The sequence below is a fragment of the Olleya namhaensis genome, from assembly GCF_900114005.1.
Taxonomy (GTDB): Bacteria; Bacteroidota; Bacteroidia; order Flavobacteriales; family Flavobacteriaceae; genus Olleya; species Olleya namhaensis.
Genome location: NZ_FORM01000009.1, coordinates 57,672 through 105,805, shown reverse-complemented (window position 1 = coordinate 105,805; position 48,134 = coordinate 57,672). Strand labels below are relative to the sequence as shown.

Here is a 48,134-nt window from a genome sequence, read left to right as displayed (position 1 = left end):
CTAACGAGCAAGAAGTTATTGACGGAACAGATCCTACAGACGGATGTGATTTCTTAACAGCTAGTATTACAGTAACAGCAAGTTCTGAATGGAACATGTTAGATTGTGATAATGATGGATTAACAAATGGAGATGAGATTACAGAAGGAACAGATCCTCAAAACCCAGATTCAGATGGAGATGGTGTTATAGACGGAACAGAGGTTGCTGACGGAACAGATCCATTAGATAATTGTTCATTTAATATTATACATCAAACTTTAGCAACTGATGCAGCATGGTTAGCAGCAGATTGTGATGGTGATGGTGTAACGAATGGTACGGAGATAATCGATGGTACAGATCCATCAGATAATTGTGATTTAGTATTTACAAGTCAAACATTAGTAGCAGATGCAGCATGGTTAGCAGCAGATTGTGATGGTGATGGAGTAACTAATGAGCAAGAAGTTATAGACGGAACAGATCCTACAGATGGATGTGATTTCTTAACAGCTAGTATTACAGTAACAGCAAGTTCTGAATGGAACCTATTAGATTGTGATAACGATGGATTAACAAATGGAGATGAGATTACAGAAGGAACGGATCCTCAAAACCCAGATTCAGATGGAGATGGAGTTGTAGATGGAACAGAAGTTACAGACGGAACAGATCCTTTAAATAATTGTGAGTTCGATATTTTACATCAAACCTTAACAGCGGATGCAGCATGGTTAGCAGCAGATTGTGATGGTGATGGAGTAACAAATGGACAAGAAGTTACAGATGGAACAGATCCATTAGATAATTGTGATTTAGTATTCACAAGTCAAACATTAGTAGCAGATGCAGCATGGTTAGCAGCAGATTGTGATGGTGACGGAGTAACTAATGAGCAAGAAGTTATTGACGGAACAGATCCTACAGACGGATGTGATTTCTTAACAGCTAGTATTACAGTAACAGCAAGTTCTGAATGGAACCTGTTAGATTGTGATAATGATGGATTAACAAATGGAGATGAATTAACTGAAGGAACAGACCCTCAGAATTCAGATTCAGATGGAGACGGAGTTTTAGATGGAACGGAAGTTACAGACGGAACAGACCCATTAAATAATTGTGAGTTTGATTTAACACACCAATCACTAACAGCAGATGCAGCATGGTTAGCAGCAGATTGTGATGGAGATGGAGTTACAAACGAACAAGAAGTTATTGACGGAACGAATCCATTAGATGAGTGTGATTTCATAGTTGAAAATCAAACAGTAGCAGTTGGCCCAATTTGGTTAGCAGCAGATTGTGATGGTGATGGAGTTACTAATGAGCAAGAAGTTATAGATGGAACAGATCCTACAGACGGATGTGATTTCTTAACAGCTAGTATTACAGTAACAGCAAGTCCAGAATGGAACCTATTAGATTGTGATAATGATGGATTGACAAATGGTGATGAACTTACAGAAGGTACAGATCCACAAGATTCAGATTCAGATAATGATGGTGTTATAGACGGAACGGAAGTAACAGATGGAACAGACCCTTTAAACAATTGTGAATTTGATTTATTACACCAAACATTAACAGCAGATGCAGCATGGTTAGCAGCAGATTGTGACGATGATGGAGTTACAAACGAACAAGAAGTTATAGACGGAACTGATCCTTTAGATTCATGTGATTTTGTAGTAGGAAGTCAAACAGGAACAGTTGGTGCAGCATGGTTAGCAGCAGATTGTGATGGTGACGGAGTTACAAATGGTCAAGAAGTTATAGACGGAACGGATCCAGTAGATGGATGTGATTTCTTAACTGATAGTATTACAGTAACAGCAAGTCCAGAATGGAACTTATTAGACTGTGATAATGATGGATTAAATAATGGTGATGAACTTACAGAAGGTACAGACCCACAGGATGCAGATACAGATGGTGATGGAATCATTGATGGTACAGAAGTTACTGACGGAACAAGTCCATTAGATAATTGTGATTTTGATATCTTACACCAAACTATAACAGCTGACTCAACTTGGTTGACTGCAGATTGTGATGGTGATGGAGTAACTAATGCTCAAGAAGTGTTAGACGGTACGGATCCAATAGACCCTTGTGATTTCGATATGTTAAGTCAAGATGTATCAATAGTATCTTCTACTTGGGAAGCTATTGATTGTGATGGTGATGGTGTAACAAACGGAGATGAGTTAAATGACGGTACAGACCCTCAAGATGCTTGTGACTTTGTTTACACAAGTCAAACAGTAACAATTAGTGATGCATTTGCAGACTTAGATTGTGATGGTGATGGAGTAACTAACGGTCAAGAAATTGTTGACGGTACGGATCCAACAGACTTATGTGACTTTGTAGTTGGAAGTCAAACGATTGTAGGTTCGGATGAATTTAACAATGGTGATTGTGATGGTGATGGAGTATCTAATGAAATTGAGATTATCGATGGAACAGATCCTTTAGATCCTTGTGATTATGAGTTTACTAGTCAAGTAATTGATTATGAAACACAAATTGTTGAAGGTGTTAGTGCTGATTGGTTACTTTTAGATTGTGATGGAGATTCTACATTAAATGGAGATGAAATTGCAGATAATGATAACAATGGAATCCCTGATTATGAGGAAGCTGATAATGGAGATACGGATGCACCAGATGGTTTAATTGTCTTTGATATTATGACACCAGATGGAGACGGAAATAATGATGTGTTTGTAATAAGTGGTATACAACAATACCCAGAGAATACATTAAAAATCTATAACCGTTGGGGTGTTAAAGTATATGATGTAGATGGTTATGGTCAAGGTAATAATTTCTTTAGAGGTACTTCTGAAGGTAGAGTTACAGTTAAAAAAGATGACAAGCTACCTGTAGGTACTTACTACTACGTATTAACTTATGTTAACGAAAGCGGTAACTCTGTAGAGAAAGCTGGACCATTATATATAAACAGAAACTAAATTATCAAATACCAGTAACTCGAAAGAGTTACTGGTTTAAACTTATAAAAAACATGAAAAATTACTGCATAGTTATTTTAGCCTTAATGGGTTTAGGATTTTATTCTAACCAAAGTTATGCGCAGCAAGATGCTCAATACACTCAATACATGTACAACACGCTTAGTGTTAACCCAGCGTATGCGGGTTCTAGAGATGTATTAAGTTTTGTTGGTTTATACAGGACACAATGGGTAGGTTTAGACGGTGCTCCAGACACGTTTACAGCTTCATTGCATTCACCTGTAGGAGAAAAAGTAGGTTTAGGTCTTAACGTCACTCAAGATGAGATATTTATTACTAGCGAAACTTATATCGATCTATCGTTTAGTTATACGCTTGACTTAGCTAATGATGCTAAATTGGCGTTAGGTATTAAAGCCGGTGCTCATTTACTTAACATTGATACTAATAGGTTAAATACTGGTGCTTTTAATCCAGGAGATGCTAATACAGAAATTAATGTTGATAATAAATTTTCTCCTCAATTTGGTTTAGGTCTTTATTATTACACAGATAAATTCTATTTAGGTTTAAGTGCTCCAAACATTTTAGAGACAGAACACTTTGACCAAAATGCAGCAAACAATAATTCATTTGCAACTGCTAAAGAAAGAATCAATTTTTACCTTATGGCAGGTAGAACATTTGATCTTAATACAGATTTAAAGTTTAAGCCTTCTGCCTTAGTTAAGGTTGTGGACGGTGCGCCACTTCAAGTTGATTTATCGGGTAACTTTTTAATCAAAGAAAAGTTAACATTAGGTTTGGCTTATCGTTGGAGTGCTGCTTTAAGTGCTATGGCTGGGTTTCAAGTATCAGATCAAATCATGTTAGGTGTTGCTTATGATAGAGAGACTACAGAGTTAAAGCAATTTAATGATGGTTCTTATGAAATATTTCTAAGGTTTGAATTATTTAAAAGAAATAACCGTATGATCTCGCCAAGATTTTTCTAATCCCAAAAACTAATCAACATGAAAAAAATAATTACAATTTATATTAGCTTATTTTTTCTTTCAATAAATGTTTTATCGGCTCAAGAAAAGAAGGCTGTAAAAGAAGGTAATAAGGAATTTGAAAAGCTAGCCTATATAGAGGCAAGACAATCTTATTTGAGAGCTTCTAATAAAGGCGTTAAATCTGCAGAGTTATTAAAAAACTTAGGGGATTCTTATTATTTTAATGCAGACTATACAAACGCAGCTAAATGGTACGGTCAATTAATGCAATCTTCAGATAGTATTCCATCGGAGTACATCTATCGCTACGCTTTATCATTGAAAAGTGATAAAAGATATTTAGCATCAGATAACGCTATGGAAAAATTTCACCAAGCTAAAGGTGAAGATTATCGTGCTAATTTGTTTGTTAATGAAAGAAACTATTTGGAAGAAATAGAAATGCAATCAGGACGTTTTGAACTTGTAAATGTAGATTTCAATTCAGAATTATCAGATTTTGCACCATCTTTTTATCAAGGGAGTTTAATTTATTCTTCTAACAGACAGCAAAGAAGCGCAGCAAAAAGAGTACATGATTGGAATGAACAACCATTTTTAGATCTTTACAAGTTAAACAGTACAGAAGTACTTAAAACAAGTAGTTCTAAATTTAGTAGTACAGTAAATTCTATTTATCATGAGTCTACTGCAGCTTTTACAAAGGATGGGTTAACTATGTACTTTACTAGAAACAACTATACGGATAAAGACTATAAGGAAGATGAAGACGGTACAAACAGATTAAAACTATACAGAGGTACAAGAATAGATTCAGGAAATACTAATTGGGATGTTCAAGAACTACCTTTTAATAGTGATGAGTATTCAGTTGCACACCCAACGTTAAGTCCAGACGAAAAAACATTATATTTTGCAAGTGATATGCCAGGTACTAGAGGACTTTCTGATTTGTATAAAGTGGCTATAAAAGATAGTGTTTTTGGAGATATTATAAATCTTGGTGATAAGATTAATACAGAAGGAAGAGAAACATTCCCTTTTATTAGTCAAGATAACAAGTTGTATTTTGCTTCTGACGGTCATGTTGGATTAGGAGGATTAGACGTTTTTGTTTCAGAATTAAATGATGACAAAATTGGAGATGTTTTTAATTTAGGAAGACCTGTTAATAGCCCTGAAGATGATTTCACTTTTATAATTGATAGTGAAACTAGTTTAGGTTATTTTGCATCTAATAGAGAAGGAGGTAAAGGTTTTGATGATATTTATAGTTTTAAAATGTTTAAACCAATTATTTCAAGATGTGAGCAAGCTATTAATGGTGTTGTTTTAAATAAAGAAAACGATCAGCCAATTGGAAATGCAACGGTATACTTATTAGACGAAAACAATAAAGTAATAAACGAAAAAACATCTAGAACAGATGGTAGTTTCGATTTTACCTTAGATTGTTCAAAAGGGTATTCTATAAGATCTACAAAAGAAACGTATTCTACTGCTGAAAAAGTATTTAATACGCCAAATATTACTGGATCAATGGAGCGTACATTATTTATGAAAAAACAAGACGAATTACCTGCTCCGTTAGGAACAGATATTGCACCGTTGTTGGGAATAAATCTTATTTACTTTGATTTAGATAAATCTTTTATCACAAAAGATGCAGAGGTTGAGTTACGTAAGGTAATTGACTTTATGTATGTGTATCCTAATGTAAATATAGATGTAAGATCTCATACAGATAGTCGTAACACGGATCAATATAACATTGATTTATCAGACAGAAGAGCTAAGTCTACAATTGAATATTTAGTGACTGTAGGAGGTATTAGCAGAGCTAGATTAACAGGACAAGGTTATGGAGAAACACAACTACGTAACAAATGTAGTGATGGTGTTAAGTGTAGTGAGTCAGAACATCAATTAAACAGAAGAAGTGAATTTATTATAGTAAAATAAATCTCAGTTTTATATATTAAAAAAGCCTTCCAATTTGGAAGGCTTTTTTATTTGTAATACAAACTAAATTATTCTTTAGTTTCTGTTGATTGGGTTTGTGGTGATAATGCGTTTTTAGCAATTAAAGCCATGTTAAATTGTGGCTCAATAGCTAATGCTTTATCTAATAGTAATAAAGCAGCTGGTTTGTTGGCCTCTTTGTTTTGGTTAAATTGTACTAAAGCATCAAGATAATAAAAAGCAGATTTTAATGACACTTTATATGGTTGTTGTGTTTCGTAAAAACTTTTACCCTGATTATCTTTTACATTTGTTAATCCTAAGTCTATATATTTTTTAGCTTCAGTAAGTTTATTCAGATTTAAATTAAGCTCTGCCAACTCATAAGCTACCTGTGCATTTTTATTTTTGTCATAAATAGCTTTGAAAAAAGGTATAGAACCTTCCATATTGCCTAAAGATTTTAACGCTACTGCTTTTACTTCTAACGCCATTTCAGAATCCGTAGATTTTTGTTCTGCACCAATAGTGTTTAAAGCTTGGTTAAATTTCCCTTCTTTTAAATAAATATAAGCTAAGGTGTCTTTTCTTGCTTCGGATGGTTTTAGCACATTTAGATGTGTAATAGCATTTATCAAACCCTGAACATCACCTTGGGCTTTCATTTGTTTGTAATAAGCTTCGTAGTGCTTTGTTAATGCGTCATTAGATTGTGCATTTGCTCCTAAACAGAAACCAAAAACAGCTAAGTAAAGTATCTTTTTCATTGTTATAATTTTAATTGCGTCAAAACTATGAAAATATTTCATGTTTTGTCTTAAAGGGTTATTAATTAATGAGTTGTTATTATTCTATGGTAATTGTCTTTTTTACTAAGACCGCGTCATTTAAAACAAACGGCTTAGGAATCATATTTGGACTTCTTGGAGGTATACTAAAATGATCGTTTTCTAACAAGTCAAAAGAGGCTTCAAAAAGTTGTAGCTCCGTTTTTTGATTTTTAGGAACGCTAATTTGCATGTCCAACATCTGACCTTTTTCAACATAAAAACTAAAAAGTCTATTGCGCTTCCTGTTTTGAAAGACTAATGAGTCCCCTTTATCACGGTAAGCTTCTACACCATTAATTTTAAAAGATTTAAATAGATTGGTAGAATCTGAAAACAGCTCCATACGCTGAACATCGCGTTGTGGCATAACGCAAATATTAAAAAAGCGGGTGTTGTTAATTATAGTATCATTACTGACTTCTATTTTAGGTGACGGAATAACCTTTACAGGAGCGCTGGAAGCATAAGTGTAACCTGACGCATATTTACTACCAAAAGTATTTTTATTTAACTCAGAGGCTTCTTTTGGTGTGCTACCTAAAAAGTTTTGAGTATAACTATCTAGTGTTTTGTCATAAGTTGCCCAAAGTGCGGTGTTATTGTCTAAATCCAGTGTGTAGACTAGGCTATTTGGTTTTGGTGTGTCGGGTGTAAATGCGGAATTAAAATGTGCCATGAAAAAGGCAACTATTCCGAAGAAAAAGAACATATAACTCCATCTTTTTTTATGTTTTAATTGTCCAAAAACGGGTAGGCATAATCCAAAGATTAACACGACTAATACTGCACTAGCCACTAGCATTTTTAGTCCTAAACCAACGGGAAACATTTTTACAAAAGGCGCAAGTATAAATAACGTTGGGATGCACAATATTGTTAAAAGGAAACTATTAGGTTGTTTTTGTTTAAGTAAAACAAAAAAGGCGGCTAAACTAAAGTATACCGGAATAATAAAAAAGCTGGCACCTTCCAATTTTAATGCAATTGCAGTACAAATTATAAGCCACAATGTTAAAGGAGCAACCAATAAACTAACAGTGTTGTTTACTTTATATGTATTACGATAAAACATAAAACTTATCGCCAGTGTTATTAAAACAAAAAAACAAATATAGGTGTGACCGTTGTAAGTAAAACCATGAAGTAATTCTTTATACTCAGGATATATAAGTAGTAGTAATGACCATCCAAAATAACCAATTATTCCACTAGTGATTAAACTTAACAGAAAGGAATTAAATCCTGTTTTGATAACTTTAAGTTGAAGTTTTCGGTTTCTGAAACCGTAAATAATTAATCCTATAAAAAGTACAATAGCCCATATTAGCATTGGAATAATCCAACTAAAAGGGTAGATTACAGTGTTAAAAAATGGAACATTAAAGTAAATATAGTCTTCTGTACTTTTAACTTGGTCTAAATTTGCTTGGCTAAAATGATGTAATAAAGGCATGATGTAACTGCCCTGATGTTCCAAGGTGTTTCTGTCTAAACGCTCGTAATTATCCATTTTTGTATGATAATCAAAATGATCATCAATAAAAGCAAAGTTGAAACCCTCTATATTTCCATCACGTCTAAAAACAGTTAAGTCGGTATCATTTGGCAACATTTTGTATATGCTATAAGCTAATGAGTTTGCGACAGGAAATTTAGGGTGTGCAGCTACAAATTGTTTCATTAAATTGGCATTTCCACCATTAGTTTCTATCAGCATGTAACTGGGTCCACCGCTTCCTCTAGCTTCAAAATTTAAAACTAAACCAATGTCTTTTGCCCAGTGGTGTTGGTTAACAAATAAATCGGCACCATTTAAACCTAATTCTTCAGCATCCGTAATACCAATTATAATATCATTTTTGGGCTGTTTTCCATCTGCTAAAAAAGCACGTAAACCTTCCAGAATTGTTACCACTCCAGAACCAGCGTCACTAGCACCAATGGCACTATGTGGATTACTATCGTAATGCGTTAATAACATTAATGCTTTAGTATTTGCAGTTCCTTTTATTCTTGCAAGTATGTTTATTGGTTTTGCTAAATTACCCCATTTACTTATAGTGTAACCTTCTTGAAGTTGGGGCTCTAATCCTAATTTTTCTAATTCTGAAACAATATAGTTTCTCACCTTAGTGTGCTCCTCGCTACCCGTATAATGTGGTTTTTTAGAGATTTCGGCTAATTGAATTAAAGCACGTTCTGTAGAAAATTGATTTAAGGGGGTCTCTAAATCTGAAATTTTATTAGGTAATAAAGCATCAAAACTGGCGTAAACAGCAAGAATAATTATAAGTATAGCAAGCGCTTTTTTTAACATTTTAAGGATGGTTAATTAGTTGATATAAAAGTAGTAAAATATTGCGTGTGTTAACGGTTTAGGTTAAATGCTTTAAAATCAGTAACTTTAAGTGAAATAAAAAATAACAGGTATGGGAATTAAAAGTTTTGAAGGTCCTAGAAAAGGACAACAACAAGCAGAAAGTAATCAATCCTTAAAGGTTAGTGATTACATGACAAGAGATTTAATAACTTTTAAAGCAACACAAAGCGTAGAAGAAGTAATAGATACATTGATTAAATACAAGATTTCTGGAGGTCCGGTGGTTAATGAAAAAAACGAATTAATTGGTATTATCTCTGAAGGTGATTGTATTAAACAAATTAGTGAAAGTAGATATTATAATATGCCGACACAAAATAATAGCGTGGAGCAACATATGGCAAAAAATGTAGAAACAATAGACGGAAATCTTAATGTCTTTGATGCTGCTAATCGTTTTTTAGAATCTAAACGCAGACGTTTTCCAATAGTAGAAGACGGAAAATTAGTAGGACAAATTAGCCAAAAGGATATATTAAAAGCAGCTATGCAATTAAAAGGACATAACTGGAAATAGTGTTACGCACGACCATGTTTTGGTCGCAATGCTTCGGGTGTATCCGTAATTAAAATTTTCTCATTGGTTGTAGCCGTAAGGGATGCTATACTTGAGTAGTTGTAATTTTTTACAGGATTGTCTAGTTTTATCCATTTGACATGACCCGCTACAGTTATGCGTTCTCCAACTTCTACGATAGCTTCAGTATAGCGTAGTTGTTTATTTAAACCAAAGACAGATTCTGTTTTAATATTATATGCTTCTAGAAGTGCTTTAAATTCAGGGGTGGGATCTTTAAACGTGCCAGAGCTTACTGTTTTATCCGTATCTAAATAATCATAATAGTTTTTTGGGTCTTGCATCGGGAAAATAATAAGACGCTCTCCTGTTTGCTCAACAAAAAAATCTTGAATTCTTTTTTCGTTAACTATTGTTTTCCAATGTGCGCTTTTACCATTACTTTCTTTTCTCTCAATTTTAATTTTATAAAACACGCATTTACGTTTGCTTAATGGTGCTATTAAAGGATCTCCAATGTTAAGTGCAGTACCTTCTATTTTAGCAAAACGGTTATTTTGTAGACTACCAATTCTACTAAAACCCACTTTTTTTAATCGTCTTAAAATGGTTGTTTTGGCACTAAAATAATAGATTAATAAAATAATAATTGCAATAGCAAAGGCTATTAGAAAAACAATAATGGGCATTGACATTTTAAAAGACGGTTTATGGGTGTTATATTATTAGTATAAAAAAGGAATAATTAGTTACAATTCTTGCGTTCCAGATTTTAAAGCATACAATGCAAAAGATGCTAACCAATGCGCACCAGCATATTCACCAGAATCCATTTTATTATAGCTAGCATTAAAATGGGTATTAGCTAAGGCCATCATATTTTGGTTGTCTAATATCAAGCCCATTTCATACAAACACCAAGCGCGACTAAAATTTAAACCATCCAAATGTGCCATTTTACCATCCGTTTTATCAACCACTTCTACAGTGTTTATAAATTGTGATGGATTGTGTCTAAAATCAGGTAAAAACGCATCCAACCATTTGATGTACTCTGTTTTTGGTAACACTTTAGCCATAAGTGAGGCTTCCTGTAGGCAAGGTGATAAAAAATCAAAACCTCCAGGCTCCCAAGTTATCGGGCACCCTTCATCTTTTAAATAAAATACTTTGGCTTTGTCAATAATTACCTGTTCTAATTTTGGATTGTATTTTTTAGCATAATCCAATGCAAAACTCATCCCAAAAGCGGTATTTGGATGTTCTCCAACACGGATTGGATAATTTAATTTATTAAAAAAAGCGATGCATTTTTCCTCAATAAGTGCTGTTAAAGGGGCTAGGTTTTTTGATAGTTGTTGGCCTTCCGGCGTGTCCCATTCTTTTAGGCTTTCAGCTAATTTAAGTAGCCAAGCCCAACCATAAGTACGTTCAAATGTTTTGTTGTATTGGTCATCAAAATAGTCTATTTCCTTTAAAATATTTGTTTCTGTTAAGGTTGCTTTCAGCTTAGCTAAAACAACATCTCTAGATTCAAAATCAGGAAAATCTTTTAAAATATTAACCAAAGTCCAATGTCCATGTACAGAACTGTGCCAATCAAAACAGCCATAAAAAGCAGGGTGTAACTGCTGTGGTGTTTTTAAATATGTGTCATCTCCTAAAACCTGATTTAGTTTGTTAGGATATTCTTGATCCAAACAAGTGTATGCAAAATGATATAGATATGTTGCTTTTTTTCCGTCAAGCGGAATTGGAGTTACGTTTGCTACAACTTGATTTTTAGTTACATCAAGATTAGGTGTGGGTGCTACGTTATTGTTTTTATTACAGCTAAAAATGAAAACTAGCAGTAAAAGAAATAGGTTTTTCATAGTATTATTGGCGTTTTACAAGTGCATAAAAATCGTTGTCTAAAGGTAAGTAGCCTTGGTCATAAACAAAGTAGTAAATAGTACCAGCTTTTGTGGTGTAAATACTTGTAAAGTAATTAAAATCGAAACCTTTGGCTTCTAATTTAGTTTTGGTAGTTTTTGTTTTTTGATCAGGATTTAGGCTTTCTAAAATGCGCCAATTTTTACGTAGACGGTTATTAATGTTACGGATTAAGTTTTTACCATCCTTGTTAACTTTATTGTTATGTGCATTTCTACAACCGTCACTACAGAATTTTTTATCTATCCGACCAACTATTTTATCTCCACATTCGGGACAAGCTTTATTCATGATTGTTTATAAATTAGGGTTTTTAATGGCGTACCAACGTAATTGTATAGCGTCTTCGGGATAATAAAAATCTTCAATATAATCTAGACCTATTTTTAACAGGGCATTGTGTGATGCTTCATTTTTTATTTCGGTTAAACCGAAAATAGTATCTAACTTCAGTGTTTCAAAGCCATAATTAACAGCAGCTTTTCCAGACTCTGTGGCATACCCTTTATTCCAATATTTGGGTATAAGTCGGTAACCAACGTCGTAAAAATTAGTGTGATTGTTAAACGTGTAATCGTCAATAAGTTTTAATCCAGACCAACCAATAAAATCGCCCGACTTTTTTTCTATAAGTGCTAATCTACAAATGCCATGTGCTTTATATTTTTGCTTACATGAGGTAATGTATTCTAAACATTGGTCTTTATTGGTTACGGGTTTGTTCCCTAAATATTTATGTACTAGTGGATCGGAATCTAATGCAAACAGCCCATCCACATCTTGGTCTTCAAACTCGCGAAGTAGTAACCGTTCTGTTTCTATGTAAATACTCATACTTATTTTTTATGGTTGAATTTTTTTTTCTCAATTACTAATTCAAAATATATTCTAGCTTCTGAGTGATAGAAAATAATGGTGTAAATAATTGTATCATAAATAGTTAAATTGAAAAGGAAAGATACGTAATTTCCGTTTACAAACGACAACAAACGTTTACAACCGACATTAAATGCGTAACTACCGATTAATATTTGGTTACTAAATCATCTTTGCAGTGTTGAATGGAACTAATGAAATTCAATACTATTAAAACCTTATCTTATGAATACGTTAAGAAACAAAGTACAGTTAATTGGAAACCTTGGACAAGATCCTGAAATTATTAATTTAGAATCTGGTAAAAAGTTAGCAAGATTTACATTAGCCACAAACGAAAGTTATAAAAATGCAAAAGGCGAGAAAATTACAGATACGCAATGGCATCAAATTGTTGCGTGGGGAAAAACCGCAGACATTATAGAAAAATATGTTATCAAAGGAAAAGAAGTGGCTATAGATGGAAAGTTAACCACAAGAAGTTGGGAAGATAAAGACGGTATGAAACGTTATACAACAGAAGTACTTTGTAATGAATTGTTGTTGCTAGGGAAGTAGTGGTTTGTAATAATTTGACACAAAAAAGGAGGCTAAATAGCCTCCTTTTTTTATTGTAATTTTCTTTTTCTAGTCTTTATTTTTTTTCGCTTCTCTTTCTTCTTTTCTCAGCGCTCTTTTTTCTTTTCTGGTAAGTTCTTTGTCTGTAAATGCATCTTTAAACTCTATATCATCATCAATTTCTCCTTTAAATGCACTGATCCATCCATTTTTAAATATACCTCCTATAGTAGTTAGTACACCAGATTGGATATTATTTAAATCGCCTTCCATTGGTATTTTAGTAGCAATAGTATCTGTACTTTGATTTTTTAAAACAAATTTGAAAAAGCCCACAAAACCTTCCCAAATAACACCAAGGACACCATCGTCTTTACCTATTAGTTTGGAGTCTTTTAAAAGTGGTTTCATGTAACCTTTAAAATAACCGTCCGCTATTGCAATTTCACTATAAAGTCCAAATGTACCAGACTCAAAATCAATACCGCTATAGTGTCTTGTAAATGGATTTAAACTTGTTACATCTGCATCTTCCAATGCAAAGGACACATCCATGTCTGGTATTTCTTTAATAATATTGACGTTACCATTAAGTGTTACTTTCCCTCCTCCAATGGACAGGGCTGTTGCTGTAATTGGAGATGGTAAGATTAGCTCATTTTCTTTTACATTTCTTAAGTTGTCAGCTTGTAACGAGATAGTATTAAATTGTAAATCGATATTTGGATCCGTATTTAATTGTACATAGGCTAGTTTACCATTTTTAATGTCTAAATGGTTAATGTCTATCGGGACTAAGTTTGTTAATGCTTTGGTCCAATCGTCAACATCAGGTGCTGTACTTGCTGTTTCTTGATCTTCTTGTACGTAGATTATTTCAGGATCAGTCATTAATATTTCACTAACAATATGTCCTTTTAGTAACGATTTCCATTCTATTGATATATCTGTTTTTGGAAATTTTAAAAAAGGAATCTGTGTTTTGGCATTGACTTTATTTAAGTACATACCATTAATAACATAAGCGCCTCTTATTAACGAAATATCAATATCTTCTACTTGTCCGTAATAACCAGGTATATCGGCTAGTACTTTGTTTACATTGTCTTTAACTAGTATTGGTAAATAAAGTCTAAAAGCAATTAATACCACTATTAAAGTTAAAGGTATCAAATACCTTTTCTTTTTAATTCCTCTGTTTTTCTTTGTTTTTAGTGTCATATTGCTCTTAGTATTATTCAAAAAAAGGCTCACTTACGCGAGCCTTAAGGTTTTACAATATAATGTAAATTTAGTCTACTGCGTCTTCAACATCATCCTTTACACTTTCTACTGCGTCTTCTACTTTTTCTCCTGTTGTTTCTTCTCTGCATCCAGATAATGTTATTGCTAAACAAAATAAGACTGCAAATGCATATGGTGCTTTTTTCATTTTGTATAGTTTAAGATTTGTCTTTAATTTTGATTTCATCGTCAGTAATTTTCACCTTTTTAGTTTCGGTTTCCATTTTGACTTTGTTGTCTTTAATTTTCATCTCAGCACCATCATCTTTCATCTCTTCCATTACCTCTTCCTTTTTAGTTTGCTCTCTACACGCCACAAATGAGGTGCTTAAAACAGCTAGTGTCAGGAATGTATATATTAATTTTTTCATGATTTTTGGTTTTTAAGGTTAGTTTATCCTATGATGTCTTCCAGTTTTTTTACGGTGTTTAATGCCGATCTTACTGTGGTTAACTGAGTTTGAATAATTGTTTTGATTTCAGAATCTTCATTAAAACGTTCTAGCTTTTCTTCGTATTCCGTTAAACTTGCTTTTTCACCTCTGATACACTCTTCTAATAAGGCTTCATCGGTATCTGACGTTAATGTAGATTTTACATTAATCCATCCTCTATGTAAATCTCCAGTTAAAGTTCCAGATGCTTTTGGCTCTGCGTTATGTTTTCTAATTTGAAAGTCCAACTCAGTTGCAAATGTGTTACGTTGTAACGCTTTTTGTTGCATCCAGTTTTTTAATGGCTGGTTTTCTGTTTTTTGCATGACCTGTTTGTATCCAGCTTCTGCATCGTAATTTTTTTGTAATAAATCTTGTAAAGTGTTTACTAATTCTTTATTGTCTTTTGTGATTTTCATGGTTTTGAGTTTTTGTTGTGTTAATAATAATTTGTTTTTAGAATCTATAGCGTATCCCTAAGGCTATATCAAAATCTACATCGTCACTATAATCATCATCAAATCCTAATTCTGGTCTAAAGTCTAATGATAATTGTAAGGGAATATCAAAATTATATTCGATACCAATGTCTCCTGCTACTAATGCAAACGTCCCATCGTTATTTCCGTTATCGTAAGATCCAAATCCGGCTCCAGCACCAACGTACCAGTTAAAACTGTCGTCTATTGGCATTACCCATTGGTATAAACCAACTAGTTTAAAAACGTCTAAGTTATCTGAGTCTCTCCAACCTAAATCAAACTCTAATCTGTTGTTGTCATTTAGGTGTCTTTGGTATGAGATTTCTGCTCCAAGACCATCATTGTCTCCTAGTCTTAAACCTAAAGCGTTTTTAGATATGTCTTGAGCGTTAACTGAAAATGCTGTAAGTGTAAGGGCTAGTACTGAGAATATTAATGTTTTCATTTGTTTTAGCTTTATGTTTTTAATGTTTTGTTTTAGTTAAGTCGTCTTGTTAGACTCCTTTTCCTCCAATAAGTCTTAATAAAATGGCAATTACTGCTATGACTAATAATATGTGAATTAATCCACTTGCACTGTAGACAAAAAAGCCTAATGCCCAACCAATTACTAGTATTACTGCGATGATATAAAGTAGTCCTCTCATGATGTTATGTTTTTTAGATTAATAGTTTATTTGTTTGGTTTAAAAGATTCGATAATTTTAGACTTAGGGACTTCTGTATTACCCATTAGTTTTACCATTTTTTCTGCTTGATCTGCACTTGTTGCTACGCCTGTTGCATAACCGCGATCTGTTACGACTCCCCAAGTATAAACTTGCTCTGTACTTTTAGCTTTACTTAGATTTATACTAGTAATATCTTTTTGAAGTATTGTTGCTGTTTTAGAGACCATTGCTATTTGTTTGTTGGCATCCTTTAAATTGTCTGCAGTTCCTGTAAAAGCACCTGTGGTTGTTTTTACAGACCATTGATAAATTTGCGTTTCGGCATCATTTTCTGGCTCAATAGGTGTATTAATTGGTAATGTTATGCTAGTATCTGTTAATAGTTGTTGATCTAGTAAATCAAGTTCTGCTGCGTTTGCGAATAAAGTACTTGAAGCGATAAGTCCTAATGTAATAATTGCTATTTTCATAGTTAGATGTTTTAATTGTTGTTAACTGTTAGTGTTAAGGGTGTTAATTATATTTTTTGTTCTGGTTAAGCTGTCGTTAATTTTTGAATCTGCTTTAACAATCAGTTTTTTAAACGTTTTGCTATTTGTTGTTTTTGATAGCTTGTCTAAAAGAAAGAGCTGATTATCTATTATAGCTTTCAATTTTTGTAATGCTTTTATTTTGTTTTCTTGGCTACTATCTAATACAATATTACTGGGTGATATTTCTGAGTAATTTGGTATTGATATTAGTTTGTTAGTGGCTACTGTATTAAATGCTTCAGCTATTTCAATGTGCGTTTCTTCTATCTTTTTTATTAATGCTACTGCGCTATCCTTAGTGACTACATGTTGTAATTTTTTACTTAAGTGGATAACATCTTGATTATCCTTTGATAACATTAATAATAGTTTTGCTTCGTTTTTATTAGTTGCTATTGTTTGTTGTGTTTGCTCTGTTTCTTTATTCTGTTGGCTTTTACTTTTAATAAATTCGTCACAAGAATTAAAACTTAAAGCAATTAGTAATACTGTAAAGAAGAGCACAACTGTAAATCTTCTATTTTTCAGATATTTCATTTTTTTATTACTTGTTAATTATTGTTGGTACAAAGATGCAACCGACTTGTTTGTTTGCTGTTACATCATTTTTGATATTGTTTACAGAATTAGCATCTTGTGTGTTACATTCCGTTTTAAATACAATGCAAAGTTGCGATATAACAAGAGGTTTGCTGTTACATCATTTTAGTATAAGGTTATATTATTTCAATATAGTGTTACATTTTATGCATAAAAAAAGCCTTACGAGATGTAAGGCTTTAGATATATTAAAATAAAATAATTTAGTCAATTGGGAGGAAAACGGTAAAGGTTGCACCTTTATTAGGTTCTCCCTTTGCGGTGATATACCCTTTATGGTTTTCTACAATTTTTTTGCATATAGATAGACCAATTCCGGTTCCAGAATATTCGTCTTTGTTATGTAGTCTATTAAACAGTGTAAATATTTGCTCGGCATATGTGTTATCAAAACCAATACCATTATCTGTAAATACTAGTTTATGATAAAACTGATTTTTAGGTTTTGTAATACCGTCTTCTTTATCTGCTTCTACAACTTGATGTGTGATTTCTATTTTTGGAATTACACCTTCTGCTTTGTATTTAATAGCGTTACCCAATAGGTTAACAAATAGTTGCTGAATTTGAAACGGGATGACTTTCATAGACGGAAATGCATCTGATGTTATAATAGCATTTTCTGCCGAAATAACTTCTGCTAGGTCCTGTTTTGCAGCTTCAAAAATCAAGTTTATATTAGAGTCTTCAAAAACTTTATCGGCTTTGTTTGATCTAGAAAATTGTAATAAATCATCAATTAGTAAACGCATTCTAGTTGCTGCATTTTTGATTCGGTCTATATAACGAATCCCTTTTGGTGACAATTTATCAACTTCTTCATCTTCTAATCGTGATAAAAAAGTTTGAATTTTTCTTAGTGGTTCTTGTAAATCATGACTGGCAACATAATTAAAAGAAGACAATTCTTTGTTGTTTCGTTCCAACTCCGCATTACGCTCTTCTAGTACTTTAAAGCTAATAATTTCGTCAGTTATATCTGCTGTTGTGCCAAGTAACACGGTTTCATCTTCATCATTAACTAAAGATTTACCATAAGCCTTTAGATGTTTTACATTTCCATTTTTATGAACCACTCTGTAATAGATGTACGGTAGCTCAACATTCTCCTTCATTTGTTCTACTTGCTTACTTAGCTGCTCGACATCTTCTGGATGTACGTAGGTTAAAAAGTTTTCTATGGTAGGTTTAAAAGATTGTGGCTGTTCGCCTAATAATCTATATAAATTATCAGAATAGGTAAATGTGTTTGTTTTTACATTCCAAGTCCAACTACCGTGTTTACTTACAATTTCTGACTGGTTTGTGGATTCTTTAAAAATTTCTAATTCTTCGTTAGTAGCTTTTAACTGTTTGATGTTTTTGTAAATACTATTGTATGCAGCATACATTAATAATAACGAACATAACAATAAGGAAAACAATAATAAAGGCGTTGCCATTAAGTCGCTTTTATATTCGTTATTTCGTTGGTTTAGAAGGTTGTTTTGTATAGCAATAGCGCCCTTAATTTGATCTCTAATACTATCCATTAACACTCTACCATTCTTGAAGTTTTGGATAAAAGCAGGATCATCAATATCATTTTTTGGTAAAGACCTGTAAGACGTTTGAAAAGCTAATAACCTTTTGTTAATTAATAGGTTTAGATCCTTTAAGCTATTGGTTAAAGTAGTATTGTCTTTTGCTAAAACTTTAAGCTCTGCAAAACTGTTGTTTATTTTACTACGTCCTGAAATATAAGGCTCTAAAAATATAGAGTCGTTAGTAATTATATAGCCACGTTGCCCTGTTTCGGCATCTTTTAAATAAGACAAAACCTGCTCTAACTCGACATTTACCTTATATGTATGGGTAATCATCTCAGAAGACTTTGTAACCTCAGTAATACTTCTGTACGTTAAGGCACCAACAACAAGAATAACCAATGCGCTTATATAAAGCATGGTTCTTAAAAAGGAAATATTATTTGATAATGTTTTAATCATAGTTTAAAAACGAAGTAAAAAGTTGTCTTTATTCATGCTGTTAGTGTGGTATTGCCAGTTAATGGTAACAACTTCGGCTAATACTTTTTTTAGTGTTTTAAAATCACTTGGTTTTTTAATATAAATATTTGCGCCTTGTATAAAAGTGTTTTCAATGTCTTCTTCGGATGCTGAGGTCGAGTAAATTGCAATTGCAATATCTTTAAATTTAGGGTTTTGCTTGATTTCTTTTAAGCATTCCAAACCTGATTTTCTTGGCATATTTAAATCTAAAAACAATACGTTTGGTAGCAAAGCATCATCACTATTTAAATAGTCCATTAAGTAGACACCGTCATTAAAAGTTTTAACTCTTGTGGTTATTTTAATGTCATCAAATGCATCGGTAAAAAACAACCTATCATCTTCGTCATCATCTGCTAGCGTGATGTTTATATAATCTTCCTGCATATTAGTCTGTCTTATTTTGTTGGTTTAAGGCTCTTCTTTTGGCAATAATTCGCTGAAAAGCGGATGGTGTAATTCCCGTTGTGTTTTTAAACTGTGTGCTTAAATGCGCTACGCTTGAATAGTTAAGTCTGAAAGCAATTTCAGTTAAACTGAATTCTTGTTTAATAATTAATTGTTTTGCGAATTCTATTTTTTGAAGAATTATAAAATTCTCAATAGAAGTATAGGTAACTTCAGAAAACAAGTTACTAAGATAGCCATAGCTATGTTCTAAAGTTTCGGCTAAATATACAGAGCTTTTTACGTTTACCACAACGTCTTCATTAAACACCATATCAATAATAGTGTCTTTAATTTTCTGAACCAAAATACTTTTTTGATTCTCAACAATATCAATTTGATAATTTGCTAAAGCATTTTGCAGTTGGTCTTGTTTTTCTTTAGATAGTTTTTCTAAAACTTCTATTTCGCCAAAACCTACAGACTTATATTTAATATTATTATCATTTAGTATTTGCTCTAAAACTATTTGGCAAATGGCATTAAAATCGAATTTAAAAAACAATGTCATAGTAAATAATTAAGTTACAAAATAAAGATAATCTTATAAAGATACTAAATTCTAATTTTTAGTTTTTAATAACAATTTTAGTGATTTTAGCTAAATTGTTAATAGTGTATTTGGTAAGGTCTTCGGTTGCTTTTTGATCTAAAACAAATACAGTGTCTTGGGTGGTAATTACTACATTTTGATTGTTATTGGTCTGGACAGTGTAGTTTGGGACCTTAACTTTTATATCAAAATAAGTGTCATTAATAGTAAGTCCTAAGGCTTGATTAATAGAAGTGGTTTTGTCTGTGTTGTTAGTAGTTTTTGTAGTATTTATTGGAGTTAAATGACTCACTATTTTCACCTCGTTATTTGTAGACATAATTATTAATGGCATTATGCAAAGGGTAGTAATTATTAAAAGGATTTTGTTGGGTTTCATAATTTTAGATTGTGATTAGTTAATGTCCAACAAAGGTATTGTGACTTTATTTTTTTTAGTTACACAATTTTTTAGTGTTGTTATATAATTTGCAATGACATCTGATTATTGTGTTAATAACGTATCTTTAAAATCTGAGTGTTTATTTAAATAATGCTTATTGATGTATGAAATCTGATTTGAATTTTTATAAAAAAATCTCTAAAAATAGTCTGCCCTTAACAGACCTTTTAAAGGATGAGAGCTTGTTTTCTAGTGTGCCTAAAAATTGGTCTATTGTTGTGACGGATATCGAAAACTCAACAGCAGCAGTAGCAAACGGGTTTCATAACGACGTTAATTTGTGTGCTACAGGTAGTATAATAACAGTTTTAAATACTATAAAAACAGTTAATAAAAAGATTGAAATCCCTTATTTTTTTGGAGGTGATGGGTCTACATTTATTATACCTAATACTATATTAACTCCCGTTTTAGAGGCTTTAAATAATTATAGTCAACATATAAAAAACACTTTAAATCTTAATTTAAGAGTAGGACATTTAGAGCTAGAAAAGGTTTATAACAATAATGTAACCTTAAGGATTACTAAGCTTAGACACAACAAATACCTTACAACTCCCGTGGTTTTAGGTAATGGTATAAAATATGCCGAAAACGTTATTAAAGATAATTTTAAAGCGTCTCATGGTGATACTAGTGTATTAACACTTAACCTAGAAGGTATGGAATGTCGATGGGACGAGATTTACCCAAGTCAAACCGAGAAAAAAGTGATTTGTTTACTTGTAAATTGTAATGACGAAAAAAAGCAAGCCGAAATATACGGGACAATAATGAATGAGATTAACTATGTTTTTGGCGACTTAAACAATCGTAATCCAATTACCGCTTTAAAACTTAGGCTTAACACATCCATTGAAAAAATAAAAAAAGAAATGCATGTTAAGTTGGGTAAAAACAAAACCAGCTATTTATTAAACAATTGGTTAATTACTATTTTTGGAAAGTACTATTTTAAGTTGTTTAAAGCAGGTAAGCGTTATGTGTATAAGGTTAGCCAATTGTCTGATACCATTATGTTAGATGGGTCTATTAATACAGTAATTTCTGGTACTAATAAACAGGTTAGTAGGTTGCAAATATTGTTGGATGATTTAGAGTCAAACAATAAAATTATTTACGGATTACACACCACACACGCGTCTATTATGTCTTGTTACATTCAAGATCGTAAAGAAAAACACATCCATTTTGTAGATGGTACAGAAGGTGGGTATACTAGTGCAGCTATTATGTTTAAAGAAAAACTTAAAAACAGAAACTTTAATTAGGTTAGTTTTTTCTTTAAAATCATGTACACCGGAAAATGATCACTATAACCGCCTTTGTAGTTTTTTCCAACATAAGTACGGTAAGGTGTGCCTTTATATTTGCCATCTAATTGTTTTAAAAAGTCCGCATCGTAAATATCTGCTTTGACATATCTAAGACTTTTAGGTTTACTCTCAAAAAAGTTAGGCGTAAATAATATTTGATCAAACAAGTTCCATTCAGAGTGGTGACTTGTTGTCCCTCTGTCAATAGATATTAAAGTTTCCATTGGATTAAATAATCCCTGGTTTTCCATTAATAGTTCTATGCTTTTATCATTTGGATTATCATTAAAATCGCCCATAACAACAATTCTAGCATCCGGAATATTATCTTTTAAGGTACTAATAATAGCCTGTAAATTAGTAGAGGCTGTAAGTCTTTTGTGTTCGGTTTCATAACCTCCCGTGCGTCGTGATGGCCAATGGTTTATTAAAAAATGAATCGATTCACCTAAAAACAACCCAGACACTAGTAATATGTCTCGGGTATAATCAGAGCTGCCATCCTCATTTTTAAAACTAAACGTAAACACCTCAGAGTTGGTCACTTTAAATTTTTCGCTATCGTAAACAAAAGCGACATCAATACCGCGTTCATCTTTACTATTGTAATGCACAAATTGGTAGGCATATTCTTTTAGATGTTTGGAGTTAATTAAATCTTTTAAAACAGCTTCATTTTCTATTTCGGCCAAACCAATAATCGCAGGATGTGCTTTCGTTTCCTTTTTACCAATGTTAGAAATGGCATACCCAATTTTACGTAGCTTATTATTATAGCGTTTTATAGTCCAACGTTTTTCTGAGGTTGGAATAAAGTCTCTATCACGCGTTAAATCATCCTTATAAATATCAAATAGATTTTCTATATTATAAAAAGCAAATGTGTGCTGTAAGGTTTTTGTTTTAAAGATGTTAAATTTCAATAGTATAAATTTAGAAGCCTAAAAATAGCGAATTTATTATGGATACAATTGCGTAACTTTGTAGTATAATTATTTATATGTTAGAAAAAAAAGATATATCGCTTGAAAAAGCAGTTTTAATTGGTGTTGTAACTAAAGAACAAAACGAAGAGAAATCTAAGGAATACCTTGATGAGCTTGAGTTTTTGACCTTTACAGCAGGTGGTGAAGTATCAAAACGATTCACCCAAAAAATGGAAATGCCTAACCCTAAAACATACATAGGGACAGGTAAAATGGAAGAGGTAAGACAGTATATTGAAGACAATCACATCGGGACTGCTATTTTTGATGACGAGTTATCGTCGTCTCAAGAGCGTAACATAAGTAAAATCCTAAACGTAAAAGTATTAGATCGTACCAATTTGATTCTGGATATTTTTGCACAGCGTGCACAAACTAGTTATGCCAGAACACAGGTAGAGCTAGCACAATGTCAATACCTATTACCAAGACTAAGAGGGATGTGGACACACCTTGAGCGTCAAAAAGGGGGTATTGGTATGCGTGGACCTGGAGAGACAGAAATCGAAACAGATAGACGTATTGTCCGTGATAGGATATCCTTGCTTAAAGACAAGATAAAGACTATTGACAAGCAAATGTCAGTACAACGTGGTAATCGTGGTAAGATGGTCAGAGTAGCTTTAGTTGGATATACCAACGTTGGTAAATCTACTTTGATGAACACTGTTAGCAAGTCTGAGGTCTTTGCCGAAAACAAATTATTTGCAACCCTTGATACAACTGTTAGAAAAGTAGTCATTCAAAATCTACCTTTTTTATTAACGGATACCGTAGGGTTTATCCGCAAGTTACCAACACAATTAGTAGACAGTTTTAAAAGTACCTTGGATGAGGTTAGAGAAGCAGATCTATTATTGCATGTTGTAGATATTTCGCATCCAAATTTTGAAGACCATATTGAGTCTGTAAACAAAGTTTTGGGCGAAATTGATAGCGCAGACAAGCCAATAATAATGGTGTTTAATAAAATAGATGCTTACCAGGCCAAACCATTTGACGAGACGGATTTAATTGCCGAGCGTACCGGAGAACATTTCTCTTTAGCAGAATGGAAAAAAACATGGATGAGCAGAGTAGGAGAACATAACGCACTATTTATTTCTGCCTTAAACAAACGTAATTTAGAAGATTTTAAAAAGCGTGTTTATGATGAGGTTAGAGAAATACACGTGACGCGTTTCCCGTACAACCATTTCTTATATCCAGATTACGATTACGATAACTTAGACGAGGAAGAGTAGTATAATGTGGGCGTTACCCTAAAAAGGGTCAGGCTGTCCGTTATATCTTTTTTGTAATACTAGTAAACCTGTTTGTTGTTTATAGACCTAACAGTTAAAATTAAACTTGGTTAACAGTAAAATAGTTTACAAAAAAGGATGCCACTTCCATCCTTAACGCATAAAAAAAAAGCACCTTAAAAAGGTGCTTTTTTTATTATGTATTGTAATTACTATTATAATTGGTAGTTTAAACCAACTAACCAGTAAGATTGTAATTTGTTATCAGCACCAGATAAAGTAGTATCTTGGAAGTTAGCAGCTTCTTGTTTGTTGCTTCTTAAACCAAAGTCAAAACCAACACCAATCATTTTCCATAAGTTGTAACCAAAACTGTTTATCCAAGTAAAGTTAGATAAATCTCCATCTTCATAAGATTGGAAAGTAGAGAAGTTAGATTTAAAGCTAATTGCTCCAATTTGACGTGTATAGTCAGCAACTATTTTTGCTCCTAAAGACGACTGAAAAACAGCATCGTTTTTAGCAAATACAAAGTTGTAGTTTAATGGGTGAGCAACAACTATTAAGTTTTCAATAGGTGTCCAAGTTAAACCAACACCAACATCTAAATATCCTGGGTCGTTAAAGTTATCTAAGATTGTAGTTCTGTACTCCGCTAATCCAGATACAGCTAAGTTTTTAGCAATGTTTCTTCCGTATAAAGAAGAGATGTTAAAAACATCTGTAGTAGCATCAAAATCTTTATCATCAACTTCAAAAGGAGTTCCGTCTAAATTGTCATTAGCTTTGTCGTCTAATTTTACCCATCCTAAGTTTACGTTAAGATTGTTTCTCCAGAAAAACTTTTCTTCAATTAAGTTAGCAAAACCGTTAACAGTTATACCAATGTTTCCAGAAGCGTTGTTTGCTGCACTTTGAGAGTACCAGTTGCTAAATTCAGAAATACTTCCTCCAATAGTACCAAAAGCACCTTTTCTCCATCCTGGTAAAGCATCTATTTGCGCTTGTAAAGCATTAGCTTCTGCTTGTGCTGCATCAGCAACAGCTTGCTTTTCTACCTTTTGAGTGTGTAATTCTTCTTTTGTTTGGGCATTCATAGAAACCATTCCTAATAATAATGCACCTGTTAAAAATATTTTTTTCATAATTCTTATAGTTTTAGTAAATCGGTTGCAAAGATACGGTTTAGAACTAATAACTTTAAAAATAACAAAAAAACACAAACAACTAATAATCAATTAGTTGTATTTTTAAAGAAGTGGTTAACGTTTAAATAATGGCACAAAAGAACACGCCTCGCCGTACATGATGTTTTTAGCGTAAGGTTTAAGCTTATTTGTTATCATAACATAAGCGTTTATAGGCACTGGCAGCTTACTGCAGCCTTTAATAATAACCGGCTTATCCTGGTAAATAGTACCATCAATTGCATTAATTATGTCTTGGTAAATAGCAGTCTCTAAATCTTCAAGTGTACCAATATGGCTCTTTTCGACAAAAGGCTGTAAATTTACGACCAGTAACATAAAAGCCCAATCCGGAATGATAGCATCGGCGCTACATGTGATAGCTACGTACTGATTTTGGTACTGACTCCAGTCATGATTTTTGATGTAATTTCTAAAATCTTGCTCTTTTAAAACCAATTCTTGAAACAACCAATCCTTAATATCTAGCACAACACGTTTTCCTTTTGGATAATAATCCTCAAGGTCAATAGTTACTAGTTTGCTATTCGCAACGCGATTAATAATCTCTTCAGCCATAATTTAAAAATAAGTAATATTATTGGTAACCTTCTGCTTGTAGTTTAAATAAGTCGGCATATAATGACTGATTAGCCATTAACGCTTCATGTGTACCCATTTCTAGTACACGACCTTCGTCTAATACTAAAATCTTGTCTGCTTGTCTTACAGTGCTAAATCTGTGCGAAATGATAATACTGGTTTTGTCTTTTGTTAAACCTATAAAACGATCAAAAACATCGCTTTCCGCTTTAGCATCTAAAGCAGAGGTAGGCTCGTCCAAAATCATCACTTTAGCATCTTTCATATATGCTCTAGCTAATGCTACTTTTTGCCATTGTCCACCAGACAATTCTTGTCCTTTAGCAAAACGTTTTCCTAGTTGTTGGTCGTAACCTTTTTTAAGTTCTGACACCACTTGGTTTGCTAAACTTAGCTCGGCTGCATTTTCAATTTTTTCTTGATTGTTTATTTCTTTAATATCACCAATAGCAATGTTTTCTCTAACGGTAAATTCGTATTTAAAAAAGTCTTGAAAAATCACACCAAAAAAAGCTTGATATTTTGCTTTGTTAAATCTATTAATATTAACGCCATCTAATAATATTTCGCCAGACGTAGGTTCGTAAAAACGTAATAATAACTTAGTTAATGTTGTTTTACCAGCACCATTTTGACCAACAAAGGCTAATTTTTCTCCTGCTTTAATTTTAAAGCTAATTCCTTTTAATATTTTGTTGTCAGATTCTGGATAAGAAAATTCCACATTTTTAAATTCAAACCCTTCACTTATCGTTTCTGGTAGTGGCATATCCTCGTTATGTTTTGGTTTTATTGAAATATCAATAAAATCAAAATAGTCTTTTAAATATAATGCGCTTTCTGATATACGTGTAAACTTAGAAAAGAAGTCTTGTAAGTTTCTTGTTAATCTATTAAAAGCACCCGATAAAAAGGTTAATTCTCCTAAAGTAATAACGCCAGAAATAACACGATAAATTATAAACACATACGCACCATAATAACTTAAGGTTCCCAAAACATTAAAGACAAAACCTAAAGCCGATCTTTTTATTGCCAGTTTTTTGTTGAGGTCGTAATATTCTTGAGACAGGTTTTTAAAACGGTCTACTACAAAGTCTGTTAGACCAAATAGTTTAATTTCTTTTGCTGTTTTATCATTTGCCCCTATAAATCTTAAGTAATCTAATTCTCTACGTTCTGCAGTCCAACCTCTAGCTAAAGAGTATTGTTGTTGACTAAAATAGATTTCATTTATAAAAGACGGAATAATACTTAATACTAAAAGGATAATCAGATAGGGTTCAAAGTATATTAAACCGGCAACAAGTGTTGCAATGGATATTAAGCTTTGTACTTCTCCTAATGCATTTGACATTAAACCAACACGACTAGTGGTTTGTGTTCTGGCACGTTCTAATTTATCGTAAAATTCAGAATCTTCAAGTAGACTAATATCTATTTGATTGGTTTTTTTTATGATTCTTACAGAGGTATCAATAGAGTAGGCGTCACCTAATAAACTATCCGTCAATTGTATGGCGCGACTAATTAAATCGGACAATACAATTAAACCAAACTCGATACCAACATAGGTCCAAAGCTGTGTAAGGTCCGAAGCATCTAATTTGGTTTGTATTATAATTTCGTCAATTATTATTTTACCAATCCATAAAATAATAACTGGTAAAACAGCACCAATAAGTCTGCAAAAGGCAGAGCCTAAAAATAGTTTTTTATTGGTGTTCCAGATTTCTTTAAAAAATCTAGGGATATAAATTAAAGCGCTAAAAGATTTTTTGAGATTGGTTTTATTACCTTCTTTTAGCGATTTTGGTGCTTGTCTAGCCATTGTGTTTTGGCATTAAAGCATACCAAGCTCTAGTTTAGCTTCTTCACTCATTAAATCTTGCGTCCATGGTGGATCAAAAGTAATTTCTACTTCGGCATCCTTAACATCGTTTAAAGATTTTACTTTTTCTTCTACCTCTAAAGGTAACGTTTCGGCAACAGGACAGTTAGGTGTTGTTAATGTCATTAAGATTTTTACATCATAATCTTCGTTAACAAAAACATCGTAAATTAATCCTAATTCGTAAATGTCTACTGGTATTTCTGGATCAAAAATGGTTTTTAAAACCTTTACTATTTTTTCTCCTAATTCTGCTGTATCTATTGTAGTCTCGCTCATTTTATACTTTTTCATTTCCTTTTAAAAAGAAAATTTGTTTTTTTAATTCCGCTTAAGCGAATTAATTTAATTGTGTTTGATATGCTATGGCATACATTTTTATCTGTTTGATCATACTTACTAAACCGTTAGCTCGTGTTGGAGATAAATGTTCTTTTAAGCCAATCTCGTCGATAAAATCTGTGTTTGCGTCTAGGATATCTTTTGGGTGCTGATTAGAAAATACGCGTATTAAAATAGCAATAATACCTTTAGTTATAATGGCATCACTATCAGCTGTAAATTCTATTTGATCATCATTAAGCTCTGCATGTACCCAAACTTTACTTTGGCAACCCTTGATTATATTGGATTCTGTTTTGTATTCTGGAGCTATAAGCGGTAATGATTTTCCTAAATCGATCATGTATTGATAACGCTCTTCCCAGTCTTCAAACATGGAAAATTCATCAATAATCTCGTCTTGTATTTCTTTTATAGTCTGCATTTTCAATATAATTTCAGGTGCAAAATTAATCAATATTCACTGATTAATTACTAAAGAAGTCTTAAAGATAATTTTGAAAATTTTACGCTTCTTGTTTAGCTTGCTATTTGGTTAGTGCGAAAATCTTGTTTACTAGTACTGCGATTGCTGCTGGAGGATTTCCGGCATCAAAAGAGGGCGTACTATATTGCTTACCATTAACTATGATGGTTAAACTTGCTGCTGCTGCACCGTCATATTGATGCGCTTTGCTTGGTGGGTCAAGCTTTTCAAGAGTTTCTATATCTATACTATCTGTTAAATCTTGTAATGTTGACCAATCCGCTTTACTACAGGTTTTAACTGTTGCTTTTTCTGATCTATTAAATTGTGATTTTATAGTGTTTTGATCTATTTCTATTAACGTATAACTACCTCTAGTTGATGCGGAGTATCTAAATGACATTCCGTTATCTTGTTTTTGTGTATCTGCAGTACCCGATGCTTGCATACCGTTAAGTAGTTCTTTTTTATTGTGTAATAACGTAATGGCGTTGCCAGTTACTTTGTAGTTTGTAGTTTCTTGTAGTGTTTTTAGAAAGTTGGTTTCGATTGTGTTTTCTGCTTCTGGACACATTTTTTTAGTAGATCCTAATTGGCTAAAAGTGATTTGGTCTCCATCCACTGCATATGTACCGAAAAAATTATTACATCCAGAAAAACCATATACACGATTTGTAGCATTGTCAAAGCCTATTGATAATTTAGAATTAGTTGTTGCTTTACCTTCTAGAGTAGTTACACTGTAAGTTCCGTTAAGTGGTGTTGCTGACATATCTTGAGTTAAGCTACTTTTTGTGTCTTGAGTTGAACCACAACTGTTAAGAAGAATAGAAAAAAGTAAAATAGTAATTGTTTTCATAGAAGTAATATTTTGGTATTTGATTATAATATTACAAAAAAGAAGCCAAACTATTAAGATAACATCATTTTTGCTTTTTTAACACCTTCAACTAAAGCGTCAATTTCGGATTTTGTATTGTAAAAGGCAAAAGATGCTCTGACTGTGCCAGGAATCTTATAAAATGCCATAATTGGTTGTGCACAATGGTGACCAGTACGTACAGCAATACCCATTTTATCTAGTAAAGTACCAACATCGTAAGGATGTATACCTTCTAAATTAAAAGATATAACTGAAGTTTTGTTTTTTGAGGTCCCGTAAATTTTTAGACCATCAATAGCTTCTAGTTGTTTTGTACCATAGTCTAGTAACTCGTGCTCATAATCTGCTATTGCATCAAATCCGATAGCATTCATGTAATCCAATGCAGCACCAAAAGCTATTCCACCACAAATATTGGGTGTTCCTGCTTCAAATTTATGAGGTAAACCAGCATATGTTGTTTTTTCAAACGTGACTTGGTCAATCATTTCTCCACCACCTTGATAGGGTTGCATTTTATTAAGCCATGCTTCTTTACCATATAGCATTCCAATACCTGTCGGTCCACAAATTTTGTGAGCAGATGTTACATAAAAATCAGCATCCAAAGCTTGCACATCAGGTTTGATATGTGGACAAGCTTGTGCGCCATCTATCAATACTGCAGCACCAACTTTATGTGCTTGATCAATAATACTTTTTATAGGGTTTATTGTTCCTAAAGCATTTGATATATGATTAACAAAAACAAGTTTTGTTTTATTTGAAAGTAATTTAGAGTACGCGTCCATATCCAACTCGCCTTCCAAAGTCATTGGAATAACCTTTAGGATAGCGCCTGTTTTTTCGCATAACATTTGCCAAGGAACAATATTACTGTGGTGTTCTAGAGCAGATACAATAAGCTCGTCATCTTTTTGTAATAGTGTAGCAAAACCATTAGCAACTAAATTTATACTATGCGTTGTTCCTGACGTAAATATTATTTCGTGTGCTTTTTCAGCATTAAAATGATGTTGTATTGTCAGTCTTGCTTCTTCGTATTTATCAGTTGCTTCTTGACTTAGTGCATGTACGCCTCTATGTATATTTGCATTATAGTTAGAATAATAATCTACTATTACATCTATAACTTGTTGTGGTGTTTGTGATGTGGCAGCATTATCAAAATACACCAACGGTTTACCATTTACTTGTCTTTTAAGTATTGGAAAGTCTTGACGTATTTTATTGATATCTAACATAATTGGTAATAAATTAAAACGCTTTTGATATGGCTTTAAACAGCATAATAAATAATGACACGCAAATAGCAAGTGTTACTATTAGCGCTAAAGCAACTTGATAAGTTTTTATGTTACCTTTTGCTAGTAAATTAGTCAGGTTTTTAAAAACAAAAACCGAAAGTACCAATAACATATAAGTACATGATAATCCAACAAAAGTTAATAATATACCATCAAAAAAACCACCTTTAGTCATGTAAAAAAGACCTCCGGTAACAATTGCAATTAGCAAGCAAATGCTAATTAATTTGATGAAAACTTTATTCGAAATGTTTAAAATATCCATATTTTTTACAAATCAAAACCAATGTTAACACCTAATTTTGTTGCTATAATTTTAGTGATACGTTGTTTTAATTCTGGAATTTTTACAGATTTTAAAACGTTGTTACTAAACGCATACATTAATAACCCTTTAGCTTCTTTTTCAGGAATACCTCTAGATTTCATGTAAAATAAAGCGCTTTCGTCTAATTGCCCAATCGTACACCCATGAGAACATTTTACATCATCTGCAAAAATCTCAAGTTGAGGTTTAGAGTTTATTGTTGACTTGTCGCTTAACAATATGTTGTTGTTAGATTGAAACGCATTTGTTTTTTGTGCTTCTTTATTAACAATTACTTTACCGTTAAAAACACCAGTTGAACTATCGTTAAAGATCCCTTTGTAATCTTGGTGGCTTTCGCAATTTGGCTCTATATGATGTACTAATGTATTGTGATCAACGTGTTGTTTGTCTCCAATAATAGTTACACCGTTTAATGTAGAGTCCATGTGCTCTCCATTTTGGTAAAAGTTAAGGTTGTTACGCGTTAATTTTCCTCCAAAACTAAACGTATGAACAGACACGTGACTTTCGCGTTTTTGATCAACAAATGTGCTATCAATTAAAGACGCATTTTTATTATCGTTTTGTATTTTGTAATAATCTACAATAGCACGTTTGTTTGCAGCAATCTCTGTAACCGAGTTAGTTAAAACTGGATTGTCTGTAACACTTTGGTGACGTTCTATTATTTGTACATGTGCATTTTCTTCAACAACAATTAAGTTACGTGGTTGTAATAACAACGTCGACTCATTTCCTGTAGAGAAATGTAATATTTGTATTGGTTTTGCAACCACTTTATTTTTAGGAATGTGTATGTAAGCCCCTTCTTTAGAAAACGCAGTGTTTAAAGATGATAGTCCATCTTTTGTAGCGATTTTATTAAAGTAATTGTCTATTACCAACTGGTATTTAGGCTTGCTTAAGGCAGCTGACATTAAACACACATCAAGTCCGTCATGAGTCGTTTCTGATAAGTGTGACGAGTATTTTCCGTCAATAAACACAATCTTGTAAGTGTCTATGTCGTGGATAAAGTATTTTTTTATATCATTATACTCTAATGCGTTTTCTTGCTTTGGAAACACGCTGTAATCGTGTTTTAAAACACTATTTAATGACGTGTATTTCCAAGCTTCGTCTTTTTTAGTAGGAAAACCTTCTGTTTCAAACGTTTTTATTGCTTCGCTTCTAATGTCATGTATTTTAGAATCTATATCTACATGATTTTCGAATGCTATAAAAGAGGATACTAATTTATCTTTTAAACTCATATTGTTCAGTTTTCAGCTACAGCTTGCTTTTATTAATATTATAATAAAGACAACGTTTGGCTGGGTACTATTTATTGATTTTGAAACTATAAAATATTGTGTAGTTAGTTTAGTTTGTCTTTGAAAACTAATACTGATTACTACTAATTATTTTTAGCGTCTTCTTCTTCTTTAATCCAGTCGTAACCTTTTTCTTCTAACTCATGCGCTAGTTCTTTTCCTCCGGATTTAACAATTTTTCCATTGTATAAAACGTGAACAAAATCAGGTACTATATAATCTAATAAACGTTGGTAGTGTGTAATAACTATTACAGCATTATCCTTGCTTTTTAGTTTGTTGACTCCGTTAGCTACAATACGTAAAGCATCGATATCTAATCCAGAATCAGTTTCATCAAGAATAGCTAATTTTGGCTCTAACATTGCCATTTGAAAAATCTCGTTACGTTTCTTTTCTCCTCCAGAAAATCCTTCGTTTAAAGAACGTGACAAAAATTTACGATCAATTTCTAAAAGCTCAGATTTTTCACGGATTAATTGCAGCATTTCTTTAGCTGGCATATCCTCTAAACCTTTTGCTTTTCTAGTTTGGTTAATTGCAGTTTTCATAAAGTTAGTAACACTAACTCCAGGAATTTCTACTGGATATTGAAAAGATAAAAACACACCTTTATGTGCACGCTCTTCAGCAGCTAAGTCTTCGATGTCTTCATTGTCTAAAAGAATGTTACCATCCGTTACTTCGTATTCTTCTTTTCCTGCAATTACAGAAGCTAAAGTACTTTTTCCAGAACCATTTGGTCCCATGATAGCATGTACTTCTCCTGCTTTTACTTCAAGATTAATTCCTTTTAATATGGACTTGTCTTCAACACTTGCGTGTAGGTTGTTTATCTTTAACATATTACTTATTTTCCTAGTTTGATAACGTCGTTTTTATTTTGAGCTAAAGCTTTTACGCTGATAACTTTATTTATTTTTAGCTTATATGGCCAGCCTTCTTCTTGGTCTCCCTTCGGAACTAACTCGCCTATCACCTCAATTTCCACCATGTCTGTTGGTGCTTGTTGAAAGGCTTTAGCTTGGGTAATAATTTGGTCAACCTTATTATTTAAGATCACACCATGAATTACATTTCCCATTTGAAAAACAGCAGCATCTTGATAATATACAAAGCCGCCTGTATAGGTTTGTTCTTCGTTTGTTTTACAGCTAATAAAAGCGATAAACATAAAAAGAATTGCTAATTTTTTCATTTCAATTACTATTTATTAACCTACAGATCCTTCTAAAGAAATTTCCAATAATTTTTGTGCTTCTACAGCAAACTCCATTGGTAACTTATTTAAAACATCTTTACTAAAACCATTTACAATTAAAGCAATTGCTTTTTCTGTATCAATACCACGTTGGTTACAGTAAAATATTTGATCTTCTCCAATTTTACTTGTAGTTGCTTCGTGCTCTATTTGAGCCGTTTTGTTTTTAGCTTCGATATATGGAAATGTATGTGCACCACACTCATTACCCATTAATAAACTATCACATTGTGAGAAGTTACGCGCATTGTCTGCACGACTTCCTATTTGTACTAATCCTCTGTATGAGTTATGTGATTTTCCTGCAGATATACCTTTAGAAATAATAGTTGATTTGGTGTTTTTACCCAAATGAATCATTTTAGTTCCTGTATCTGCTTGTTGGTAGTTGTTAGTTACTGCAATCGAGTAAAATTCTCCTACAGAGTTATCTCCTTTTAAAATACAAGATGGGTATTTCCAAGTTACAGCACTTCCTGTTTCTACTTGAGTCCAAGAGATTTTTGCGTTTTTCTCGCATAATCCACGTTTTGTAACAAAGTTGTAAACACCACCTTTACCTTCTGCACTTCCAGGGTACCAGTTTTGAACGGTTGAGTATTTTATCTCAGCATCATCCATTGCAATCAGCTCTACAACTGCTGCGTGTAATTGGTTCTCGTCACGACTAGGTGCTGTACAACCTTCTAGGTAAGAGACATAACTACCTTCGTCCGCAATTAAAAGTGTGCGTTCAAACTGTCCAGTTCCTCCTTGGTTAATTCTAAAGTATGTTGATAATTCCATAGGACATCTAACGCCTTTTGGAATATAACAGAACGATCCATCACTAAAAACAGCACTGTTTAAAGCTGCGTAAAAATTGTCTGTTGTTGGAACAATACTTCCTATATATTTTCTAACTAATTCTGGATGCTCTTTTATAGCCTCAGAAATACTCATAAAAATGATACCTTTTTCTGATAACGTTTTTTTGAATGTTGTTGCTACTGAAACTGAATCTACTACAATATCCATTGCAACGTTATTCATCTTCTTTTGCTCATCAACAGAGATTCCTAATTTTTTATACATCGCTAATAGATCTGGATCTACGTCGTCTAATGTTTTATTAGGGTCAACCGCTACAGGAGCAGAGTAATAAGCTATGGCTTGAAAATCTGGTTTTTTGTAGTTTACATTTGCCCAATCTGGCTCTTTCATTGTTTTCCAAACTTTGAAAGCTTCTAATCTCCATTCTGTCATCCATTCTGGCTCATCCTTTTTCTTAGAAATAGCACGAACGATGTCTTCATTTAAACCAATAGGGAATGTTTCAGATTCTATATCTGTAAAAAAACCATATTCGTATTCTTTGGTTTTTAATTCTTCTCTAAGGTCGTCCTCTGTATACTTTGACATATTTTGTCTGTAAGTTTAATTATAATGAAAAACTTTCTCCGCATCCACAAGTACGGTTGGCGTTTGGATTATTAAACACAAAACCTGTTCCGTTTAATCCGCCTGAATATTCTAAAGTGGTACCAATTAGGTACAAGAAACTCTTTTTGTCAACAATGATTTTTACATCATTATCTTCAAAAACTTTATCCTCATCTTCTTTTTCTTTGTCAAATTTTAAATCATAAGACAAACCAGAACAACCACCACTTTTCACACCTACGCGAACGTAGTCTGTGGTTGCATTATAGCCATCATCAGTCATCAATTCGATAACCTTTTTTTTAGCTGTGTCAGAAACTTTTATCATACCTGTTAATTAGAATTTATCTAAATAGAGTGCAAAGATACAACATCAGTCGCTTTTTTCAATAGCAACTAACATTATATTAGCATATGGTTTTATAGGTTTTTCTTATTACTGAATAAAATCAGGATTGTTAATGAAGCTTGGATCTGATAATGATAAAAGAAAGGCTTTTAAATCGGCTTTGTCTTGCGGGTTTAAATTAACACCGCCTTGATTAACTTTTTTCATCAAAGGGTCAATTGTAGAAGAGTTTGTAAGCCCTGTGCTGTAGTGGTTAATTACGTCATCTAAAGTTGCAAATCTACCATCGTGCATGTAAGGTGCTGTGTAGGCTAAATTACGTAATGAAGGAGATCTAAATTTACCGTTATCGTTTGGGTTTCCTGTTACTGCTCCAAAACCTAAATCTGTAAAAGTAGCATCTAAACCGTTGTTATGAAATTGGTTGTCTGTCCACAATGGATTGTTTGGATTGCCATGACAATGGAAGCAGTCGCCTCGTTCCTCATCCATAAATATGGCTAATCCATTTTCTTCTTGTGTGGTCAAATTTACTGTGCCATTTGAAAATTGATCAAATTTAGAATTTCCGGAAATCAATGTGCGTTCAAATTGTGCAATCGCTTTTGTTACAAGTTGTCTAGTTATTGTTTCAGTGCCAAAGGCTTGTTTAAATAATAAAGGATACTGGTCGTGGTTGTTCAGTTTTGCTTCAATAGGTTCCCAGCTATCATTTCCTAATTCGTTAGCATCAATTACAGGTTCTAAAGCTTGATTTTCTAATCCTAAAGCGTGACCGTCCCAGAAATATTTATCATCAAAATTCCATGCTAAATTAAATAAAGGCATGCTGTTTCTGTTACCAGGAATTCCTGTTACACCGCTACTAAATTGATTAGGGTCTGTAAAGGCATTTTGTGGCAAATGACAACTAGCGCAGGCTTTTGTATTGTTTACCGAAAGGATGTTGTCAAAAAACAAACGTTTACCTAATGCGACACCTTCAATAGTTAAGGTATTACTTAATGGGATTATTGGATCTATAAGTTTGGTTTGGAAAAGTACTGGTATTTCTAATTGATAAGGAATAGGGATGTAGTTATCCTCAGGAGTATCTTCCTTGGAATCACAATTAAAAAGCATTACGCAAAGCAAGCTATATAGTGGCCAAAATTTCATGTTTATTGTGTTGTTTCACCTAAACTAAAAACACTCAAAATATTTTGTTGCATCATTTTTTGTGCGTCGTAATTTGGCATTAAAGGTGTGTCTAAAACATTTAAATCCCAAGTGTTTGGGTTTTTAAACAATTCAGCGATATTCATTTTAATTTCAATAGTTGTATTGTTTGAAATGGTTATTGGTGCATCAAATGTAATGACTGCAAAATTGTCTTCAAAAACACCATCGCTAACTCTTGCAGTTCCATTATGAAAGTTAAAAGGAGACGGGTTTGCAGTATCTACATTGTACATACCATCAAATTGTAAAAAGTGATAACCGCCACCAAGCATTGCTGGCCAATTCCATGATTCTGAATTTAAATCTTGGTATATTCCATCTGTATTATCGTCTGCGTTAAAACCCCAAACAAACTTTAAATTGTATGTTCCGGATGGGATTGTGTTGACTACTGGTGTAAAGTTATATGTTGCATCGTCAGATAAGTCCGTTAACTTATAGCCCTCAAAGATGTATGTTTCTCCTGCAAGATTTGTTAGTTCAAAATGAGATGTTAAGTATCTAATTCTGTTAATAGTTATAACCTCTCCATTAGCATTTGTAAGTGTTTCGGTTTCTAGGTTGGTGCTGTTTATAAAAGTGCTATCCCAATGATGTGTGAAATTAAAGGTGACTTCTGGGATTGTAATTGTAGTGTCGTCAATATCCTCGTTACAAGCAATAATTAGCAATGCTAAGGTTAAAAGTGAAACAATTTTTTTCATGTTTTTAATTAATTTCAATTAATAGTAAGTCTGTAAAACCCTTGTTTTCATTGATGTTTCCGTCGTTGCTGCTGGATTCTCCTACTGCTATTATCTTTCCGTTATTTAATTCGGTTACACTATAAGCAAAATCGACATTAGAACCGCCAACGGTTTTTTGCCATTTTAAATTTCCAGTGTTGTCAATTTTAAACACCCAGGCATCATTTTGACCTTGGTTGCCCGTTAAGTCTCCCGAAGCACTTCTAGAACTACCACTAATAATATAGCCATCATCGTTAGTTGTAGCGATATCCCGTCCAACATCAAAACCTTCGCCTCCGTAAGTTTTCTCCCAAAGTAATTCGCCATTAGGCGACACTTTAATTACCCATACGTCTGCAGCGCCGGAATTAGAGCTAACATCTGTATTGCCTCCTCTGGTGTCTCCAATAATTAGATAGTTTCCGTCTGAAGTATTAATCACTGCTCTAGCTTCGTCAATTTCTGTAGTTCCAAAAGATTTTTCCCATAAGGTTTCTCCTGTGTTTGACGTTTTAATAATCCAAAAATCGTAAGAACCTATATTGTTGCTAATGTCTGTGTCTTCGCTATCAGAAGATCCAATTATAATAAAGCTATCGTCGTTAGTTTGAATAGCATCATATGCGGTATCCGAAAAGAAGCCTCCAAAGTATTTGCTCCATTGGATGTTTCCTGTAGGGTCTAATTTTAAAGCCCAGTAGTCGCCACCTGCATGTTGTACTTGGCTGGATCTTGTATTACCAGCGCCTCCAGATGATGTCACATCTAAAACACCCGTTATAAAATAACCACCATCATTAGTTTGTATAATGGCGTGTCCAGTATCTATTCCAGAATAGCCATAGGTTTTTTCCCAAAGTAGGTTTCCTTGGGCGTCTAGTTTTATAATCCAAAAATCTTCTTGTCCATTGTTTGCTGTAACATCACCATCAGTACTATACGTAAACCCAATTATAGCGTAGCCACCATCTTGAGTTTGGATGATGTCATGACCTCTTTCGTCATTGGTACCTCCAAAAGTTTTAGTCCATTCTAAAGTTAGATCTTCGTTATATTTTAAAACCCAAACATCGTAGCTTTCATCAGTCTTTGTGGTAATATCTCCATCCATGGATTGTGTGAATCCTAGAACAATACATCCACCATCTGTTGTTTTTGCTACTGCTTGACCGCTTTCGTTTTTTGATCCTCCTAATGTTGTAACAGTCTCTAAGTTACCTTGGGCTAATGTATTTGTAGCGGGTTCTATTTCTTCTAAGGTTTCATCTTTACAAGAGAAAAACAGGACACTAATAGCGGTTAAGGTTATAGCGACAATATTTTTTAATTTAAACATCTGTGAATTGCTTTTTCTAACTATTAAAAGGCTTTGGTTTTTACCCTCTAAGTTTTTGTCTATTTATTGATTACTAGTTTTTTAGTAGTCGTGTTGTTTATTTTTACTAAGTATAATCCATTAGATAAATGCGTTGTTGGTAAAACGATACTGTCTTGATTAATATTGTTTTTAGAAAAAAGCTTTTTACCAATCACATTGTACACCTCTACAGAAGTAATAGTTTGACCTTTACTAGCTGTTAATTTTGAATTGGTTTTAGTAGGGTTTGGTACCAAACTAAATTTAGAGTCTAAGTTAAAGTCTTTGGTACTTAATGGATTGTTGCTTGCTCTTACCACAAAAAGACCTCTTTCAATATCACTAATAATTATATTACCGCTCTCAAAATAAGGGTAGATACTCCAAGCACCATTAAAATTAGCACTATTGCTAGCTGGGTAAGTGTCAAAATAACCGGTTTCAGAATTGCTGTTATTAGTAGAAATAAGTGTAGGAATGTCTAATACACGCATCCCAGCTCTATAATTTGCTAAATAAAAAGTGTCGTCTTTAACATAACCATTATGGTCTATTGCTGCTATTGAAGCTTCGTAAGTAGTTGATAAAACAGGGTTGTCTAAATCTAACATATCAAACACGAAAGTACGTGTACCAAATCCAAAATTTTGTTCGTCTGTTTCATCTCCGAAAATAAAATATCTGTGATCGTCAGTAAACCAACCTTGGTGTGCATAACCGGGATTTGGATACGTTATTTCTGAAATAAACTGAGGGTTGTTTTTATCGGTAACATCTAAAAGTACGACTCTGTCATTTGATCCACCATTACTGGCTAATAATATTTCTCTACCTATATAACTAGAGACTCCTATTACTGTTGGACTGGTTACATTGTTATCTGTTCCGTTGTATGTAATAACTTGTGCATCGTGTGTGTAACCTTTTCCTGAATAGCTACCAACTATGGTTGGCGATAATGGCGTTGTGATATCTACAAAAACAGGTCCGCCACTGGCAGCGCCACCACAGCCTACTAAATAAGCTATGCCTTCAGACTCGTTAATTACAATATTATGGCAACTACCAATATTAATTCCGTTGTCGCCAGTAAATACTTTTACATTTCCGTCTGTTGAACTATTAGTAAAAGTTAAATCGTCATTTACACCAGATCGTAATGTGGTTAAATCAAAAATTTGCATTCCGTGACTACCAACACCATCAGCAACAATATAAGCGTGATTATTATAAACTTTAATGTCTCTCCAGAAAGAGGTGTTTCCGTTTGCGGTTTCTATTCGTCCCAGAAAAACAGGGTTAATTGGGTCGCTAATATCTACAAAAGCGGTACTGTTTGTTGTCCCGATTATGGTATATTCTTTTCCGTCTAAAGGGTCCGTCCAGCCCCATAAATCACTACCTTCTTCGTTACCCAGTGTTGTTGCTAATGTCGAAATTGGTATGCGCGATAACAAGTCATAGCCATTGCAAGGATAGCTGGTTTCTACACCATTTATTGTTTGTGTTGCAAACCCGTTAACACAAGGACTTTGTGCTAGTGTTAATTGCGTAATACATAAAAGGAGTATAAATAGTAATTTTTTTGAAATAGACATTGGTTGAGGTATTCTTAATTTTTAAGAACAAATTTAATGGAAATAGTAGTGAAATGCGTTTTTCACGTGTTAAAATGTTAAATTTTTAATAAAAATAAATTCGTTTTTTGAATATTAAGACAATTTAGAATTTTTTAGAGCTACTATTAAATTAAGCTTAGTATTTTTGCAGTATGATAGAAGATAAAAATCAACAACGTACGGATTTAAGCCAATTAGGAGAATTTGGTTTAATTGATCATTTAGCAAAACATTTTGAGGTTACCCAACAATCTACTATTAAAGCCATTGGTGACGATGCAGCTGTAATGGAGTTTGGTGATAACAGAGTGGTTGTAAGTACAGACTTTTTAGTAGAAGGTGTGCATTTTGATTTAAGCTATATGCCTTTAAAGCATTTGGGTTATAAGGCTGTAGTTGTTAATTTGTCTGATGTTTATGCTATGAATGCAGAAGCAACACAGATTACTGTATCTATTGCGGTGTCTAATCGTTTTCCTTTAGAAGCGATTGAAGAGTTGTATGCAGGAATAGAAACTGCCTGTAAAATTTATAATGTTGATTTGGTAGGAGGTGATACGACGTCATCAACCTCTGGATTAATTATTTCTGTAACAGCTATTGGTCAAGTTAAAAAAGGCGATGAGGTTTACAGAAGTGGTGCAAAACCTAACGACTTGTTAGTGGTATCTGGAGATATAGGTGGTGCTTATTTAGGACTTCAAGTGTTAGAACGTGAAAAAGAAGTCTTTAAAGTTAACCCAAATAGTCAACCAGATTTAGATGCGTATACTTATATAATAGAGCGTCAATTAAAACCTGAAGCTAGAAAAGATATTGTAAAACTATTGCAAGAATTAGAGGTTAAGCCAACGTCTATGATTGATATTAGTGATGGTTTGTCTTCAGAGATATTACATTTGTGTAAGGCAAGTAAGGTGGGTTGTGATTTATACGAAGATAAATTACCATTAGACCCTCAAGTAATCTCTACAAGTGAGGAGTTTAATATGGATAGCACAACCATTGCTTTAAGTGGTGGTGAAGATTATGAGCTATTAATGACGATCTCTCAAGAAGATTTTCCAAAAATTAAAGCGAATCCAAATTTAACCGTGATTGGTTTTATTACAGATCAAGCTTCTGGAGCACACTTAGTAACTAGAGGTGATCAAAAAATTGCATTAACAGCGCAAGGTTGGAATAGCTTTGATAAAGACTAAGACGATAGTTTTAATGGTGCATTTTTTAGTGCTTGTGCAGCAAAGCGTTTTTGCTTGTTTTTGTGTATGCGCTTTAGTACATAATTAATTTCTCTATATTTTGGCGTTAACTCTGTTAAGTTTCCTTTACTATTAGTAGTCATTTCTTTTTTGCAATGACAACATTGGTATTCTTTAACGTGATAAGTGATTTTTTTACTGACCTGAAAGTTGTGTCCGAATACGGAGCAGTATAATTTTCCTTTAAGAGATTGTTTTTGTGGTACTTTGTGCATGATTCGTTTTTTTGTTAGATTTTATACATTTTGTAAAAATCTGATATATAGCGTTTACCGAAAGTAGGATAAAAAACCAATTAAACGTCAAAAAGCACTATTTATTCGATGAAACGTATTATTGCTTGTAAGAATTCTTCTTTGTTTTCGATGTGAGACATGTGTCCACCTTCTAGAATAGTAACCGTAACACCATTTAATTTTTCTAATTGATGCAGGTCTGTTTTAGATAAAATGGGATCGTTTTTACCAGCAATAATTAGTTTTTTGCAGTTTAAATTTTCTAATGTTTTAGTTCTGTCAGTTCTAATTTTCATGCCTTCTTGTGTGGCAACGTAACCTTGAAGTGGTGTTTTTAGAGCTTCGGTTTTAATATTTTCAATAGCGTCCTCAAAACGAATTCTATTGTCTTCAAAAAACAAATTACTAATAGACATGCTAACTAAGTTTTTGTAGTTAGTCTTTGCGACTTTTAAGGCTCTGTTTCTAAGTATGATGCGTTCTTGGCTGTCTGCAAAAGGTGTCGAGTTCATTAAACACAGTCCCTCAATAGTATGCGGCTTTTTTTCGGCGAAAGCCAAAGCAACATAACCACCAAGTGAGTGGCCAACTAGCGTAGTACTTGTAATGTTTAAGTGGGTAAGTACTGCATCTACTGCATCTGCAAAGTCTTCCATGGTGTGCACGTAACCTAAAGCGTCTGTTAAACCATGTCCTAACAAATCTATAGTAATGACCTGATGTGTGCGTTCTAGACTGGCAACGGTATCCTTCCACATAGTACTGTTTTCTAAAAAACCGTGTAATAAGGTGACTGTTTTACCTTGTCCAGAAACAGAATAAGAAATGGATATACCTTTGTAAGTTAAAATCATAGCCTGCAAAGATAAGATTTGTACTGTTTTTAGTAAGTTGTTTTGATTAACTATTTACTATATTTGATTGCCTAGATTATAAACTATCAAATTATGAGATTAAAACCTTTCCTTTATACTATAGCTTTTTTTACAAGCATGACTTTGTCTGCTCAAATTGAAGAGGCTAAACTAGATCAACTTGTTGAGAGCACTTTAAAAACCTTTAACGTTCCAGGGATTTCCGTTGGTGTAATTAAAGACGGAAAAGTGGTGTATGCTAAAGGTCATGGTGTGCGCGCTATGTCTAATAAAAAAGAGATGGATAATAGCACTTTAGTTGGTGTGGCTTCTAACAGTAAAGGATTTACTTGTTTTGCATTAGCAATGCTTGTGGATCAAGGTAAGCTTAATTGGGATGATAAAGTAAGACAGCATATTCCTGAATTTAAATTAAAAGATGCTTGGGTAACGGAGCAGTTTACGGTTAGAGATTTGGTTACGCATAGAAGCGGAATGGGACTTGGTGCAGGAGATTTAATGTTTTTCCCGGAAGCCGATTTTAATGTTAGTGATGTGCTTAAAAATGTTGGTCATTTAGAAGCAGAGAGCTCTTTTAGAAGTCAATTTGCTTACAATAACAACATGTTTATTATTGCAGGAGAGGTTTTAAAACGAGTTAGTGGATTGTCTTGGGAAGAATTTATTGAAACTAAAATAATGAAACCGGTTGGGATGACTAACAGTAAAGCATCTTATAATCGTGTGACAGATAAGTCTAATATTATTGAAGCCCATACGCTTGCTGATGGTAAATTGGTTCAGATTCCGCATGATTGGAGTCCATTGGCAAATCCAGCAGGAGGGATTATGAGTAACGTGGATGATATGTTAACTTGGGCACAGTTTTTAATGAATGATGCTGTGACTGCAAAAGGCGAGCGTTTGTTAAGTGAAAAACAATTCCATGAGCTTTGGCAATTACAGACGCCTTTAAAAGTAAGTGCTAACGATAGTTATAATTCAAACTTTAAAGGCTACGGTTTAGGCTGGTTTTTAACAGATGTAAAAGGTGGTTATAAGCAAGTATATCACACAGGTGGATTATTAGGAACGGTAACGCAATTTACTATGATTCCGGATTTAGATTTAGCAATTGTGGTATTAACTAATCAGATGAATGGGTCTGCTTTTACAACGATAACTAATACTATTAAAGATAGTTATTTAGGCTACGAAGATCGTAATTGGTTAGATAAATTAGGAAGAAACAATACCGAATGGTATACATATAATGACAGTTTAAAAATAGCAGTTTTTGATCAAGTAGCTAAAATGAAAAACAGTGCTATTATTCCAAAGGCGGATGCTATTGTAGGAGCATATAAAGATGTATGGTTTGGAAAGGTTAGTATTACGCAAAGCGGAACTAATTTAAGGTTGCTTTCAGATAAATCTCAAACACTAAAAGGAAGTTTATTACCGTATAATGCCACAACATTTATTGTTAAATGGGATAATAGAAGTTACGATGCAGATTGCTATGTGCAATTTAGCTTTGACGAAACAGGTAAGGCAGTAGGTGCTACCTTAAAGCCTATTGCACCTGTAACAGATTTTAGCTTTGACTTTGAAGACTTAAAACTAATTAAACAAGACTAATTTTGAATAGAACAAAAGATCTTCTAATAACAAGCTTTGCTTTGTTTTCTCTGTTTTTTGGTGCAGGAAATTTATTATTACCACCGCTTTTAGGATATAATGCAGGTGAGAATTGGTTTTGGGTAACCTTAGGCTTTATTATTACAGCAGTGGCAATTCCTATTATAGGTATTTATGCACATGCTAAATTACAAGGGACGTTATATGATTTTGGAAAAAAAGTATCTCCAACTTTTAGTTTTATTTATTGCATACTAATTTATTTAATAGCGGTTGCTATTCCGTCGCCACGTACCGCAGCAGCAACTCATGAGATAGCGATACATCCAAATTTTGGAACCTCGCCTTTATTAACAAGTAGTATATACTTTATTTTAGTGCTGATTTTTGCCTTAAACCGTTCTAAGATTTTAAATATAATAGGTAAGTATTTGACGCCTTTTATTGTTATTATTTTATTACTGGTTATTGGTATCGGATTATATTCTACACAAATGATTACTAATCCAACAACAATGGATACACCAATTGTATCTGGTATTTTGGAAGGGTATCAAACCTTTGACGCGATTGCGGCAGTAGTAGTAGGAGCAGTAATTATAATTTCTATTAATTTAAAAACAGAGGCTTCTTTTGAAGCTAAAAAGGACCTGATTAAAAAATCAGGATTAATTGCGGGTTTTGGTTTGTTTATAATTTACGCTGGTCTTATTGCGGTTGGTGCTTCTTATGGTGCAGAAATAGACATAAACAGTAGTTTAAATAGCGATATGCAACGTGCTAACTTATTAACTGGGATTAGCGTTAAAGCGCTTGGTGCTTTTGGGTATTCGGTTTTAAGTGTATTAATTGCTTTGGCATGTTTTACTACAGCTGTTGGTATTGTAACTGGAACTGCAGATTATTTTAAAGGCTTAATTAATAATTCTCAAACCGTATATGCGGTTACCGCGACAATTGCATGTGTCTTTGGTGTTGTGGTTGGGCAATTAGATTTTAATACTATTATAGTCTATGCGTTACCAGTGTTATTGTTTATTTATCCTATTACTATTGTATTGATTTTGTTAAATGCAATTCCGAATAAATATGCTTCTAAATTAGTGTTTAGAGTGGTGGTTTTAGTGACTTTTGTTTTTAGTATTCCTGATGTTATTGGGTTTTTAAGTCCATCAGAAGGTTTAACAACTATTGTAAACTTAATTCCGTTTGCAAAGCATAGTTTAGGTTGGGTGTTACCCGCTTTAATTTTATTTCTCTTTATTAATATAATTACTAAAAAATCAAGAACACAAGCTATTTAAGGGCTTTGACGGGTAAATGTCGGGTTTAAAGCGGTCTAGAAATTTTAAAAAATAGCTTCATGAGAGTAGATTTGCTTGAAAATATTTATATTATGAAGCAGCCAAAATTAGGTGAGAAGATCTCGCAATTAAGAAAACAAAAAGGACTAACACAAGAAGAGTTAATAGAAAAATGTAATATAAGTGTTAGAACAATTCAGCGTATTGAAGCAGGAGAAGTAACACCAAGAAGTTATACTCTTAAAACAATCTTACATGTATTAGATTATGACTTAAGTCAGATGCAATACGAAGATGATCAATCTTCATCTTTTGAAAAATCTTTAGAAACTTTTAAAGCAAATTGGTTTCAAGAAAGTCAAGAGAAATATTTTGTTATAATTGCACCTTTTTTATTGTTTTCGTTTACTTATCTAACTCTTAGTGTTTTCAAATTAGAAGATTTTTTTCTTAAAAATCTAGTGCTATTTATTTTGATTACAGGTTTTTTCTCATATTTTACTTTCACTTTTTCTGCAGGATATTTTGAAAGAAGAAAAAAACATGTTTTAGAAAAACAGTTAGAGAACAAAGATATCATTAGTGTTGGCTATAGTTTGTTAAAATTACTAGGGGTATTAATTTATTATTTTGCACTTTTAACAGCTTTTTTATTACACTTTTATTTTTTGAATGATCAAGTGTTATGGGATTTCTCTAATTTGGATTGGACAGCTATTTTGTTGGATGTTTTGATGGTTAAAATTTGCGCTTATTGGTTAAATAAAATAATAACTAAAGTTTTTATAAGAAAATTTGGGTTAGTAATAGACGAGAATGGTGTTACTGACAATTGCTCTGAATTATCAGCTGGGTTTGTACCTTGGTCTGATATTAAAAAAATAGAAGTAAGGTCTTTACTACTTAACCAAAAAGCTATTATTTTGGTGTTGAAAAACCCCGAGGAATTTGTAAGCAAATACGAGTCAGGGTCATTAAAAAGAAGAATAGGTGATGCTAGTTATAAAAGATTTGATTCTCCAATTCGATTAAAGACAAAGTACATAGACATTAGACCTAGTCAATTATATCTAGTCTTAAATAGTAAGCTTCAAGAATATATAAAAAATAATTAATTCTTCAGGTTTTTAATTACTGAAAATGCTTTGTCAACCACGTGGTCTTCTACTAATACCGTAAATTCATTGGTGGTAGAAACAACTTCGTATAACGGAATGTTTTCCCAAGCTAATCGTTTAAATATTTGGTAATATAAACCTGATATTTTAGAGTTGTCTTTTGGTAAACGGATACTGATTGCGGATAAGTTTTCTTGTAATCCAATCTGTTTTTCGTTAATAAAACATTTTAATATTTTCTTGTTTTCAGAATTCGATATAATAATATTACTTTCAAAAATTCCTCGTGTAAAGGCGTAAAAAATATCTTTATTAGCTTCTACTTGATCTAAAATTTTGGTGTGACTTTGTATTAGGGTTTCAGAATTCTGAAATGTAAAATCACTTAAGTTAGAGCGTACCGTGATATCTCCTAAATTTTGTAGCGTGCTTTTTAGTTTTAAAGAATGACGCAACGTATTTGGTGTGTTGTATCTGCGTAAAGCCATCATAATAGCTCCAGATTTTACGGGTTTACGCAACATGGCACTAATTGGCGCGTTCAATTCTTCGGCTAAGGCAGAGTAGTTAATAATGCTTCTAGACAATGCTTCTTCTAAAAACGGTTGCGTGATTAATATGTCTTCTACGCAAGAGGCGATAGTTTTCATTCTGTTAATTATTTAACAATTTGTGTAAAAATAGTACAATTTTTTCATTTTTATGGCTATCTCTTAGTCTCTAAGTAATTTAGCCTTATAAAATTTAAATATTATGTTAGTACTAAAGTTTGGAGGAACATCTGTAGGGTCTATTGAAAACATGATTAATGTTAAAAACATTATTAACAATGGGCAGCAAAAAGTAGTAGTTTTATCAGCAATGTCTGGAACAACTAATGCTTTAGTAAAAATTACAGATTATATTAAAAACCATAAGTCTGATGATGCTTTGATTGTTATTGATGCACTTAGAAACACGTACAACAAGACCATAAAAAAATTAATTACTAATCCGGAATTGCATAAAACGGTCTTTGTTTATGTTAACGATGTTTTTAATACGCTAGAATCACTGGTTAATAGATTGTATGATGACATATTATATAATCAAATTGTGTCTCAAGGTGAATTGTTGTCCACCTTTATTTTTAGTCACTATTTACAACAAGAAAATATAAATGCAGTGTTGTTACCTGCTTTAGATTTTATGCGTATTGATAAATCTAACGAGCCTGATAATTATTACATTCAGCAGAATTTAAATCGTATTTTAAAAGAAACCGCACAAGCAGATATTTATATCACACAAGGTTTTATAAGTCGCGACGCAGAGGGTAATATTGCTAATTTGCAGCGCGGAGGAAGTGATTATACGGCGACTATAATTGGGTCT

General features: G+C 33.0%; 51 protein-coding genes (1 of these 51 only partly in view). 12 read left to right on the top strand and 39 right to left on the bottom strand.

The features are described 5' to 3' along the window. From BMZ09_RS14160 to BMZ09_RS14150, 3 genes are all read left to right on the top strand, one after another. A partial coding sequence (locus BMZ09_RS14160; protein ID WP_177183545.1) for a T9SS type B sorting domain-containing protein occupies window positions 1-2,963 on the top strand: 2,963 nt, incomplete at its 5' end. A gap of 53 nt (window positions 2,964-3,016) precedes the next feature. Continuing rightward, the gene (locus BMZ09_RS14155) at window positions 3,017-3,961 is read left to right on the top strand and encodes a PorP/SprF family type IX secretion system membrane protein (RefSeq protein WP_090841791.1); all 945 of its coding nucleotides are present in this window, start codon (window positions 3,017-3,019) and stop codon (window positions 3,959-3,961) included. An 18-nt stretch (window positions 3,962-3,979) separates the two neighbouring features. Then, window positions 3,980-5,926 (top strand): OmpA family protein, encoded by a 1,947-nt coding sequence (locus tag BMZ09_RS14150; RefSeq protein WP_090841789.1) that lies wholly within the window; start codon window positions 3,980-3,982, stop codon window positions 5,924-5,926. Window positions 5,927-5,994: 68 nt separating this feature from the next. Here BMZ09_RS14150 and BMZ09_RS14145 read toward each other — a convergent pair whose 3' ends face one another. Beyond that, a complete protein-coding gene (locus BMZ09_RS14145; RefSeq protein ID WP_090841793.1) occupies window positions 5,995-6,693 on the bottom strand; it encodes a tetratricopeptide repeat protein in 699 nt (232 codons plus the stop codon). 79 nt (window positions 6,694-6,772) lie between these two features. Continuing rightward, a complete protein-coding gene (locus BMZ09_RS14140) occupies window positions 6,773-9,073 on the bottom strand; it encodes a M28 family peptidase (protein ID WP_090841787.1) in 2,301 nt (766 codons plus the stop codon). Window positions 9,074-9,185: 112 nt separating this feature from the next. Here BMZ09_RS14140 and BMZ09_RS14135 point away from each other — a divergent pair, with 112 nt between their 5' ends. Then, window positions 9,186-9,653, top strand: a complete 468-nt coding sequence (locus tag BMZ09_RS14135; protein WP_090841785.1) for a CBS domain-containing protein — start codon at window positions 9,186-9,188, stop codon at window positions 9,651-9,653. Window positions 9,654-9,655: 2 nt separating this feature from the next. On the opposite strand, the gene BMZ09_RS14130 is transcribed toward BMZ09_RS14135, so the two are convergent. Genes BMZ09_RS14130 through BMZ09_RS14115 form a run of 4 tightly spaced genes read right to left on the bottom strand, consistent with a single transcriptional unit; the run spans window position 9,656 to window position 12,422 of the window. Further along, on the bottom strand, window positions 9,656-10,348 hold the full coding sequence (locus BMZ09_RS14130) for a hypothetical protein (protein ID WP_090841782.1): 693 nt from the start codon (window positions 10,346-10,348) through the stop codon (window positions 9,656-9,658). Window positions 10,349-10,402: 54 nt separating this feature from the next. Beyond that, window positions 10,403-11,527, bottom strand: coding sequence for a DUF2891 domain-containing protein (locus BMZ09_RS14125; protein WP_090841780.1), 1,125 nt, complete (start codon window positions 11,525-11,527; stop codon window positions 10,403-10,405). 4 nt (window positions 11,528-11,531) lie between these two features. Beyond that, on the bottom strand, window positions 11,532-11,879 hold the full coding sequence (locus tag BMZ09_RS14120; protein WP_090841778.1) for a hypothetical protein: 348 nt from the start codon (window positions 11,877-11,879) through the stop codon (window positions 11,532-11,534). A 6-nt stretch (window positions 11,880-11,885) separates the two neighbouring features. Beyond that, window positions 11,886-12,422, bottom strand: coding sequence for a GNAT family N-acetyltransferase (locus BMZ09_RS14115; protein ID WP_090841776.1), 537 nt, complete (start codon window positions 12,420-12,422; stop codon window positions 11,886-11,888). Window positions 12,423-12,689: 267 nt separating this feature from the next. On the opposite strand from BMZ09_RS14115, the gene BMZ09_RS14110 reads away from it, so the two are divergent. Continuing rightward, window positions 12,690-13,022: a single-stranded DNA-binding protein gene (locus tag BMZ09_RS14110; protein ID WP_090841774.1), complete on the top strand. Its 333-nt coding sequence runs from the start codon at window positions 12,690-12,692 to the stop codon at window positions 13,020-13,022. Between the two features lie 69 nt (window positions 13,023-13,091). Here BMZ09_RS14110 and BMZ09_RS14105 read toward each other — a convergent pair whose 3' ends face one another. From BMZ09_RS14105 to BMZ09_RS14060, 12 genes are all read right to left on the bottom strand, one after another. After that, window positions 13,092-14,243, bottom strand: coding sequence for a DUF748 domain-containing protein (locus tag BMZ09_RS14105; protein ID WP_090841772.1), 1,152 nt, complete (start codon window positions 14,241-14,243; stop codon window positions 13,092-13,094). A 70-nt stretch (window positions 14,244-14,313) separates the two neighbouring features. Further along, a complete protein-coding gene (locus BMZ09_RS16210; protein WP_177183544.1) occupies window positions 14,314-14,454 on the bottom strand; it encodes a hypothetical protein in 141 nt (46 codons plus the stop codon). 10 nt (window positions 14,455-14,464) lie between these two features. Continuing rightward, window positions 14,465-14,677 carry a hypothetical protein gene (locus BMZ09_RS14100; RefSeq protein WP_090841770.1) on the bottom strand — a complete coding sequence of 71 codons (213 nt, stop codon included), beginning with the start codon at window positions 14,675-14,677 and terminating at the stop codon, window positions 14,465-14,467. Window positions 14,678-14,700: 23 nt separating this feature from the next. Continuing rightward, the gene (locus BMZ09_RS14095) at window positions 14,701-15,159 is read right to left on the bottom strand and encodes a ferritin-like domain-containing protein (protein ID WP_090841768.1); all 459 of its coding nucleotides are present in this window, start codon (window positions 15,157-15,159) and stop codon (window positions 14,701-14,703) included. 37 nt (window positions 15,160-15,196) lie between these two features. After that, on the bottom strand, window positions 15,197-15,667 hold the full coding sequence (locus BMZ09_RS14090; protein ID WP_090841766.1) for an outer membrane beta-barrel protein: 471 nt from the start codon (window positions 15,665-15,667) through the stop codon (window positions 15,197-15,199). Between the two features lie 49 nt (window positions 15,668-15,716). Continuing rightward, entirely contained in the window at window positions 15,717-15,869 is a 153-nt protein-coding gene (locus tag BMZ09_RS16080; protein WP_116823882.1) for a lmo0937 family membrane protein, read from the bottom strand. Between the two features lie 26 nt (window positions 15,870-15,895). Beyond that, a complete protein-coding gene (locus tag BMZ09_RS14085) occupies window positions 15,896-16,363 on the bottom strand; it encodes a hypothetical protein (protein WP_090841764.1) in 468 nt (155 codons plus the stop codon). Window positions 16,364-16,384: 21 nt separating this feature from the next. Continuing rightward, window positions 16,385-16,963, bottom strand: a complete 579-nt coding sequence (locus BMZ09_RS14080; protein WP_090841762.1) for a hypothetical protein — start codon at window positions 16,961-16,963, stop codon at window positions 16,385-16,387. 266 nt (window positions 16,964-17,229) lie between these two features. Further along, window positions 17,230-19,014: a CHASE3 domain-containing protein gene (locus BMZ09_RS14075; protein WP_090841760.1), complete on the bottom strand. Its 1,785-nt coding sequence runs from the start codon at window positions 19,012-19,014 to the stop codon at window positions 17,230-17,232. A gap of 3 nt (window positions 19,015-19,017) precedes the next feature. Then, on the bottom strand, window positions 19,018-19,464 hold the full coding sequence (locus BMZ09_RS14070; RefSeq protein ID WP_090841758.1) for a response regulator: 447 nt from the start codon (window positions 19,462-19,464) through the stop codon (window positions 19,018-19,020). Window position 19,465: 1 nt separating this feature from the next. Then, window positions 19,466-20,035, bottom strand: coding sequence for a helix-turn-helix domain-containing protein (locus BMZ09_RS14065; RefSeq protein ID WP_090841756.1), 570 nt, complete (start codon window positions 20,033-20,035; stop codon window positions 19,466-19,468). A 58-nt stretch (window positions 20,036-20,093) separates the two neighbouring features. After that, window positions 20,094-20,456, bottom strand: coding sequence for a hypothetical protein (locus BMZ09_RS14060; RefSeq protein ID WP_143067831.1), 363 nt, complete (start codon window positions 20,454-20,456; stop codon window positions 20,094-20,096). Between the two features lie 167 nt (window positions 20,457-20,623). On the opposite strand from BMZ09_RS14060, the gene BMZ09_RS14055 reads away from it, so the two are divergent. Next, window positions 20,624-21,790: a DUF3095 domain-containing protein gene (locus BMZ09_RS14055; RefSeq protein WP_090841751.1), complete on the top strand. Its 1,167-nt coding sequence runs from the start codon at window positions 20,624-20,626 to the stop codon at window positions 21,788-21,790. Here the strand turns inward: BMZ09_RS14055 and BMZ09_RS14050 are convergent. Continuing rightward, complete coding sequence (locus BMZ09_RS14050) at window positions 21,787-22,758, bottom strand: endonuclease/exonuclease/phosphatase family protein (RefSeq protein ID WP_090841749.1); 972 nt, start codon at window positions 22,756-22,758, stop codon at window positions 21,787-21,789. The two genes, BMZ09_RS14055 and BMZ09_RS14050, sit on opposite strands and share 4 nt — an antisense overlap. Before the next feature lie 77 nt (window positions 22,759-22,835). On the opposite strand from BMZ09_RS14050, the gene hflX reads away from it, so the two are divergent. Further along, complete coding sequence (gene hflX, locus BMZ09_RS14045; protein WP_090841747.1) at window positions 22,836-24,065, top strand: GTPase HflX; 1,230 nt, start codon at window positions 22,836-22,838, stop codon at window positions 24,063-24,065. 215 nt (window positions 24,066-24,280) lie between these two features. On the opposite strand, the gene BMZ09_RS14040 is transcribed toward hflX, so the two are convergent. The 17 genes from BMZ09_RS14040 to BMZ09_RS13960 all read right to left on the bottom strand — a co-directional run bounded on the left by BMZ09_RS14040 (window position 24,281) and on the right by BMZ09_RS13960 (window position 40,324). Then, window positions 24,281-25,210, bottom strand: coding sequence for a DUF3078 domain-containing protein (locus tag BMZ09_RS14040; protein ID WP_090841745.1), 930 nt, complete (start codon window positions 25,208-25,210; stop codon window positions 24,281-24,283). A gap of 117 nt (window positions 25,211-25,327) precedes the next feature. After that, complete coding sequence (locus tag BMZ09_RS14035) at window positions 25,328-25,831, bottom strand: DUF2480 family protein (protein WP_090841742.1); 504 nt, start codon at window positions 25,829-25,831, stop codon at window positions 25,328-25,330. Window positions 25,832-25,850: 19 nt separating this feature from the next. Next, a complete protein-coding gene (locus BMZ09_RS14030; RefSeq protein WP_090841740.1) occupies window positions 25,851-27,686 on the bottom strand; it encodes an ABC transporter ATP-binding protein in 1,836 nt (611 codons plus the stop codon). A 12-nt stretch (window positions 27,687-27,698) separates the two neighbouring features. Then, a complete protein-coding gene (locus tag BMZ09_RS14025; RefSeq protein ID WP_090841737.1) occupies window positions 27,699-28,025 on the bottom strand; it encodes a DUF59 domain-containing protein in 327 nt (108 codons plus the stop codon). Between the two features lie 61 nt (window positions 28,026-28,086). Next, window positions 28,087-28,512, bottom strand: coding sequence for a SufE family protein (locus BMZ09_RS14020; RefSeq protein ID WP_090841735.1), 426 nt, complete (start codon window positions 28,510-28,512; stop codon window positions 28,087-28,089). 103 nt (window positions 28,513-28,615) lie between these two features. Continuing rightward, window positions 28,616-29,413 carry an META domain-containing protein gene (locus BMZ09_RS14015; protein WP_090841733.1) on the bottom strand — a complete coding sequence of 266 codons (798 nt, stop codon included), beginning with the start codon at window positions 29,411-29,413 and terminating at the stop codon, window positions 28,616-28,618. A 53-nt stretch (window positions 29,414-29,466) separates the two neighbouring features. Next, window positions 29,467-30,681: an aminotransferase class V-fold PLP-dependent enzyme gene (locus tag BMZ09_RS14010; RefSeq protein ID WP_090841731.1), complete on the bottom strand. Its 1,215-nt coding sequence runs from the start codon at window positions 30,679-30,681 to the stop codon at window positions 29,467-29,469. Window positions 30,682-30,694: 13 nt separating this feature from the next. Further along, window positions 30,695-30,955, bottom strand: coding sequence for a hypothetical protein (locus BMZ09_RS14005; RefSeq protein WP_143067830.1), 261 nt, complete (start codon window positions 30,953-30,955; stop codon window positions 30,695-30,697). Window positions 30,956-31,014: 59 nt separating this feature from the next. After that, complete coding sequence (gene sufD, locus BMZ09_RS14000) at window positions 31,015-32,328, bottom strand: Fe-S cluster assembly protein SufD (protein WP_090841728.1); 1,314 nt, start codon at window positions 32,326-32,328, stop codon at window positions 31,015-31,017. Window positions 32,329-32,471: 143 nt separating this feature from the next. Then, entirely contained in the window at window positions 32,472-33,233 is a 762-nt protein-coding gene (gene sufC / locus BMZ09_RS13995; protein WP_090841725.1) for a Fe-S cluster assembly ATPase SufC, read from the bottom strand. A 5-nt stretch (window positions 33,234-33,238) separates the two neighbouring features. After that, window positions 33,239-33,586: a hypothetical protein gene (locus BMZ09_RS13990; RefSeq protein ID WP_090841723.1), complete on the bottom strand. Its 348-nt coding sequence runs from the start codon at window positions 33,584-33,586 to the stop codon at window positions 33,239-33,241. 15 nt (window positions 33,587-33,601) lie between these two features. After that, entirely contained in the window at window positions 33,602-35,050 is a 1,449-nt protein-coding gene (sufB, locus tag BMZ09_RS13985; RefSeq protein ID WP_090841721.1) for a Fe-S cluster assembly protein SufB, read from the bottom strand. A gap of 19 nt (window positions 35,051-35,069) precedes the next feature. Further along, window positions 35,070-35,399 carry a HesB/IscA family protein gene (locus tag BMZ09_RS13980; protein WP_090841719.1) on the bottom strand — a complete coding sequence of 110 codons (330 nt, stop codon included), beginning with the start codon at window positions 35,397-35,399 and terminating at the stop codon, window positions 35,070-35,072. Between the two features lie 108 nt (window positions 35,400-35,507). Then, window positions 35,508-36,578, bottom strand: a complete 1,071-nt coding sequence (locus BMZ09_RS13975) for a cytochrome-c peroxidase (protein ID WP_090841717.1) — start codon at window positions 36,576-36,578, stop codon at window positions 35,508-35,510. 2 nt (window positions 36,579-36,580) lie between these two features. Further along, complete coding sequence (locus tag BMZ09_RS13970) at window positions 36,581-37,345, bottom strand: MbnP family protein (RefSeq protein ID WP_143067829.1); 765 nt, start codon at window positions 37,343-37,345, stop codon at window positions 36,581-36,583. A 4-nt stretch (window positions 37,346-37,349) separates the two neighbouring features. Beyond that, complete coding sequence (locus BMZ09_RS13965) at window positions 37,350-38,705, bottom strand: hypothetical protein (RefSeq protein WP_090841713.1); 1,356 nt, start codon at window positions 38,703-38,705, stop codon at window positions 37,350-37,352. Between the two features lie 59 nt (window positions 38,706-38,764). Then, the gene (locus BMZ09_RS13960) at window positions 38,765-40,324 is read right to left on the bottom strand and encodes a choice-of-anchor B family protein (RefSeq protein WP_090841710.1); all 1,560 of its coding nucleotides are present in this window, start codon (window positions 40,322-40,324) and stop codon (window positions 38,765-38,767) included. A 173-nt stretch (window positions 40,325-40,497) separates the two neighbouring features. On the opposite strand from BMZ09_RS13960, the gene thiL reads away from it, so the two are divergent. After that, window positions 40,498-41,547 carry a thiamine-phosphate kinase gene (gene thiL, locus BMZ09_RS13955; protein ID WP_090841708.1) on the top strand — a complete coding sequence of 350 codons (1,050 nt, stop codon included), beginning with the start codon at window positions 40,498-40,500 and terminating at the stop codon, window positions 41,545-41,547. Here thiL and BMZ09_RS13950 read toward each other — a convergent pair. Beyond that, window positions 41,544-41,822 carry a hypothetical protein gene (locus tag BMZ09_RS13950; protein WP_090841706.1) on the bottom strand — a complete coding sequence of 93 codons (279 nt, stop codon included), beginning with the start codon at window positions 41,820-41,822 and terminating at the stop codon, window positions 41,544-41,546. The two genes, thiL and BMZ09_RS13950, sit on opposite strands and share 4 nt — an antisense overlap. A gap of 101 nt (window positions 41,823-41,923) precedes the next feature. Continuing rightward, on the bottom strand, window positions 41,924-42,697 hold the full coding sequence (locus BMZ09_RS13945) for an alpha/beta fold hydrolase (protein ID WP_090841703.1): 774 nt from the start codon (window positions 42,695-42,697) through the stop codon (window positions 41,924-41,926). Window positions 42,698-42,790: 93 nt separating this feature from the next. Between BMZ09_RS13945 and BMZ09_RS13940 the strand changes: the two genes are divergently transcribed. From BMZ09_RS13940 to BMZ09_RS13930, 3 genes are all read left to right on the top strand, one after another. Beyond that, on the top strand, window positions 42,791-44,338 hold the full coding sequence (locus BMZ09_RS13940; protein WP_090841701.1) for a serine hydrolase: 1,548 nt from the start codon (window positions 42,791-42,793) through the stop codon (window positions 44,336-44,338). 2 nt (window positions 44,339-44,340) lie between these two features. Further along, a complete protein-coding gene (gene brnQ / locus BMZ09_RS13935; RefSeq protein WP_090841699.1) occupies window positions 44,341-45,642 on the top strand; it encodes a branched-chain amino acid transport system II carrier protein in 1,302 nt (433 codons plus the stop codon). A gap of 92 nt (window positions 45,643-45,734) precedes the next feature. After that, the gene (locus BMZ09_RS13930) at window positions 45,735-46,757 is read left to right on the top strand and encodes a helix-turn-helix domain-containing protein (protein ID WP_090841697.1); all 1,023 of its coding nucleotides are present in this window, start codon (window positions 45,735-45,737) and stop codon (window positions 46,755-46,757) included. Here the strand turns inward: BMZ09_RS13930 and BMZ09_RS16370 are convergent. Further along, a complete protein-coding gene (locus tag BMZ09_RS16370; RefSeq protein WP_090841695.1) occupies window positions 46,754-47,410 on the bottom strand; it encodes a hypothetical protein in 657 nt (218 codons plus the stop codon). The two genes, BMZ09_RS13930 and BMZ09_RS16370, sit on opposite strands and share 4 nt — an antisense overlap. A gap of 103 nt (window positions 47,411-47,513) precedes the next feature. Here BMZ09_RS16370 and BMZ09_RS13920 point away from each other — a divergent pair, with 103 nt between their 5' ends. Continuing rightward, window positions 47,514-48,134 carry the 5' end (the start) of an aspartate kinase gene (locus BMZ09_RS13920; RefSeq protein WP_090841693.1) on the top strand. 708 nt of this gene lie beyond the right edge of the window, so 621 of the gene's 1,329 nt are visible here — the first part of the coding sequence; the start codon lies at window positions 47,514-47,516; its stop codon lies off the right edge, out of view.

Excerpts from the sequence above, each read along its gene's own strand:
- BMZ09_RS14015 (WP_090841733.1), bottom strand. The coding sequence starts at position 29,413 with ATGAAAACAATTACTATTTTACTTTTTTCTATTCTTCTTAACAGTTGT.
- BMZ09_RS14035 (WP_090841742.1), bottom strand. The coding sequence starts at position 25,831 with ATGGCTGAAGAGATTATTAATCGCGTTGCGAATAGCAAACTAGTAACT.
- BMZ09_RS14080 (WP_090841762.1), bottom strand. The coding sequence starts at position 16,963 with ATGAAATATCTGAAAAATAGAAGATTTACAGTTGTGCTCTTCTTTACA.
- BMZ09_RS14100 (WP_090841770.1), bottom strand. The coding sequence starts at position 14,677 with ATGAAAAAATTAATATATACATTCCTGACACTAGCTGTTTTAAGCACC.
- BMZ09_RS14030 (WP_090841740.1), bottom strand. The coding sequence starts at position 27,686 with ATGGCTAGACAAGCACCAAAATCGCTAAAAGAAGGTAATAAAACCAAT.
- BMZ09_RS13990 (WP_090841723.1), bottom strand. The coding sequence starts at position 33,586 with ATGAAAAAATTAGCAATTCTTTTTATGTTTATCGCTTTTATTAGCTGT.
- BMZ09_RS14010 (WP_090841731.1), bottom strand. The coding sequence starts at position 30,681 with ATGTTAGATATCAATAAAATACGTCAAGACTTTCCAATACTTAAAAGA.
- BMZ09_RS14135 (WP_090841785.1), top strand. The coding sequence starts at position 9,186 with ATGGGAATTAAAAGTTTTGAAGGTCCTAGAAAAGGACAACAACAAGCA.
- BMZ09_RS14085 (WP_090841764.1), bottom strand. The coding sequence starts at position 16,363 with ATGAAAATAGCAATTATTACATTAGGACTTATCGCTTCAAGTACTTTA.
- BMZ09_RS13975 (WP_090841717.1), bottom strand. The coding sequence starts at position 36,578 with ATGAAATTTTGGCCACTATATAGCTTGCTTTGCGTAATGCTTTTTAAT.
- sufD (WP_090841728.1), bottom strand. The coding sequence starts at position 32,328 with ATGAGTTTAAAAGATAAATTAGTATCCTCTTTTATAGCATTCGAAAAT.
- thiL (WP_090841708.1), top strand. The coding sequence starts at position 40,498 with ATGATAGAAGATAAAAATCAACAACGTACGGATTTAAGCCAATTAGGA.
- BMZ09_RS14105 (WP_090841772.1), bottom strand. The coding sequence starts at position 14,243 with ATGACACTAAAAACAAAGAAAAACAGAGGAATTAAAAAGAAAAGGTAT.
- BMZ09_RS14025 (WP_090841737.1), bottom strand. The coding sequence starts at position 28,025 with ATGAGCGAGACTACAATAGATACAGCAGAATTAGGAGAAAAAATAGTA.
- BMZ09_RS14060 (WP_143067831.1), bottom strand. The coding sequence starts at position 20,456 with ATGAAACCCAACAAAATCCTTTTAATAATTACTACCCTTTGCATAATG.
- BMZ09_RS16210 (WP_177183544.1), bottom strand. The coding sequence starts at position 14,454 with ATGAAAAAAGCACCATATGCATTTGCAGTCTTATTTTGTTTAGCAATA.
- BMZ09_RS14065 (WP_090841756.1), bottom strand. The coding sequence starts at position 20,035 with ATGACATTGTTTTTTAAATTCGATTTTAATGCCATTTGCCAAATAGTT.
- BMZ09_RS14150 (WP_090841789.1), top strand. The coding sequence starts at position 3,980 with ATGAAAAAAATAATTACAATTTATATTAGCTTATTTTTTCTTTCAATA.
- BMZ09_RS13960 (WP_090841710.1), bottom strand. The coding sequence starts at position 40,324 with ATGTCTATTTCAAAAAAATTACTATTTATACTCCTTTTATGTATTACG.
- BMZ09_RS14075 (WP_090841760.1), bottom strand. The coding sequence starts at position 19,014 with ATGATTAAAACATTATCAAATAATATTTCCTTTTTAAGAACCATGCTT.
- BMZ09_RS13950 (WP_090841706.1), bottom strand. The coding sequence starts at position 41,822 with ATGCACAAAGTACCACAAAAACAATCTCTTAAAGGAAAATTATACTGC.
- BMZ09_RS14155 (WP_090841791.1), top strand. The coding sequence starts at position 3,017 with ATGAAAAATTACTGCATAGTTATTTTAGCCTTAATGGGTTTAGGATTT.
- BMZ09_RS14120 (WP_090841778.1), bottom strand. The coding sequence starts at position 11,879 with ATGAATAAAGCTTGTCCCGAATGTGGAGATAAAATAGTTGGTCGGATA.
- BMZ09_RS13940 (WP_090841701.1), top strand. The coding sequence starts at position 42,791 with ATGAGATTAAAACCTTTCCTTTATACTATAGCTTTTTTTACAAGCATG.
- hflX (WP_090841747.1), top strand. The coding sequence starts at position 22,836 with ATGTTAGAAAAAAAAGATATATCGCTTGAAAAAGCAGTTTTAATTGGT.
- BMZ09_RS14095 (WP_090841768.1), bottom strand. The coding sequence starts at position 15,159 with ATGAAAATCACAAAAGACAATAAAGAATTAGTAAACACTTTACAAGAT.
- BMZ09_RS14125 (WP_090841780.1), bottom strand. The coding sequence starts at position 11,527 with ATGAAAAACCTATTTCTTTTACTGCTAGTTTTCATTTTTAGCTGTAAT.
- BMZ09_RS14140 (WP_090841787.1), bottom strand. The coding sequence starts at position 9,073 with ATGTTAAAAAAAGCGCTTGCTATACTTATAATTATTCTTGCTGTTTAC.
- sufB (WP_090841721.1), bottom strand. The coding sequence starts at position 35,050 with ATGTCAAAGTATACAGAGGACGACCTTAGAGAAGAATTAAAAACCAAA.
- BMZ09_RS14145 (WP_090841793.1), bottom strand. The coding sequence starts at position 6,693 with ATGAAAAAGATACTTTACTTAGCTGTTTTTGGTTTCTGTTTAGGAGCA.
- BMZ09_RS14040 (WP_090841745.1), bottom strand. The coding sequence starts at position 25,210 with ATGAAAAAAATATTTTTAACAGGTGCATTATTATTAGGAATGGTTTCT.
- BMZ09_RS14090 (WP_090841766.1), bottom strand. The coding sequence starts at position 15,667 with ATGAAAACATTAATATTCTCAGTACTAGCCCTTACACTTACAGCATTT.
- BMZ09_RS14020 (WP_090841735.1), bottom strand. The coding sequence starts at position 28,512 with ATGCAGACTATAAAAGAAATACAAGACGAGATTATTGATGAATTTTCC.
- BMZ09_RS16080 (WP_116823882.1), bottom strand. The coding sequence starts at position 15,869 with ATGAGAGGACTACTTTATATCATCGCAGTAATACTAGTAATTGGTTGG.
- BMZ09_RS16370 (WP_090841695.1), bottom strand. The coding sequence starts at position 47,410 with ATGAAAACTATCGCCTCTTGCGTAGAAGACATATTAATCACGCAACCG.
- BMZ09_RS13945 (WP_090841703.1), bottom strand. The coding sequence starts at position 42,697 with ATGATTTTAACTTACAAAGGTATATCCATTTCTTATTCTGTTTCTGGA.
- BMZ09_RS13965 (WP_090841713.1), bottom strand. The coding sequence starts at position 38,705 with ATGTTTAAATTAAAAAATATTGTCGCTATAACCTTAACCGCTATTAGT.
- BMZ09_RS13970 (WP_143067829.1), bottom strand. The coding sequence starts at position 37,345 with ATGAAAAAAATTGTTTCACTTTTAACCTTAGCATTGCTAATTATTGCT.
- BMZ09_RS14115 (WP_090841776.1), bottom strand. The coding sequence starts at position 12,422 with ATGAGTATTTACATAGAAACAGAACGGTTACTACTTCGCGAGTTTGAA.
- BMZ09_RS14110 (WP_090841774.1), top strand. The coding sequence starts at position 12,690 with ATGAATACGTTAAGAAACAAAGTACAGTTAATTGGAAACCTTGGACAA.
- BMZ09_RS14070 (WP_090841758.1), bottom strand. The coding sequence starts at position 19,464 with ATGCAGGAAGATTATATAAACATCACGCTAGCAGATGATGACGAAGAT.
- BMZ09_RS13930 (WP_090841697.1), top strand. The coding sequence starts at position 45,735 with ATGAAGCAGCCAAAATTAGGTGAGAAGATCTCGCAATTAAGAAAACAA.
- BMZ09_RS13980 (WP_090841719.1), bottom strand. The coding sequence starts at position 35,399 with ATGATAAAAGTTTCTGACACAGCTAAAAAAAAGGTTATCGAATTGATG.
- sufC (WP_090841725.1), bottom strand. The coding sequence starts at position 33,233 with ATGTTAAAGATAAACAACCTACACGCAAGTGTTGAAGACAAGTCCATA.
- BMZ09_RS14130 (WP_090841782.1), bottom strand. The coding sequence starts at position 10,348 with ATGTCAATGCCCATTATTGTTTTTCTAATAGCCTTTGCTATTGCAATT.
- BMZ09_RS14055 (WP_090841751.1), top strand. The coding sequence starts at position 20,624 with ATGAAATCTGATTTGAATTTTTATAAAAAAATCTCTAAAAATAGTCTG.